A 57,671-nucleotide genomic window follows, 5' to 3' on the forward strand; every position below is an offset into this window, starting at 1 on the left:
TTTATAACGTACCTTTGGCAGCGATGATCTTCATATTAGAAACTTTATTACTTAGCTGGAATTTATCTTCTATCATCGCTGTCTTTATCTGTTGCAGTACCGCTGTATTTACAATGCGCCTTGGATTAGGAGATCTGGTTCAATATCCAATCGATTATTCAAAATTTAATAATGACTTTATTATTTGGGCTATAATCGCAGGACCAATTATTGGAATAATGGTCTGGCTTTTTGATAAAACAACACAATCTTTGCCAAAACTACCCAAATCCAAACCCATCATGATTCTGATCTCAATATTCTGTTTTGGTATGATTGGAGCTCTCTCAATACAATATCCAGAAATCCTCGGAAATGGTAAAGCTGCTAACCAACTTACGTTTACTTCTGAAATAAACCTTCATTACGCTGTTGGGTTATTCATCAGCAAATGGGGTGCTGTCTTGTTGGCAATGGTTGCAGGTGCCTATGGCGGGCGAATAACCCCCAGTATGATGTTAGGGGGCGCATTAGGATTTATCACCGCTTATTGTTGGAACATGGTTTTTCCAGTAATCCCATTGTCTAGCGCAGCAATTATCGCAGCGGCTGTTTTTCTAGGAATTGCACAAAAAATGCCATTAACATCTGCAATTTTTATGCTGGAACTTTCCCGCTTTTCACCTGCCTATTTTTATCCCATTTGCTTATGTTTTGCGACAGCAATGCCGACTTATTATGCAATTCAACAGTATATGATGAAACCATCCTCACCATAACTATTTATCAATTTTTCTTAAAACCCCAGTAACTATGCCCATTTTTGGATTTTTAAAATCAAACCTCGCCGGTAAATAGCCTACATTATCAATATTTTTAAACCATATAGACCCAGGTTGTGGTTGTGATAATAAAACTTTGTTCTTTGAATGTATTTTAAACCCACCAATTTGTTGCGCCACCGCCTTGCATAATATTGCTTTACCTTTATAAGGACTAGTCCATGTGGAAGGCATCTCGCTTTCTCCCACAGTTTCACTTTGAAATGAAAAAGACCTCACCCCGTCTAACATTTTAAAATGAGAATCACATTTTCCAGTTGTTCGAACTTTGTAAATCAAATCAGCCATCGCACTCAAACTATCTAAACTGTTCGTTTTTTGATCTAAAGTCAGAGCATCACGATCATTTCTTGGTGCAGGTTCCAAGGTTGTAATATCTGTTTTCGAGCCATAATGAGAATTCATAACCAATTTAAATTTTCCATTTTTATCTTTGCCGATGGATTGATAAGTTCCTGGAAAGGCACGTCCATTCTTAAACACCCCCTCCGCATTGGCATTCGTATTTAAACTGAATACAAGACTTGCCATTCCTGCCGAAGCAAAATTCGCTTTCACTTTGTATGTCGTAGGTGTTAAAATATAATCTGCATTCACTGTAATAACATGCATTCCTTTATTATAAATATCATACACCAATTGAATAGATTGATTTTGTTTTGTTTTTGTAATATCTTCTGATTGTGCATGTGCAATATCTAAAAATCCAAAACTCAACCCACAGGCTACGCCCATTAATTTAAAGAAATATTGTTTCATCATAATTATCTTTTGTTATTAATTAAATAATAAGATTATAAAAGATAATTATGGCATTAAATAGATTGATAACCATTTCAACCTAACAGCATAATTATATTATTCGTATAACCAAACCACTAGGTTATAAATCGCTATCGTTACTTGATAAGAATAAAATACAATTTTTTGGAAATAATTATTTTTTTCAATAAGTTGATTGGCTTGATTATTATGCAGAGCATATGTTTTTAATTACGATTACCATAAATAAACAAAACTAGGGTCAGGACCTATTAATGGAACAGTAACTTTTATAATAGATTTTTGATTTTCCGTAAACATTGAAACAGCCTTTCAACAAACTGTAAAGTCAACATATATTTTTTAATATATTTTAGATAACATTATGCATGTGAAAGGTTCGAAGCTTTTCTTAATCTTAAAGACATATTTAATATTTTTTTATTTAAAAGTAAAATCTTAAATATATCTTTAACTTGAGATTTATAGACCTAAAATATTTTTTACTTTAAAAACAACATCTTCCGCATCATCTAGCGGACTAACAGACCAACTTTCTAAACGATTTCGGAATAATTTGACCCTATTTTCTTGTTGCATTGAGTGGATAAAAAGTGAAATTCGTTTTGATTTTCCAGGTAATGATAAAATCATAACAGGTGCCGAAGTCGCCACTGCTTCCGAGATCATTGAAACACTATCTATGGTTACCAAAATAAAATCTGCACAAGCCAATAATCCTAAATAAGGATTCTCACCCTCTCCATCCCAAATATAAGCACCTAAAGGTATTAATATTTGTTTGAAAACTGCGATAGCTTCTTTACCCGTTCGTCGTGAGGGGGTCAGCGCAATATGGACATTTTCGGTCTTTATTAAATCCACTAATTGATAGGCGATAATCTCAGCTTCAGATTTTCCCAATGTAAAACGACCATTATTTCCCCCAATAAGTACAGCAACCAAAGGGCTTGTATCCTGTCGAAAAAAAGATGTCCATTTTCCTTTATTTTCCGATAAAATTTGTGAAGAAATATGATGCAGAGCCGTTCGAGAAACAATTACATTTTTACCACTTAACTGATCATGAGGATTAACAATAACCAAATCGAATTTATCAGGCGATATACGAGGATTTTGTATATGAATTGCAGCACGACCCGATTGACGAATGGCCGCATTAATCACCCCACCCACACTGCCAACACTAATAACGACTGGGCTTTCACTGATATTAAATGCTTCAACCCCTTTTAATGGAAAAGGCCAATAAGGTGCTGAAATAAAGCTCCATGGTTTTCTAGGGATTAAGCTACAAAGCTCTTTTTGAAATCCTGCACGTTCAGCCAAGCCAAAAGCCTGAGATTTCATTCCAGCAAAATCTTCTGTTAAAATAATCGCCTTCGCCATTATCGTTGAACCTCATTATGATTTATAAATTTTATGAGTGATCTCTTTAATTAAATATTCAGCAAATTCTTGCCATTCCTTATCAGCATTATGCTTTTGACGTGATAAAGGAAAATTCAACTGTAAAACTTCATCTAATCCTTTGGCTATATCATCTGTTGTAGGTTCACAAATAAATACTAAATCATCTTCCTTAAATTGTTCTGACAGCCCACCAACATTCGTGATTAGAATAGGTTTGCCAAAAGCCAAAGCGGTTGCTGCAATACCACTTTGGCTCGCTTCTCTATAAGGAAGAATAACAACATCAGCCCATTGCATTAATTTACCAATCTCTTCCTCTGGCACCCACCTATTTTCTACAATGACGTTGTTTCTTTTGTTCAATCGATCCAAAACTGCGCTCTTAGGACCCTGCCCAACAATGCGTAGCATATAAGGGCGTTGAATGGTTACTTGATCTAATGCTTCCTCTAATAAATCAAAACCTTTATATAATAATAATCGTCCAAAATTTAACAGCTTAATTTCTTGACTGACAAATTGTGGTTTATGCGTTTCAGAGCAATATGAAAAAGGCGGATGCCACCCTTGTATGATCTGAGAACTAGGAACAAAATTAACAGCAATCAATTGCTTATAAACATATTTTGAAAATGTTACTGTCAACCTTGATTGCTTAATTAATAATTTTTGTAAATAGTACTGAAAAATATAACCATCCCCTGGATGAGGATGCACATCATGAACGATAACAATATATGGGATTTTAAGCAATCTTAACGCCATAGCCATTACCAAATCCATCGGACCAGGCATTGTACATACAGCAATATTAATCTTCTTGCGTTTTATAATGTGATATAATTTATAAATCATCAATGGTGCTTGTAAAACACGACAAAGATACCCTAGAACAGTAGTATATGTTTTAATTGGAAAATCAACAGAAATATTGCGATTTTTTTGCACAATCTCGGCTTGACGAGATAACGATAAAAACGCCTTAACATTGGATATTGATAACATTGCCTTAGAGAACTCAACAGCAGTTTTAGGTCCTGCTCCTCGACGTCCCCATTGCCATATCAACATATTAAGAGGCTTTTTCATTCCATATCCGTTACCACGCCGATCGCGGATAATCCCTTTATTAAAGATTGCGAATTAAATTGTTTATAAGCTCTTTTACATGCGGCACTTCCTAAAGCAAACCGATAATCTGAATCCGCAACCAATTTATGAATTGCTTGTGCAGCAATATCACAATCTGGCTCAGCCCAATAAGCATTTGAAAACTGATACACCTCACGGGAATCTTTAACAGGAACCAACTTATATGGAACAGGGATCCCGCAAGACTCATCTATAAATTCTGATGTTGCTGACCAATTTGTCGATATGACGGGTTTTCCAGATAACATTGCCTCGGCTGCGACCAATCCGAATCCTTCGCTGCGATGTAAGGATAATACAATATCAGCATAGTGAAATAATGCTTGATTTTCTGCTGATGATAAAATGTTGCGATTAACAATAATCGCATCATGCCCTTGAATAACATTCATAATTTTATCCATATCGATACAATAATGTTCCGAATAAGAAATTTTTAATACCAAGCATATACCCCTATCATGCTTATTCGCTTTAAGAAATGCTAAAATTGCACCCAAAGGATTTTTTCTTGCGAAGCTAGAAGATAAATTAAACGAAACTAGAATGATTAATTTACCCTTTGGTAATCCCAAAGATTTACGGCAAATATGGCTTACAGGGTAAACAACCCGATCAGCGATTGGATGAGGGATTACTCTGACAGGTTTGTTATAATATTTTGCCCATTTCTGTACAGCATTAGCTACAAATTGTGAAGGTACCCAAATTTCATGAACAAATTGAAAACCAACCATCCAGTCTTTTGGTAAAATTTCTAATTCCCAGGCCCAATAACCAATTACTCTGCGGTTTTTTACAAGATTTCTTGGTAAAGCAAGAAGCGCATACGGAATCTGAGGGGAATTGATGTGTAAAATTAAGGGGGCATGAGGATATTCAGATAAAATCTGGGTGGCTTTTGTATATCTATCCCACGAAAAAGAATAGGGTATAACGTCCAATAAACGCGAAGAAATGTTATTTTTTTGTAATGCTTGATGCATTACACGCGCCCCTTCGCCGAGCCCAGAAGCACGAGAAACCTCCCCCGCAATAATGACCGTTGAGGCTGTCGGAGGGTTAAATGTTATTGACGGAGCAAGGTAAGCCCCCAATCGAGCCAAAAAATAACGCCGACTTGATGGGGGAAGCAAACGCCATAACCGATGCAACGGTTTAATCAGCAAATTTACTCCGTCAATTTATAAATATTATTTATATATAGGAAAACGTTTACATAGAGCAACTACTTTTTTATGTACTTCTTGTTCTGCTTTACTATTATCTCCATCAGGTGCATCAGCCAATGCCGTCAGAACTTCATTGATTAACAAACCAATTTCACGGAACTCAACTTCTCCAAATCCACGAGAGGTTCCCGCCGGGCTACCTAAACGAATACCAGACGTAATCGCAGGTTTTTCTGGATCAAATGGAATAGCATTTTTATTGGTTGTAATTCCTGCTTTTTCCAGACTTTCTTCTGCTTGTTTACCAGTGACTTTCTTTGGACGTAAATCAACTAGTAATAAGTGACAATCTGTTCCCTCGGTAACAATATCAAAACCACATTCAATCAATGTTTCCGCAAGAACTTTGGCATTCTTTGCAACTGATTGTTGATATTCTTTGAAGTCTGGACGCAATGCTTCTCCAAAAGCCACAGCTTTGGCAGCAATCACATGCATTAATGGACCACCTTGCAATCCTGGAAATACAGCAGAATTAATCTTTTTAGCAAGGTCGGCATTATTGGTAAGGATAATGCCCCCACGTGGACCACGCAATGTTTTATGCGTTGTACTGGTAACAATGTCAGCAAAAGGAACGGGATTAGGAAATAAACCTGCAGCAACCAAGCCCGCAAAATGAGCCATATCCACCATCAGATACGCACCAACTTCATCTGCGATTTTACGGAATCGTTCAAAATCAATCACACGGGGATAAGCAGACCCCCCTGCAATAATCAATTTAGGCTTTTCTGCACGAGCAATTGCTTCCATTTCATCATAATCAAGGTATCCATCTTGACGACGAATACCATATTGCAAGGCGTGGAACCATTTTCCTGAAAAATTAGGAGCTGCTCCATGGGTCAAATGTCCACCAGAAGCCAAATTCATTCCCAATACTTTTTCACCTGGCTTTACAGTTGCCATATAGGCTGCCAAATTGGCATTTGCACCAGAATGTGGTTGCACGTTAGCGTATTCTGCACCAAATATTTTTTTAAGACGTTCAATAGCAAGCGTTTCAACCTTGTCAACTTCAGCACAACCACCATAATAGCGACGTCCAGAATAGCCCTCGGCATATTTATTTGTTAAAACACTACCTTGTGCTTCTAAAACAGCTTGAGAAACAAGATTCTCACTGGCAATAAGTTCAATACCATCTTGTTGGCGAACAAGTTCACCATGAATATATTGACTGACTTCTGGGTCCGTACTGGATAAATCAGAGTTAAAAAACTGATCATAATTTTTTTTATCGGACATTCACAAATTCCTGCTATTAAAGACTAAGGGGTTTAATTAAATTTCTTGTATCTATATAAATAAAATATATTCTTATTTTTTTAAACCTTAATTTTGTAAAAAAGTTATTTTAATATGAAGTCTTTTTATTCTAAATAAGAACAAATTTTGCAGGACCTTTTTATTAAAGGAAAATACATATATGGGAAACATCACCTTTTCTTCTTTACTAAGAAAAAAAAATATAGAAACACCACATACAGATAAAGAAGAATTGGCACGCGTTCTTGGAATGCCCAGCCTCATCTTTTTTGGTGTTGGTGGGATCGTTGGAACAGGTTTATTTTCGATCACAGGGGTTGCGGCATCGGAACATGCGGGACCTGCTGTTATCATATCCTTTTTTATTGGTGCTATTGCTTGTGCATTTATTGGATTATGTTACAGCGAACTGGCTGGAATGATCACCGTTTCAGGCAGCTCTTACAGCTATACCTATATTGCTTATGGAGAGATCATTGCTTGGATGGTGGGCTGGAACCTTGTTTTGGAATATGCCGTTGGCGCTGGAGCGGTGGCGGTCAGTTGGTCGAAATATATGATGTCGTTTTTAGAAGGATTTCATATTCATATAGATCCACGCTATATCGCCTCACCCTTTGAAACAGTCACTTTACTGGATGGAACAAAAACGGATGGGATTATTAACCTTCCCTCGACTATCATCGTTGTTATATTGTCATTACTATTAATCAAAGGGTTAAAAGAATCTTTAACACTAAATAATATTGTCGTGGTTGTTAAAATTTGTGTTATTTTAACATTGATTGCGTTTGGTCTGCCTTATATCAAAGCTGCAAATTTTGTTCCTTTTATCCCTGAAAATACAACAGGTTCTTTCGGTCATTTTGGCTTTTCAGGGATTATGCAAGCCGCAGGAATGATTATTTTTGCATATATCGGATTTGATAGTGTTTCTTCAACGGCGCAAGAGGTTAAGAACCCATCGAAAAATATTCCAAAAGCCATTTTAATCATTATCTCTATTTGTGCGATTATTTATTTTTGTTTCGCATTTGTTATTGTTGGTCTTGTTTATTATACGGACTTATTAAATGATGCCGCCCCTGTTGCAACCGCAATTGACCATACACCTTTTAAATGGCTTCAACCCATTGTAAAAGTCAGCATTCTCTTTGGATATATACCCATTCTATTTTTATTATTAATTGGTCAGACCCGTGTTTTCTTCTCGCTGGCCAGAGATGGCTTAATTCCAAAATTCTTCGCTAAAACGCATCCTAAATTCAAAACCCCTCATTACTCACATACATTTTTTATGATCTTTGTCTGTATATTGTCTGCTTTTTTCCCTATTGGCGTTTTGGGGAATATGTGTGCTATTGGGGCTTTGTTTGCATTTGTTTTTGTTTGTATGGCTGTTGTCATCTTACGTAAAACTTATCCAAATTATCCTCGCACATTCAAAATTCCAGGTGGGCCAATTATTCCGATTATTGGGTCTGCTACCGCATTGATCCTAATGTATTCTTTAAATAACTTAACATGGATTATTATGTTCTGTTGGATGATTATTGGATTCATCATTTACTTTGGCTATGGCTATTCACACAGTAAATTAAATCAAAATACAAAACTTAAGGTTACAAAATGATTGGTAATTTTCCTTTAACTCGTATGCGTCGCAATCGTTTAAATCAGATGACACGCCGATTGGTTGCTGAAAATAAGCTCAGTGTTGATGATTTGATCTGGCCGATTTTTATTGTAGAAGGCGAAAATATCGAAACTGAGGTCTCCTCTATGCCAGGAGCAAAACGTGTTTCCATTGATCGCCTTGGTGCATATATCGAGCCAGCAGCTAAATTAGATATCCCTGCGTTGGCACTATTTCCTGTAACTTCGAAAGAAAAACGTGACCCAACTGGAACGGAATCTTATAATCCAGATAATTTAATCTGCCGTGCTGCCAGAGAATTAAAAAAACAATTTCCAGAAATGCTGTTAATTGGAGATGTTGCTTTGGATCCATACACCAGCCACGGTCATGATGGTATTGTGCAAAATGGGTATGTAGTAAACGACAAAACTGTTGAAGTTTTGATCAAACAATCCATTAATCAAGCCAATGCGGGTATCGATATCATTGCACCTTCTGACATGATGGATGGTCGAATTGGATCTATTCGCCAAGCGTTGGATCAAGCAGGATTCATTGATACTCAATTAATGTCGTATGCTGCAAAATATGCTAGCGTTTATTATGGTCCATTCCGTGATGCATTGGAATCCGGTGGGTTATTAAAAGGGGATAAAAAGACTTATCAAATGGACCCTGCTAATCGTGGAGAAGCCTTGGCAGAAGTTGAATTAGATATCAAAGAAGGTGCAGATTCTGTTATCATTAAACCGGGAATGCCTTATCTCGATATTATTCGATCTGTGCGTGATAAATTCGATATTCCAATCGTCAGCTATCAAGTTTCTGGTGAATACGCAATGTTGATGGGTGCAATCCAAAATGGCTTCTTACAAAAAGAGGGTGCTATTTTAGAAACATTACTGTGCTTTAAACGTGCTGGAGCCAATGCAATTATGACGTATTTTGCTTTAGAAGCCGCTAAATTATTAAAAACACAATAAACAAAAGACCTTCTTTACATAAAAATTTACAAAATTATTCGTAAAGAATTTTCTTCTGACATCATCATCAATAAAGCAAAGTATGAGTTTTTTTGGTGAAGATGCAGAAGATTTAATTTTCAATAGTGCGAAAGCAATCAGCTTATCTATTGATTATTTCGCTGAATATTTCCTCCATGGTAACTGTTTTGAATTAAAAACAAATACTTTGTTAATCCCGTTGGCTCCGTTTTTTTAATCGCCTTTATTTATGTTTTTATTCATAAAAATCTTAAAAATATAAAAATCCTAGACCACCATTAACCGCTCAACGATTTGCAGGCATCATGATTGATTTTCTAGAAAAATATCAAGCAGGATATCAATTTTAATCTCGTTAACTACCGATAAGGATAATTCGTTTCCACAGGACGCATGTCAAACACTAAAATTTCTGCATTATGACCATGACTAAATTTTAACTGCCGTTCATGACGAATACGAGCCCCATCACCTGCATTAAATACCAAATCATTCACTCTTAAATTGCCTTTTGCGACATGAAGATAAACATAGCGATTTTCTGGAATGATAAAATGTTCTTGTTCGGAACCATCAAACAAACCAGAATATATTTTGATATCCTGACGTATATTAAGCGAATTCTCTTGGCCATCAGACGATATAATCAGCTTTAATTTACCTCTTTTTAATTCATTATATGTAGGAATTGATCGCGTTGTTTACAGTGATATGGAATATTACTGTAATGAACATGCATAGGAAAACGAAGCTTACGCTGTATCATCGAGAAGAGATATGGCGATTACATCATCAAGAGAAAGTGATGATAACGGATCTGGCTAAGCGTTTTATGGTCAGCAGGTCTACGATTTATGTTGTATTAAGGCGAGCTCGGTTGCAATTATTTGTGCCGATGTCCAGCACAAATGAGCGTTATAAAACGATCAAATATGGCATTAAACGCCTTGCTAAGGTTGAAAAAACACTTGAGGACAAGCTCAGATGGCAAGTCAAAAAATATAACAACTCTTATCCTAGGGAGATGGTGCATGTCGAGACTAAACGACTTCCTTTGTTGAAAAATGAGACTAAACAGCAAACTCGGGAGTATCTTTTTGTAGGTATTGATGATTTTTCTCGAGAACTCTATGTTGGGATTTACAACGATAAATCTCAGTTTAGTGCAGCCCAGTTCTTACAAGACGACGTGCTGGTTCAATGCCCTTATATGATCGAATGTGTTTACTCTGACAATGGCAGAGAATACCAAGGAATGCTTGAACATCTGTTTGTTAAATCTTGTTATACCAATCGGATTAACCAGAAATTTACCAAGCCAGCTTGCCCTCGAACCAATGGCAAAGCAGAACGCGTCATTCGCACACTCATGGAAATGTGGCATGAGCGTGAATTGTTCGTCAATGCTCAAGATCGAAAGTTAAAGTTGAAACGTTTTATTAATTATTATAACACTGTTAAACCTCATAAAGGCATTCAAGGAAAAACACCCTATGAGGTCTTAGATGGTTATTTTAAACAAAATCTGTAAACAACCCGATCAATTCTTACACATTATATTCTTTTGATAACTTCAATACTTACTTCAAAAGCATTTGTATCTCGGAATAAATATGTTCTGATATAAATACACCTTTTTCATGACTACGCTTACGCGCTTCAAAACGTCGTTGTGATGGCAATCTTGCGCCTTGACCGACAATAGACTTGAAGAGTTGCTCTGCGCTGGCTTCGCTTTTTGCAATATTACCAAGACCAAATTTGCTTGGATCAAAGGCTAGTAATAACTCTCCATGACAAGGGGTGCATTTTTGACCATCATCCAATTTTAGAGATTCTTGACTAGTTAAATCTTCGATAAGCGATCCTGACATCAACTCTATCATGGTCGATAAAGCACTGCCTTTATAGCCACCAAATGTCAACATTGACCCGCCATCCATCGCTGCTTTGGCATCTTTTGTAATATTACCCTCTTTATCAATCGCAACATTATCTGGTAAATCAGTATTCGTACGATGATGTAATTCAAGATCTCCTCGAGCAATAGCACTGGTCGCAAAATCAAATACATAAGGATTTTCTGCATGTTCCCGAGGCCAACTAAAAGCCAAAGGATTTGTTCCTAATACGGGGCTGTTCCCTCCTGCTGGAGTAACCCACGCATGACTTGGGGTCATTGCCAATCCTACCAAACCATAAGCTGCAATGGCTTCTACCTCTGGCCATAAAGCAGAAAAATGGTAACAATGATTAATTTGTAAAGCTGCAATCCCCATTTGTTTCGTTTTAATCGCTAATTGTTCGACCGATTTTTCAAAAGCAAGTGGAGAAAAAGCATATTGCGCATCAACTTTAACAATAGACGTTTCATCAACAATTATTAAAGGCTCGGCTGTTTTTGAAACATGATTTTGTTGTATAGTATGTGCCAATACCCCTAAACGATACACACCATGAGAGATACATTCATCTCTTTCACCTGCAAAAATTACTCTGGCAATTGCCCCAGCATGTGCGTCAGACAATCCAAATTTTGATAATACTTGAAAAGACAAATCATAAACTTGATCCAAAGACAGATTAACTTTTTTACTCATATATAGATGCCCTTTGATTTAAACGAAATAATTATAATATTGTTAAAACTATGCCAACCCTTCCCATTATCATAAAGGAAAATAACCTTTTAAGTCATCAAAACTAATTGACCTCTTGCGATATTTTATATAAAAGTCGCTATAATAAGCCCCAATGGCGGAATGGTAGACGCGCAGGTTTCAGGTACCTGTGACCGCAAGGTCGTGGAAGTTCAACTCTTCTTTGGGGCACCAAATATCACAAAAAATCAATATGTTACAGTATAGTTTGGAGTAATTTGGAGTAAATATCAATAAGTTTCCCTATAAATTAAACCGCAAAAGTCTTTCATTAAACTGATTTCCTTTTGGTATAATTTTACCATATATCCCTACAAAACGCTAAGTTACAAGGTGATTTTTCCAATAAAAAACCACCGCAGTGGGTGGCTTGTATGCGTTGTTTAATTAGCTAACTAATCTTAAATGAACTTTTGGTTTTTCTCTTAATCCATACATAACCCTTAATTCATCTTCATACATATTTGTTACTTCACATAATTCTTCCATTGAATATCCAAGCTGATCCAAATGAACCTGAATTAACTGATTTAAAGACGACGGGTTTTCTTTAAAATTATCTAATTGAACAGGTTCGTTTTTTCTATATCCACGCTTAGACATCTCAATTTGATAATATTTTAATCCTCTATCTGTTAGTTTTCCTAAACTCCAAGCTTTATAAATTAAAGCCTGCATCGAAACTCCCCATTTTCGTTTTAAATCGGCAAATCTTTGCAAAGATAAACGAACAGAAAAGTCACGTTTAATCTCCTCATCAGGCATTAAGAAAGATGCAGCAAAGACATTTGCTTCATTTTCTTGATCCTCAGTTGGAACTCGATGCATTAACAAATGTCCTAATTCATGCATTAATGAAAAACGATACCTATCTACAGAAAGATTCTTATTAATAAAAATAAGAGGTGGAATTCCATCATAAGATGCATGACAAAAACCATCCATTTTCATCGTGCCAAAATCCATTGGAATAACAATAATACCCGCACGTTCAATCATATAGGTAATATTATGAACACCACCACAAGGAACATTCCATACATGCCTAGTAATTGCAGCAACTTCAAAGGGGTCTTTTCCTTCACAATCTATTTTATAGATTTCTTCTAATTCTGGTTCAAATTCTATAGAATCTAAAAATTTACGAATATGCATCCTATACAAGTTAGCCCTAGCTTGAATAACCTTGTGACTACTTATTGAAATCGATTTCTGCGTTCTGTAAAAACTATAGGTAAAATCATATAAAGGAACATGATTATAAAAAAAATTAGGATGTAATCGCAATACTTTTGCTATAGACATAACCTGCTCTTGAGTTGGTTCCACTAAACCATGTTCTATCTTTGATAATGTTCCTTGTGCAACTTCGTTATTCATATCGGCAATTAATTTTTCTTGTGTTAATTGCCGTAAATTACGCCCAAGAAGCAATAAATCTCCGTTAAACTGACTGCTTCCTTTGATCATTTTTCGACCTCTTTGGTTTTATAATTTTAGCTTTTTTATCTATATTATCTTCTGTGTTTACCAAATCATCATTTACTGGTTCATTGGTTTTTTCTTCTCTAATAGTATCAGAAGTTAAATGCAAGTACCAGTCTAAACCTTCATCAGAGGAACCTTTTGTGTGTATAATCACTAATTGCACAATATCAACTATTTGTTGTGATAAACTCCAACCTAAATGAAAAAAGAAGATTTGATTATTTTTATAATCTTTTAGATTATCTTTTAATCTCTTATTATTTGATGAGTTTAAATAAGCACCAATATTATGTTCTATATAGTTGATACTATTGCTGGATCTATTTGATAAATTATTTCGGATATTTTGCGTATCAATAGGATTTGTTTTTCTCAGTTTAAACACACATGCATGTGTCTCACATCGATAAATCAAATATTCATTCTCTTTATGCCCCTCTAAAGAAGACCAGCAACTTGACTTACTACAAAAAATTTTCAAATCATTTAGCAAATAACCTGTAAGTAAATTATTCTCTATGCGTGTTTTAAAATGACAACTTAAGTTGCTTTTTTCCTCTAATCCTCGTCTTATAGCTTGCATAGCAATATCTTTAATTGAATCCAACTCTTTAATATTTAAATCTTGAAAGTAATTTTTATCCATATTTTACAATCCTATATATTTCTACGATGCTACAAATGTCACATCTTCAATCAAACATATATTAACATAAAATACTGTCTTTTTATATAAAAAATATTCTTTTAATATTCCGTTATTAAGAATATTAATTAACTACCTCCCCTATCACTCACACAATATAACAATTACCCCCTTGCCAACGCCTCCTTATTGCCATTTAGTTTCGAAAAAGAAGTTGTTCAAGCCTCAATCGCTTGTTGGAACCGATCAACATTATCTTGCCAGACAGCTTTGCCCAATGAAGTATTGTAAAATTTTTTGTGATATTGAGCCATTGCGGTGGCATCATTTGCCAGTGGCAGGGCTGCTGGGATACGCAAATAAAACACTCTACACATTGCAGGGTTTTGTCGCAAAGTTTAAATTTTATAAAATTTTAAGTTTTTACTAGCGTTAGTTATTATACAATATCTATATAATTCAATAAATTAAAAAATTCTATTTTGCAGAAATAATATTAAAAACCACTAAACTAAAAACTTTGCGACAAGACCATAATAACTAACGCTAGTAAAAACTTAAAATTTTATAAAATTTAAACTTTGCGACAAAACTAATAAAACTTATTCAAAGCATATTCGGTCTAAATAATAATATACCCGTCTAAATTAGCTAGCTTTATGGCTAATCACAGCACCATTCAATATTTGCGACAAGACCCAGGGGGGGGCTATCACTAGAAATATCACCACAGTTGCGGCAAGAATCTAAATTATCTCTAAAATATAAGCCTATAACCAATAGCAGTTTCGGTAAGTAAATGTTTAGGATTTGTTGGTTCTGTTTCGAGTTTCTGACGTAAATGTCCCATATAAATACGTAAATAATGAGGTTGCTCGATATAATTCGGTCCCCAAACAGCTAATAATAATTGTCGTTGAGTACAAACACGTCCAACATTTTTTATTAGCTCGCTTAAGAGTTTATACTCTGTTGGAGTAAGATGTATTTCCTGACTTTTCTTCAATATACGATGAGAATTAAAATCAATTTCCACATCACCAAAAACAAATATATTAGACACTGTATTTTTAATATCAATACGTCGTATTTGTGCTCTTATTCGTGCTAACAACTCAGGGATACCAAAAGGTTTTGTAATATAATCATCAGCCCCCATATCTAATGCAGCTACTTTTTCGGATTCATCATGGCGTGCTGTTAAAACAATAATAGGTAAGTTGGACCACTGACGAACTTCTTGTATGAATAATTTACCATCTCCATCTTGAAGACCTAAATCAAGCAGAGCTATACTGGGTTGTCGTGAAGCTGTTTCAATTAGTGATCGCGAAACACTATCACATTCATAAACTTTAAAACCTTCCTCTATTAAGGCTTGACTCAGAAATTTACGTATATGCTCAGTATCTTCAATGATAAGTACGCTATGCTTATTTTCCATTATTTTGCTCAATTATCTCGGATGATTCTAATTCTATCAAAGGCATGGGTCTTGCAGGAATAGTAAAAGTAAAACAGCTACCACCATTAACACGTTGTTTAGCTATAATAGTTCCTTTATGTGCATTAATAATTGTTTTTGCGATACTTAACCCAAGACCAACTCCTGTATAAGCTGTTTCGATTTTACCACGATTAAATTTTTTAAAAATAGCTTGTTCATGTCCCTCAGGTAATCCAATCCCTCTATCTAACACTGAAACAATCAATCGATCTTTTTGGTATTCAGCATCAACTTGAACATCAGGTGCATCTTGACTGTATTTAATCGCATTTTCTATTAAATTATAAAGTACTCGCTCAATTAAAAGAGGATCAAATTCTACCAAAGGAATAGTGGATAAGCAATTTACTTTAATTTTAATCTGTGGATAGCTTAATGAAATAGTATGTAAAACACTTCCAATAATTTCTTCAATTGCATACCAATCCAGTTTTGCCTTAAAATGTCCTGTATCAATACGCGCCATATCAAGGACATTACAAACAATATTGTGTATAGAGCGCGAGTTATCATAAATAGCTTGTAAATTTTGTTTTAGCAGTTCTTTTGATATTGTTTGATGATGAGTCATTAAATTTTCAGATTGTCCCATCAAGCTGGTTAGTGGTGTCCTTAAATCATGAGATATTGTTGATAAAAGGGTATTTCTTAACTGTTCTGATTCTACTTGGATCAATACTTGCCTTGCTACTTCAGCAAAATGGATGCGCTCTAAGGCAATAGCAATCAGGCTAGTAATAGTTTCTAATAATTGCTTTTTCTCGGGTATCAATAAGTCATTTAAATGTTTAGGCGCAATTGCTAGAATACCACGAATGCGAACCGGTGCGTTCAGTGGGACATAGCGAAAAGGATGTTTAGGTAATGTATTGGTGGCAAACCCAGCTTCTACTTGATGATCAAAAGCCCATTGTGCAATGGCTATATCAATTCCCTCTGAGGAGTTATCTTGTAGTTGTTCTTCTGATGTTGGTAAAAGTAAAACAATTTTACCACCAAACTCTTGCATTATAACTTGAATACTTTTTTTAATTACTTGTTCCGTTTCAAGATATCCTGAAAGAGCCTTAGCAAATTGGAACAAGCTTTGTACACGAGTTTCTCTTGTTTTAGCAATTTTTGCACGGTATTTGAGACTAGCCATTAATTGACTTGATAAAGACCCGACAAATAGCATAACGGCAAAGGTCACAAGATATTGTAAATCTGTAATGTTTAATGAAAAACGAGGCGCAACAAAACAAAAATCAAAAAGCAATACGCTGATGATAGAGGTAAAAATACCCACATTACGACCATAACGTATACTGGCTAATATTACCATAAGTAGAAAAAATAGAACAATATTAGCTGGGTCAAGATGCTCAGAGATTGGCCATATAGTGACAGTAAGCAGACACGTCAATCCTGTGGTATAAAAATAAGGACCTAATTTTACCTTCTCTTTAGATGTTTTCAACCATTGCTCATGAGTTATTTTTTCTTGTTGTGTTTGAGCTATTTTTCCTATTTTTTGTGTCTGTTTTGCTATTTGAATAAAGTCTAATTCAGGGGCTAGTAATGCAATTCGTTGCATTAAATTTTTTTGCCACCAAAATTCTTTTTTAACTAGATTACAACTCAATAATTTAGATAAATTATTTTTGCGGATATAATCAACTAGTGCTTTAGCTGTGTCATTCTCCATAATTACTTGGGTAATAGCCCCCAATGACTCAGCAAATTTCAATTGTGTTAATATTGCATTATGATATTGGGTCGATTTTTTTTGCAAATCGGTATTTTCTACAAAGACTGTATGCCATGCACAACCGAGTTGTTGTGCCCAACGTGCAGCTTCTCGTATGATATTTTCATCACCTAATTCACCTACTATATAAACGAGAATACCTGGTTCTGTTTGCCAAACTTTTTGGATAGATTTTTCTTGACGATAATGATGTACATCTGACTTTATGCGGTCAGCCGTACGTCGCAAAGCAATTTCTCGTAAAGAAATTAAGTTACCTCGCCGAAAAAAGTTATTAAAGGCATGGTTTATTTGCTCTTTTTGGTATATTTTACCCACTTGTAAACGGTGCAAAATCTCATCGGTCGTGGTGTCAACTAAAATTACCTCATCAGCTGACTCAAAAAATATATCAGGAACGGTTTCATGAATAGTCACTTCAGTGATTTGACTAATCACACTATTTAAGCTTTCTAAATGTTGTACATTAAGGGTTGTCCAAACGTTAATTCCTTGAGACAGTATCTCATCAATATCTTGCCAACGTTTTGGATGCCTTGATCCTTCAAAATTACTATGTGCCAGCTCATCTACAAGCAGTAAATCGGGTTTAGCTTCTATCGCTTTATTTAAATCAAATTCTTGAAATATTTTTCCTTTATACTGCGTAGTTACACGAGAAAGCAGATCAAAGCCCTGCAATTGCTTTTCAGTTTCTTTTCGCCCATGGGTCTCAATTAATCCAACTAATACCTTAACGCCATGATGTTGAGCTTCTTTCGCAGCACTTAACATCGCGTAAGTTTTGCCTACACCAGCGACAGCACCAAAATAAATACGTAATTTGCCACGTTGTGCTTTTTGCTTTTGCTGGCTAAGTTGTTGCAATAATAAATCGGGATTAGGGCGATCCATTAAAGGGTTCCCTTTGTTTGTGCAAACGTATCCAAAGCTAAATTAAGTTGTAAAACATTAATCACAGGCTCACCTATCACACCAAATAATGGTATTTGTTTATACTTATTTATCATTGCTTTTACTTGCTCACCAGATAATCCTCTGGCTTTAGCAACTCGAGGCACTTGGTAAAGTGCACCAGCAATACTGATGTGAGGGTCAAGACCACTACTTGAGTGGGTTACCAAATCAATAGGTACATGAGGGTTATGTTGTGGGTCAGCTTTTATTAAACGATCAGCATAACCTTGCGCAGAAGTAATAAGCGCTGGATTAGACGGAGCAATATTCGCACTGCCAGAAGCCATCGCATTATATGGATATTCAGATGTTGCTGAAGGTCTGCCCCAAAAATACTGAGGCTTTGTAAAAGACTGACCAATCAAACGAGCCCCAATCGTTACATTCCTTTTTTCCATTAAACTGCCATTAGCCTGTAAAGGGAACAATAACTGTCCAATTCCTGTTATTGCGAAGGGATACACTATTCCTGTTATTAAGGACAAAAGAATAAATAAACTCAGCGCAGGACGTAATATTTTCATTTTCTTTTCTACCTATAATATAGCTAAACACATATCTATTAATTTGATGCAGATAAAAGGCACCGCAATACCACCTATGCCATAAAGCAGAATATTTCGACGCAATAAATTAATAGCACTCGCTACACGATAACGCACCCCTTTTAAGGCCAAGGGAATCAACACAATAATAATCAATGCATTAAAAATCGTAGCCGATAAAATGGCTGACTCAGGGCTACGTAATTGCATAATATTCAATACACCTAATGCAGGAAAAACACTGGAAAAAGCCGCAGGAATTACAGCAAAATATTTGGCAATATCATTAGAGATTGAAAAAGTAGTTAATGCTCCACGTGTCATTAACAGTTGCTTACCTGTTTTAACAATATCAATCAGCTTGGTAGGATCTGAATCTAAATCAACCATATTACTGGCTTCTTTCGCAGCTTGTGTTCCCGAGTTCATTGCGACAGCGACATCAGCTTGAGCCATTGCAGGAGCATCGTTAGTGCCATCACCAGTCATGGCAACTAATAGTCCTTGTTGTTGATATTTGCGAATAAGGGCTAATTTATTTTCAGGGGTTGCATCAGCTAAGTAATCATCAACGCCCGCCTCTGAAGCAATCGCAGCTGCTGTTAGGGCATTATCACCAGTTATCATAATGGTTTTAATCCCCATAGAGCGTAATTCGTTAAAACGCTCTCTGATATTAGGTTTAACAATATCCCTTAGAGCAATACAACCAATAACTTGATTATCTAGCGCCACAACGAGTGGCGTAGCACCCTCAGTTGCTATTTTATTGACTTGCTGAGTAATGGCTTGTGGGAATTTACTTCCCTGCTCTTCAACAAATACTTTAACTGCATTCGCAGCACCTTTACGGAGTGAGTTAACGCCTTTTTCTGTTGTAATATCAACACCACTCATGCGTGTTTGTGCAGTAAAAGCAATGGGGGTGTAATTATCTTGTTCATTCTGAATGGACGTAGTATCCACATGATGTCGTTTTAAAAGCTCTATCGCTAATGAAACAATACTACGACCCTCTGGTGTTTCATCTGCCAATGAAGATAATAAAGCTTGTTGTGCAATATCGGTTAATTGATAGTTAGGTGCAGGATAAAAATCAGAAGCTTGTCGATTACCAAAAGTGATAGTCCCTGTTTTATCAAGTAATAAAACATCAATATTTCCCGCTGACTCTACAGCACGACCCGAGGTAGCAATCACATTTTTTTTCATCATGCGACTCATGCCTGCCACACCAACGGCGGATAATAATCCACCAATAGTTGTGGGAATTAAACAAACTAACAAAGCAATAAGTGCGGTTAATGTAATCGTATTACTAGCCTTAGCATAATTAACCGAAAAAACAGTAAATGGGTATAATACCATAATAACGAGCAAGAAAATTATCGTTAACGTTACAAGCAATATAGTCAGTGCTATTTCATTTGGGGTTTTTTGGCGTTTTGCACTTTCAACCATATTGATCATTTTATCTAAAAATGACTCACCTGGATTAGCCATCACTTTAATAATCAAATAGTCAGAAATAACACTTGTCCCACCTGTTACAGAGCAGAAATCCCCGCCAGACTCACGTATTACAGGAGCTGACTCACCTGTAATAGCGGATTCGTCAACAGAAGCGACCCCCTCAATGACTTCACCATCAGCTGGAATAATTTCGCCCGCATTGACAAGAATAATATCACCTTGTTTAAGATCGCTTGATATAATAGTTTCCCGACTAGCTTTTAAATGAGGTTCAGACAAACGAGTTGCTTTAGTTGTTTGCTTTAAACCTTTTAATGTATCTGCTTGCGCTTTACTTTGTCCTTCAGCAATAGCTTCAGCAAAATTAGCAAAAAGCAATGTAAACCATAAACATAAAGTAATGCTGATAATAAAGGATGTTTGTGCTGTGTTTGTTATGATTGCATGAACACTAAGTACAACGCTAAAAATAGAACAAATATAAACAATAAACATAACAGGGTTATGCAGTTGTAATAACGGATTTAATTTTAAAAAAGTATCTTTCAACGCTAATTTAAGCGATTGTCTACTTAATAACTTATTTGCTTTTAACATAATGAATTACCTATCTACTTTGCCATAAGTTGTACATGTTCAACGATAGGACCTAATACCAACGTAGGAACGTAAGTAAGAGCCCCTATAATCAGTACGATACAAATGAGTAATCCTATAAATAATGGAGAATGAGTAGGGAGCATGTTATCATTAAAAGGAATACGCTTTTTCATTGCGAAAGCACCTGCAATAGCTAACATAGGAATAATAACACCAAAACGGCCTGCAAACATTGCCAACGCTAATAAATAATTATAAAATTGACTATTAGCAGATAAACCCGCAAATGCACTTCCATTATTATTAACTGCAGAGCTAAAAGCATATAATATTTGTGAAAAACCATGTGTTCCAGGATTAGAAATACCTGCAATACCTTGAGGAACAATCGTACTTATTGCTGTAAATATGAGTATAATAAAAGAGCTTACTAACATTGCTAATGCAATCAGCTTCATTTCTTTTGGTTCAATTTTCTTACCTAAATATTCTGGTGAACGACCAATCATTAACCCTGCAATAAACACAGTCAGAATAATAAAAATCAACATGCCGTAGAGACCAGATCCAACACCACCAAATACAACTTCACCTAATTGCATTAACAACATTGTCACACCGCCACTTAATGGCATCAATGAATCATGCATATTATTAACTGCACCACAAGATGCTGCTGTTGTTACAGCTGAAAATAGTGCCGAACCAGAAATACCAAAACGTAATTCTTTGCCTTCTATATTACTACCTGTTTGTAAGGTTGATGTTGTAGTATCGAACGATGTGCTTTGCCAAGCAGGATTTACTTGCTGCTCTAACACCAACAGACTGCTTGCAAAAATGATAAATAAAATAATCATAGCTACATAAATTGCTAACCCTTGTTTTTTGTCCCCCACAAGATGGCCAAATGCGATACATAATGCGGCAGGGATTAAGAAAATGCATAGCATTTGAATAAAATTAGTTAATATATTTGGGTTGGAAAAAGGGTGTGAAGAATTGGCATTAAAAAACCCACCACCATTAGTGCCAATCAATTTAATTGCCTCTTGTGAAGCATTAGGTCCCATAGCAATCACTTGCTTACCGCCCTCAAGCGTATTGATCTCTAAAGGTGGTAAAAAATTCTGAATTACCCCTTGGCTTATAAAAATAAGACTAACAATAATTGATAAAGGTAGTAATACATAAAAGACAATACGCGTAATATCTATCCAAAAATTACCTAGTTTATGGGCTGTTTGGCTGTAACTACTAATCCCTCTAATTACAGCAAAAACTACAGCAATCCCAGTTGCAGCAGATAAAAAATTCTGAACAGTTAACCCAAGCATTTGAACAAGGTAACTAACCCCTGTTTCTCCACTATATGCTTGCCAGTTTGTATTTGTTACAAAACTAACTGCTGTATTAACGGACAAATCCAAATTAGGTGCAATAGCTTGATTTTGATTAAAAAATAAATAAGGTTGTAGTAATTGTAAAAAAACTAATATCACAATGCCTAATACGTTAAATAAAACAACACTGAACGCATACTGTTTCCAGTTCATTTCTTGATTGTTAATCCCTGAAATTTTATAAATAAAATTCTCAAAACAACTAAGAACCTTAATTTTATTTCTAGATACAGCTATATAAGCTAGATATCGCCCTAATGGAAAAGCCAATAATGTTAAAGTGGTTAATAATAATAAAATTAAAATAATTGATTGTATTGTCATTTAAAAATCCTCCGCACTATAGAGAACATAAATTAAATAACCCAGTAAGCTAATTGCTAATAGCAACGCTACGCTTAATAAAATTGACATGCAAAAAGACTCACTAAAATATTTTTACTGAGTCAACAGTAAAGAAATTTATATAAAAAAAATGTAAAAATAACTATGCAAAATATAAAAAAAGTATAAAAAGTAACTTTACATTCATAGTATAATAAATTCTTTAAAATATTCTCATCAAAGTTAATCTTTTATAAGGAATACCTACAGAGGTCTTGTTGCAAATAATGTTTTGAACTTAAAAGTTGTAAAATACCCTTTTGCGCAATTAGCAGTCTTGTCGCAAATATTGAATGGTGCTGTGATTAGCCATAAAGCTAGCTAATTTAGACGGGTATATTATTATTTAGACCGAATATGCTTTGAATGAGTTTTATTTGTTCGTTGATTGTCCATTTTCCTTTAAAACCCAGTCCTTTTTTAATCCAGAGAATGGCCTCATATCCTTTGAGTGTTTTTCTTGCTGTATGAAAAGATTGAAAACAGCCATTTCTTGGTATACCCCTCTTTAACCTGAAATGATCATTTTCTATTCCCTGTTGTAAGGATTTTTTTGTTTCATGAACGCAGTGATTGGGAAGGATATACTCATTCTTCATGGTCTGTATGGTTTTTGGAAACGGTAATGCTTTATCTGTTCCAATATGAGTGGGTGCAAATAGACCATCTTTTTTAAACGCCTTTCTAAAGAAACGTTGTGCTGCTTTGATATTTCTTTTAGCTGTTAATAAGAAATCAATAGCAGTTCCATTCTTATCAATGGCTCTATATAGATACTTCCACTGACCTTTTACTTTGATATAGGTTTCATCAATCCTCACCTCACCACAATGAGGTTTTCTATAGCTTCTCAAACGTTTTTCTAATAGAGGAGCATAGCGTAATACCCAACGGTTTAACGTGCTATGATCTACATTTATCCCACGTTCTAAAAACAATTCCTCAATGTCTCGATAGCTAAGACAATAGCGTAAATACCAGTTTACCGCTTGTATAATCATCAATCCATTAAAATGACGACCTTGGTCTTGTCGCAAAGTTTTTAGTTTAGTGGTTTTTAATATTATTTCTGCAAAATAGAATTTTTTAATTTATTGAATTATATAGATATTGTATAATAACTAATACTAGTAAAAACTTAAAATTTTATAAAATTTAAACTTTGCGACAAAACCGTAGGAATTGATCGCGTTATTTACAGTGATATGGAATATTACTGTAAATAACATGCATAGAAAAACGAAGCTTACACTGTATCATCGAGAAGAGATATGGCGATTACATCATCAAGAGAAAGTCACGGTAACGGATCTGGCTAAGCGTTTTATGGTCAGCAGACCTACGATTTATGTTGTATTAAGGCGTGCTCGGTTGCAATTATTTGTGCCGATGTCCAGCACAAATGAGCGTTATAAAGTGATCAAATATGGCATTAAACGCCTTGCTAAGATTGAAAAAACACTTGAGGACAAGCTCAGACGGCAAGCCAAAAAATATAACAAATCTTATCCTGGGGAGATGGTGCATGTCGATACAAAACGGCTTCCTTTGTTGAAAAATGAGACTAAACAGCAAACTCGGGAGTATCTTTTTGTAGGTATTGATGATTTTTCTCGAGAACTCTATGCAGGGATTTACAACGATAAATCTCAGTTTAGTGCAGCTCAGTTCCTACAAGACGATGTGCTGGTTCAATGCCCTTATATGATCGAATGTGTTTACTCTGACAATGGCAGAGAATACCAAGGAACGCTTGAACATCTGTTTGTTAAATCTTGTTATACCAATCGGATTAACCAGAAATTTACCAAGCCGGCTTGCCCTCAAACCAATGGCAAAGCAGAGCGCGTCATTCGCACACTCATGGAAATGTGGCATGAGCGTGAATTGTTCGTCAATGCTCAAGATCGAAAGTTAAAGTTGAAACGTTTTATTAATTATTATAACACTGTTAAACCCCATAAAGGCATTCAAGGAAAAACACCCTATGAGGTCTTAGATGGTTATTTTAAACAAAATCTGTAAACAACGCGACCAATTCTTACATTTAACAGGTTAAACTCAATAAAATCAATTTGCGACACGACCAAAAAATAGCTTTATTAACTCAGAGAATTTGTGTAATTTTTTCTAATAATAAAACTCTAGCATTTGGCAATGGTTTATTCTTTAGATTGAAAACACGTTTTTCTAAAAAATACCCCGTCATCATCAGTCCATCTTGCCAATCTTGATGACTACCTTTGTCACTTTCATCAATAAATAACTTAGGAAGACGAAGTAAACGAGGTTTCCACTCGCCTGCCATTTCCTCTGTTACGACTTTTCCTGTTTTAGGAGAAACCCAGTAAGAGGCATCGGTGCCATACTCTTTGCAAACAGAAAAATCCAAGCCATACCCAAGCTCTGCCAGTAATAGAACCTCCCAACGAAGAAGTTGCGGGAATGCTTTTTGCTCTGCTTCTTGAGGGTCTAAACTTAAAAAAGTCAGTATCTTAAATAATAACCGTGCAATATCTGGAACAGATTGCCTTTCTATCAAGCTCCCTTCTGCAACTGCACAAATCGAGGATAACATAGAAAATGCAAAGGGGAACGAAGACAAAGAGGCAAAATTGGCTCTCACTAATTCACCTTTAAAATGACCTAATTGATCTGGTAATCTTGCAGACCATTCAGCAGCGACAAAATTGCCCATTTGCCAAATAGAGGAATTTTTACGAGCCCCCATTGCTCGAACCAAACCACGATATAATCCTTGATCTAAGGACAAAAGACTGACAATTCCATCAGTTTCACCATAATATCGTGTAATTAAAATAATAGAAGGAGAAGACCATTCAAGCATGAATTCCCTCTCCTTTCTTTAAAAACAGATTAGCCTTTAGCAGCTTGAGCAACTTCAGCAGCAAAATCTGATTCTTCTTTTTCAATGCCTTCACCAAGATGGAAGCGTTCAAAAGCAACAAGCTTAGAACCGCTTTTTTCAACAACAGCTTTTACTCTGCTTTCGCCATCATGAATCCATAATTGTTCAAGTAACACAACTTCTTCATAGAATTTGCGAATACGACCATCAATCATTTTTTCAATGATATTATCTGGTTTACCAGAAGCACGCGCTTGTTCAACAAAAATTGCTTTTTCACGTTCCAAAGCATCTGCTGGAACTGCGCTTGTATCTAATGAAATTGGACGAACCGCAGCAACTTGCATTCCAATCTTACGACCTAAATCTTCAAGATCAGCAGATGCTGCTGGTGCTTCAAGAGCAACCAATACCGCAATCTTACCAACGGTTGGGCGTAATGCACCGTGAACATAACTCCCTACAACACCAGAGCCAACTTCTAAGACACGCACACGACGAATGGTCATGTTTTCGCCAATGGTGGCGATCAAAGTGGTTAGGTTTTCAGCAACGGTTTTGCCATTTGCCATGGTTGCATTTTTCAATGCTTCAACATCATCACCTGTTGTTAATGCAACTTTTGCAGCATCTTCGACAAATTGTTGGAATTGTTCGTTACGTGCAACAAAGTCTGTTTCAGCATTAATTTCAACAACAGCAGCTTTATTGCCTGCAGTTGCAACACCAACAAGACCTTCGGCAGCAACTCGACCTGATTTCTTAGCAGCCGTTGCAAGACCTTTTGTACGCAACCAATCGATTGCTTCTTCGATATTACCAGCGGTTTCATTCAGTGCTTTTTTACAATCCATCATACCAGCACCGGTTTTTTCGCGTAATTCTTTTACTAATGCAGCTGTAATCTGTGCCATAATTGTCCTCTTTATTAAATGCAGAAGCGTCTCGATGAATTCGAGACGCCAATTTATCACTATTTAAACAAAGCCTTTGACTTTATCTGTATCAATTCAAAATTCTGATAACTATGATAATTAAGCTGGAATTTCTGATGTTTCTTCGATAGAAATAGTTTCCATCATCACTTCAGGAGGCAACTCTTCTGAAGCACCAAAATCTTGACCAGAAGCACCAAGTTCAGCAGAAATACCGTCTAGTACAGCACCAGCAACCAACTCACAATAAAGATTGATAGAGCGTAATGCATCGTCGTTTCCAGGAACAGGATAGGTAATTCCTGCTGGATCAGAGTTACTATCCAAAATAGCAACAACAGGGATACCCAATTTATTTGCTTCTTGAACAGCTAATTTTTCTTTGTTGGTGTCAATAATGAAAAGAATGTCTGGAAGACCACCCATTTCTTTAATACCGCCCAAAGAGCGTTCCAATTTTTCACGTTCACGTGTTAATTGCAGCACTTCTTTTTTGGTCAAACCAGCTGTATCCCCATCAAGGGTTTCTTCAACATGGCGTAAACGTTTAATAGAATTGGTAATTGTTTTCCAGTTGGTCAACATACCACCCAACCAACGATGATTTACATAATATTGACCACAACGTTTTGCAGTTTCAGCAACACTTTCTGCTGCTGTACGTTTTGTTCCAACAAAAAGAACACGTCCACCATTAGCAACAGTATCACGAACTGCATTTAATGCGCGATCCAACATAGGAACGGTTTGTTGCAAATCGATAATATGAACCTGATTACGAACCCCAAACAAAAATGGAGCCATTTTTGGGTTCCAACGACGGGTGTGATGTCCAAAATGAACACCAGCTTCTAATAATTGACGTAAGGTAAAATGTGGCATCGCCATTTGACGTGCTTCCTTTCTTTCTGGTTAAACCTCCGTAAAGCGCCGATCCATATTTCAGTCACCAGTGGCAAAAACTTTACGTGTGAATTATCGATCAATCTCGATAGAGCTTATATGAAAGAATTTTAAGGAAAAATCAAGTGATTATTTGCGCAATAATTTGATTACACAAGTTTATTAAAAATATTATAATAGATTAACGGTAGGTACATATACTATTGATAATAAGGCGACCAATTCCTACAAATTAAGCTGCCAACTTTGTAACAAAGAAAACCTAAAGAGCAATCATCAAGCACTTCGCAAGCATTTTGAAAAAATCTTACCCAAAGAATTTGACTTTACGGTCTATCCACAATTTAATGCTCAGACTCTTCAGGACATACACCCTGATATTTCTCAGCTCAATAAGTTAGATTGATATATAAACAATGTCTGCAAAGCTACAAGGTATTATCTTAATCCTCCTCGGCACGATCAGCTATGGATTGCCAGCTTCTTTAATTAAACTATCTAAACAAGACGGCATCACCGAAGCCAATATTCTATTTTTTCAATTCTTTTTTGGCTGCTTTGCTTTGGGCATATTCTATTTCTTTAGTAGCAAGAAAAACAAACCTAATGAAACAACATTAGATCACAGCGCAAAAAAGCGTCTTATTCTGTCTGGCACTGCGTTGGCATTAACAAATTCATTTTATTTCACATCCCTAGAATATGTTTCCGTTGCCATTGCAGCTGTGATGTTGATGCAATCAGTATGGATTACTTCCGTTTTAGATTTTATTTTCAAAAAGATCGTCCCTAGCCCAATACAAGTGATCTCTATCATCATGGTTTTATTAGGGACAATCCTCACTGCTAATCTTATCAGTTCCAATATTGTTATTTCCCCATTTGGATTATTCCTTAGCTTTATGTCTGGCGTTTGTTATGCGGTCACGATTATGGTTACGAATAATCTAGCCCCTCAAGCCTCTGCATTTGGCAGGTCATTTTATATCTCATTAGGGGCATTTATTGTGATTAGTATACTTTGGGGATGGTCTATTGATTTTTCTATCATTCCATTATCTTTAAAATGGGGAATAATAATCGCTTGTTTTTCCATCGTCTTGCCGTTGTTACTGTTCGCACAAGGTATGCCCAATATTACAGCAGGAATTGGAGGTGTTTTATCCGCGTTGGAGTTGCCTGCTGCAATAATATTTGCCTATTTTATCCTTGATGAACATATCAACTTATTACAATTTGTTGGGGTTCTTCTTATTTTCGCAGCAATTAGCAGTGTTAATTTAATCGATGAAAATTAATTGACGTATAAATTTCAAAAAACAATCACAATACCGTCATAAAATATACATAACGGTATTGGATTATTCTCTTATCTAACTAAAAATTCAGTGTTGTTCCAAGCATTCCATTTACACCATGACTATTTAACCCAGCACCATAGTAATCCGCACTGATATTAAACGACCACTGCCCTCTTTTGGCGGTTAAATGTGCGCCTGCTTTATAGATATTGGGGCTGTTAAAGGCTGAATATTGTTTAACACCCATTCTATAAACTGTTCCGTACTGATTAACGCTAGCATTGCTTAAAATACGTTCATATCCCAAATTGACCCCAGGCATAAAACTCCATTGTCCAGAGTGCAAAGGATTAAAGTTTATATCAATATTGGCTACTAAACTGGGTTGGATTTTATCATATTTAGACATATTTAATGCCAGCTCGCTCCCTTTCTCACGAACACGACCTAAATGTAAACTGGTTACTTGCATACCAACTGAAGGGTCAATCGTAAATGATTGTGCTTTGAACAACCATCCAGCCATAGCACGACCACTATAGTAAGCACCGCTAGTATTCCCATTGGTTGTGCCAAACCCATTTCCTAATTGGCGTTCACTTTGATAATTAATATAACCGATATTTGCTTGCGCCCTTATCCATGCACCTGAATTATCCAACCCTCTAAATGCATAATTTCCACCCAAAGTCACAAAGCCACTATTCGTCGTAACACGACCACCATTACTGCTCACATTCCCATAATTATATCCAAATCCACCATTGACGGATAAATTCTGATTAAAGCGATGTGTTAAGCCAAAAACTGTTCCGCCTGTATATTCATTGCTGGAATTAAAACCATTTCTTGAATCTGTGCTAAGGTAATTACTTAACCCTTGCATCCAAAACGCAGTTTCTCCTTTTTTCATTCCTCTGCCTGTTGTCAAGGGCATTAACATGTCATTCATTTTAGAAGGTTGACGCAATAAATAACTCGCTGCATCCGCATAGACTTGCCCGCCAACACGCATTTCTAAACCGTTCAACGTTCCTTGATCGATTGCGGATTGAAGGTAATAATTATAATTCGTATAAGCTCCTGATAAAGCCGTCCCTTGCAATGCATTTAATAGATTTGCACCAGAGGCAGCATTGCCTTTAAAGTTTTCTTGACCAGGCAAAGTTAAATAACGCACCATTTTTCCACGCAATACATAGATAGTGGCTTGATCCAATCCCAACCCTTGTTTAAGATAATTATCCATCGTGCCATAAGTTTGGGCAACTTGATCAAAACCCGCTTGCAGCCAAGATTGATCCACAGACATGATGGTTCGATAAGATTCTTGCATAGATGCTGGTAATTTTGCCACCGTTGCATTAATACGCGAAGCCGTATATGCATTGGTTGCCAAATAATTTGATACGATATCCTGTTTATCCATGCCTGCAAGAGATTGTAACACTGCCGCAGTCCACCCTGTGCGATCTTTGCCAGCTGTACAATGGAATAACGCCGCAGAATCAGCATTTGCGAGTATTCTCAACTCAGTCCCAAAACCAGATCTGGCGTAAGGATCTGTTACAAAGTTACGCTCTGTTTGTTGCATCATACTATTGATCTGGTCTTTGTTTAAACTACCATAATCTAGGGTAACAGCACTATTTTGATTCCCTATAATATCGACATGATAATAAGAAGTATTCGGAGCAAGCGTATCGGGTGTTGCTGCTATTTCCAAATCGGTTCTTAGGTCAATAACGGTGCCAATATTCAATTTTTCCATTACACTAAGGTCATTACCAACAGGTGTAATTGCATTTGAACGGTAAAATACCCCTGATCTCATTACGCCATTATGAGCGGTTGTATAAGCGGTATCAACCCCCGCAATATCGCGGAAATTATCCATTCCTTGCAATCTTGGTGTATTTAATTGCGTTGTTTGTGCAAAGGCAATATCCGTAACGGAAAATAACGGGGCCATGAATAATAGGCTAGCAATACAAGAAGAGGATAGAAAAGAAAACTTTACGTTCATAATAAAACCATCGTTATAAGTAAAAATTATACCCATTGGTTTAAAGAATAATTTTAATAAATAACAATGAATAGAATGTTAAATAATCATTAAAATTTTATTATGTTACGAATATCATATTAAAAATAATATTTACAGTCATTCTAAGTTATAGATTGATTATGTTAGAACTTAAAATGATCTGTAAACAATAAAAATTGTTACTCTACTTTAGATAACAATGCTTTGTCACAACCCGAATTTTTACATTCTCTTTCGATTGATTTCAACAAAGAAATCCGCTTTTCCATTTTATCATTAACACAATCCAAAGTCACAGTTCCACCATTAGAACATTCACTATCACGAGCTCTGATCCATTGAATTTGTGCCTTTTTAACGTCTTTCTTTTGATCGGCTGTTAAAACTTTAATTGTTTTGCCATATTGATCGTTAATCTCTTTATCTAACTGAGTCATTTTTAAAGATGCACAATATGTTTTATCATAAGCATTAATTGGGTTGCCACAACTCAAAGCAAACACTGCTGGCGCAAACGCAAATTGTGCCAATAATCCGGCAATCAAAAGAGTCTTTTTAATCATCATCTATTCCTTATTTATAAGATGGCTTTGTTTATTTCTTTATATTTAACAAAACACGCTCTTTTTTTACCTGTTCGACCGTCACATGTCCATTTCTATTTCCAAAATGTGCAATCACATAATTAGCAATATCCGCAATATCCTGATCGCTATAACCATCTTTGAAACCAGGCATCGAAAAAGTTCCCAGTCTGGAATCTTCTAACATCGAACCTTCTAAAATAACTTTGATTAAATTGGTACCTTGAGTCAGGGTTGCTGTTTTGGATCCCCACAGGCTTTCATATTCTCCTTGGCGTCCTGCCCCGTTATCCAAATGACAACTAGCGCATAATGCTGCAAATAATTGGCTTCCATGACTGTGGCTTGGTTCTGTATTTTGCAATTCTTGGACTGAAATACTTGCTGCTGATTCTCCTTTTTCTTGAGCTGGTAAAGAACGTAAATAGATAACCATAGCACGGATATCCTCTTGACTGAGATGCGATAATCCAGAGTTTATGACCTTGGCCATAGGACCAACAGCAGCACCATGCCCTTCAACATATCCTTTGGATAAATATTGTTGCAAATCTTTGTCACTCCAAGAACCAATCCCCGTATCCCCATCGGAGGAAATATTATAAGCAACCCATCTATTAACTGTTGATCCTGCATAATTAACAGTTTTCCCCTTTGAACCATCCACAGAAGAATGACAAGAAGCACAATGTCCTGGTCCTTCTACTAAGAATTTTCCCCTATTCCACTTAGCAGATTTTTGGTCATCCTCTATAAGGCTGTCACTTGAATTATTATTTCCTTTTTCAATAAAAGTTGCATTGCTTTCAGGAACTTTATAATTAACAGCAGGTTGCTGATCTAAATAGGCTTTGATCGCCAATATTTGATCTCTATTCATTAAACGATAAGCAGAATATGGCATAATGGGATTCAGAGATCTTCCTTTGGCACCAACACCATCCCGTAAAGCACTTACAAATTCATCATCCGTATAACGACCAATGCCTGTTTCTGGATCAGGCGTGATATTGGAGGCATAAACAGTCCCTTGATTTTTGGTCTGAAAAGCCTTGCCTCCAGCTAAAGACTGTCCTTTATCTGCGGTATGGCATTCCCCACAACCTGAAGCATAAAATAGATATTCGCCTGCTTTAATTTGGACTTGTTTGGGATCAACATGCACTTCATCTGCAAAAACTTGTTGCAAAGGCAATAATATTGTGGCGAATATTAACCCTTTTGCAAGCGTTTTTTTAGAAAAAATGTTATAAAATTTAACCATTTAACCACTCTAATCATATCATATTATTTGTATGAACTCGGATATTCAATCGCATTAAGTATTTTATCAGAGTTTAGATTTTCCGAACATTATTCCCAATAATGCTGCTGTTGTACCAACTATTCCGCCAATGACTGCCCTATTAATACCAAGGGACTGCCAATTATCTATAAGAATAATGCCATTTTTAGTATAGGAATGCCCTAATACCATCCCTTTGAATATAAAAAAACCAATACCTACTCCCCAAAAAGCCACAAAAGATACCTATTGAACGAATGATTTTACCATTCGTTTTTTTACTTTTAGATAGCATAGGGCTCTCCATCTTAATTAAGAGGTCGAACAACGATACGGAATTCTACCACCAAACTAAGTCAAATATTTATTTAACGGTAAGCTATATAAATTCCTATCCAAAATCGATCCCAAGGCATGAGCCAATGCTGGCGCAGCAACAATTGTTCCCAGCTCTGCTACACCTGAAGGGGCTTCATTACTTTTGACAATATGCACTTCTACTTGTGGTGCTTCGTTCATATGTAATGCACGATATTGGTTAAAGTTACGTTGCACAATTTGCCCTTTGTTAATCTGAACTTCATTATACAAAGCGGCCCCCAATCCAAAAATAGTGCTGCTTTCTATTTGTGCTGAAATCTGATCTGGATTAACAGCCAACCCACAATCCACCGCAACAATAACACGATGTAGACGCACCACAGACATTACCGTTATTTCAGCCTCGACTACCATTGCAATATAACTGCCAAAAATATGTGCCATTGCAAAGCCTCTGCCAATATCCTTGAGAGGTTCAAGTTCCCATTGCGCATGTTGAGCAACCATGTCGATAACTGCCATAGCACGCGCATCTGGCTTTAACAATTTACGATATTCTATAGGGTCTTTTTGAGCTTTCTTCGCACATTTATTAATAATAGATTCCACTACGAAAATATTGCGAGTAGCCCCATTACCTTGCCACCACCCCGGAATAATTGATTGAATATCACAATTCGTATAATTCAATTGATACTGCGGAATTTGATAAGGAAGACTATCAATTCCCAATAATAAATCAGGATCCATTCCTTCTTTGGATAATAATGTTTTATCCCAGATTGCCGTTACAGAGGGACCAATAATATGATGTTTGACTGCTGTTAATATACCATCCGCATCTACCCCAGCTTCAACTTGGTCTAAATAAGGTGGGCGAACATGATCTTGGGCAAAATCTTCCTCTCTCGACCAAACACATTTTAAAGGATAAGAGACTTTTTGTGCAACTCGAACCGCTTGTAAAATATAATCATCATCTAAACGACGACCAAAGCTGCCACCGACAAAAACAGTATGCAAATATATATCTTTTGCATCCCTTTTTAATAATGCTGAAATTTTATCTCTTGTCCATAGAGGCGTTTGTGAACAAGACCATATTTCGCACTTATTTTCTTGAATATATATCGTGCAACTTAATGGCTCCAATGCAGCATGCAACAACATCGGTTGTCGGTAAGCCATTTTATAAATATGACTGCTTGCGTTTAAAGAAACTTCAATTTTTTCAGATTTATTACTATACCCAATAATGGCTTGCTGTTCATCAGCTTGATCTAATTGCTTATAGATACTCTCTGTTGTTGCAACTCCATTAGCACCATAATCCCATTCAATTATTAATTGCTTTGATGCTTTTAATGCAGTCCAATAACTATCCGCAATAATACAAATAGCATTCTCCAGAGATACTATATCAATAACATTTTGAACCTGTTTAGCATTTTTATCGTCAAGATGCGCCAATTTCCCCCCAACAACAGGACAAATAATCATCAAACCCGTTTTTATCGCAGGCATTGATGCATCTTTAAAAGTCACATCGGTTGCGTAAATTGCTTTTCCTTTAACTTTTTCAAGCGTATCCACCCTTGGTTGTGACTTTCCAATCAAACGATAGGTATCTGGTTTTTTTAATGGAATATCTTTTGGTATGGGTAAAGTATATATATCCTGTAAAAATTGTGCATAAGGCGCTTGTTGACCACTTGCTGCGTAAATCTGTCCTGCTTTTACATGACATTGATCCATATTTATTTTCCAAGATTGTGCAGCAGCTTGAATGAGCATCGTACGTAATATTGCTGCTGATTGTTGCAAAGGCAGCCAGTCTTTTTGAGTGGATCCAGACCCCCATGTAATTTCAGTGACTTCCCCTTTGACAATATATTCTGGGCTTGGCAACGCAGCATCAACTTTGATAGCTGACAATTCAACTTCTAATTCTTCAGCTAATAGCATCGCTGCCGCTGTGTAAATACCCTGCCCAAATTCAATATCTGGAATGTGGAATAATATTTGATTGCTCGGAGTAATTTCAATATATGCGTTATGATATCCATTATTAAAAGGCGTATTAACAGAATGATGTAAATCACCCTCTGATCTAGATACTCCAGTTTTGTCTTGCGCTTTTGCCAAAAATGGCAAAGACACACCTAAAACCAATGCACCTGTTTTCGTGAAAAAAGCACGTCTGGATAATTTACTCATCTTCTGTGCTCCCTATCGCTACTTTAATCGCATTTCGAATACGCTGATACATACCACAACGACAAATATGCCCTGACAAAGCGCGATTAATTTCCTCTTTGCTTGGTTTTTCTTTTTCATGTAACAAAGCAATAGCGGTCATAATTTGACCTGGTTGACAATATCCACATTGCGTTGGTTGTTTTTCAACCCAACCGTCTAATATTTTTTGCGCAATGGGATCTCTATCTAACCCCTCAATCGTAATTACTGATTTATCACCAATAGACCCTGCTGGTACAGAACAAGAGCGAACAGGTTTATCGTCTAAATGCACCGTACAAGCACCACATTCACCGATACCACAGCCATATTTGGTGCCAGTCAGTCCCATTACATCCCGTAAAACCCATAATAATGGCATGTCTTCAGAAACATCTAAACGCACTATTTTATTATTAATATTTAATACAACCATTATGCTATAAATCTTTTTAAAGTTGTATAAGGCAATTAAGCATAAAGGAAAGTTTGCACTTTCCTTTATAAAGCATCACCTTATGATATGAACTTTATTGAAAAGGATCTTCTTCGATATCTGGTTCAGCTTTAGGCTTGTTTTTTTGCTGAATTTGATCCTCTTTCTTCTGCTTATTCTTTTTGCCCTCATTCGCACCAGAAGTTGCATCAAGGGGTTTTTCTATTGCAAGAGGGTTATATTCTAACAAAAGAACATCATTTTCAACAACATCATCTTCCTCGGGACGATGACGTGCATAATCAATCTGTATCAAATTATGACGAACAATAGAATATTCAGATATTAATCGTTTAAATACATCTACAGGCATTGTTAATAAATAACCAAAACGTAAAGAACGATAAATTGATGCTGTTCTTTTCTTATTAGCAATAATCTCTTTGGCACCCAATATATCGCCAGCACCAAAGGTAAAAACTTTATCCTCTACATGTGTTTCGAATAATCCGTTACTGATAAAGAACACATTTTTAATCCGTTCCGCACGTGAAAAGATCGTCTCACCAGGAGAAACAAAGTAAATAGACATCGACATCGAAATATCATACAAAACAGCTTGCGGCACACCTCTTAAACAAGGAAGCTCTTGCACACGTTGTTCAATACCACTTTTAAGATTAAACTTCAGGGAACGATTATACCGCGCAAAACGTTTTTCAACAGCTTTTTCTAGCTCTTGATGCAGTTCTTCACTAATTAAAGTTTCGGTATGCAAATCATCATATTCTTCACTCTCGAACCGCAACGCAACCATTTGCAAGAAACGTGCTTCCAAAGCCTCGATATATCCTTGATAATGCATTCTCATCGTTTCCAAAGAATCATCCAGCATACGGTTTTGTCTGTCCAAAACCTCAGAAACAATATCCGCCACACGAGATCCCAATGTCGGTTCAATTTTACGTTTAACAAATCGAGTTAATGAAATAGCAACAAACCTTGAAATCAAAAGAATTTCAAATCGTTCCATCATACAATACATCAAAGGGCGATCAATATGTAATTTACGATGAATACTTTGAGCCATACGAAAACGCAAAGGCGGATGTAATCGTTTATGCATTGCCTTAACATATCCATAACGCCCATCTTGCCAAGCACCATCAACAGCAGCCTCGGCAGACCTTAACAAAGTTTCCATCACCCTTCTGGGCAACCCCTGCATACGGAATAAATCGAGTAAAATAGAGCGCTCTTGTGCTGCAATCGTAATTAATGCCAGTGTAATTCGTTGACGATTACCCAAAGCCGTATCAAACGTATTGGCTTCTTGCTCGTCTTCTATACGACGTTCAAGACCTTCAATGACATATCCTGTAATACGATTGGTAAACCCAAATTCATTGGCAGTGCGCCTTGTTTTATCGCGAACTCTTCCCAAACCAATACCTAGGATTTGATGGCGCACAGCCTGATCGATAGGAGTTAGTTCATTTAACCTGAAATACACAACCACTGCACGTAACGTTGTTCCATTCACCAATAACGTGATGAGTACGAACCCTGTTGCAATAATTCCAACAAAATGAGAGATCGGCGTTGAAACAAGTTCATTTTCCGTCACAGCCAATGCCAATGCCAGTGTAATCGCACCACGCAATCCCCCCCAAACCATTGTGGCTTTAAAAGGTGTTGGAATAGGCGGTGAAATTTTTGTTGCTGCTAGAATAGGCAGCATTCCAAAAACAACAACGGCACGTGCAGCCAACCCTGCAATCGTGGCGATCAAGATTAATACACAATCCCATTTGGTCATCCCAATCAGCAAACGTGGTACTAACATAGATGCTAAAACAAATAACAAAGACCCAGCCCAGAAAACAATTTGTTGCCAGATCTCGTTTAAAAAACGCCAAGTTTGAGGGCGAAATGTGGATGGACCATACGCAGAAAGCGTCAGCCCCGCTGCTGCTGCTGCAACAACACCAGAGAAACCAATAATTTCATCACAAACAATATAAGAAATATAAGGCAAAGCAACGGTCAACGTAATTTCAGCTGCTCGTCCAGAAGTCGACCCCAATGCAACGATCATCCATAAAGAGAGACGCGCAAAAATAAAGCCAACAACCACTGCTCCAGCAAAGGAGACTAAAATACTAAGCGCAGAGCTCATTAAATGAACCTCTTTATGCGCAATGATGGCTGCTGTTAACGTAGAGAAAATAGAAATAGCTGCTGCGTCATTTAATAGGGATTCACCTTCAACCAAACGCGTCAATCGTGTTGCTGCACCAATTTCTTTAAAAATCCCCGCAACCGCAGACGGATCCGTAGTCGCGACAATAGAGCCAACCAGCAAACAAACGATCAAAGGCATTCCAGAAAACGGATATAAAGCCAGTCCAATCATAGCTGTTGACAGCACCACCGCCACAATAGCCAATAATAAAACAGTACCCATTTCATGATAAAGTCGTCGAACATCGATCGCCAATCCTGCTTGGAACACCAAGATTGGCAAGAAAATCAAAAGAAATCCCTCACTATTGATTGGGAAATCTAATAAAACCTCTGCTGCGGTATCAAAAATATAAACATGAGAGCTATGCAGGACAATATCTGCAACCCCCCCTAATATAATTCCTACTATCGCCAACAACACTGTTTCTGATAACTCAATACGTTTAGCCAAAGGCTGAACCGCACTGACGATGACTAAAAGGATGGCTGTTGCTAATAAAACAGTAGCCAGACCAGTAACTGGCATATTAGCCTCTCTCCGCTTTAAATAATTAATATAATGTTTGTGTTTTATAAAATGTATTATAAACAGAGAAATCATACAAATGATCTGTTAAATTAAATCATGATGATGTTATACAATGTTCGGTTTTGAAATTATTTCCTTGCTTAAAATACCTTTTCAGTTTGCTTGTATATCATATTTTATACATAATAAGAATTATAAATTTCATTACAAACTATTTCATAATTTTTTATAGCAAAATAAATTGAATAATTCGCGTTTATAGATTATCGATCGAACTCTTAAAATATATTCCCAATTTTAAACCTAAATATCCCTACTCATCTTAGATGATATAGGGATACTTGATTATGAATTATGCTATTTTTTTACTGGGCTCTGACTTTAAATCAAATCCAATCACTTTGGCATATTCCGTTGGAACCACATGCCAGAAATGTTGCAGCGTGCTTTGCCATTCATGTAATAATGACATCGCATAATGGCTTTCGGTTTCCTTGGCATGACATTCTATATGTCCACGCAAGACTTCTTCCCATTTTGGATCAGAAATTCGTTGCCACATTAAGGTTTCAGAATTAACGCATTTTTCAAATTGAGCATGAGGATCATAAATAAAAGCCATTCCCCCTGTAAACCCAGCACCAAAATTCACACCAATTTCACCCAGAATAACAACTATTCCACCTGTCATATACTCACATCCATTGGCACCACATCCTTCAATCACAGCTGTTGCACCAGAGTTACGAACCGCAAAACGTTCACCCGCAATCCCAGCCGCATATAACCGTCCAGACGTTGCGCCGTATAAAACTGTATTTCCGATAATCATATTATGTTGAGAAATTAGCTTTGTCTCAGGCACTGGGCGAACAACAATGGTTGCACCAGAAAGCCCTTTACCCACATAATCATTTGCATCTCCAAAGACTTCTAGCTTTAATCCTTGAACCGCAAATGCTCCCAAAGATTGACCCGCAGAACCGCTAAGACGCACAGTCAAATGATCTTCTGCCAGTCCTTTCATACCAAAACGACGGGTAATATTAGAAGAAATCTTCGTCCCAATAGCACGATAAGTATTTTGCACATTATAACGCAACTGCATTTTCTCACCATGCTCAAACAGAGGTTGAGCATCAACAATCATTTGCGCATCAAGCGTTTCAGGCACCTCGTTACGGCCTTCGCGTGTGCAATATCTTTCATACGGACCTGCATCGACACGAGCCAGTAATGAGTTCAAATCCAAATCATCAAGATAAGAAGCACCACGTAATACTTGTCTTAATAAATCAGTGCGTCCAATAATTTCTTTTAACGAAGAGAAACCAAGAGAGGCAAGGATATTACGCACATCTTCAGCAATGAAAGAGAATAAATTAATAACGCGATCTGCACCATCATGAACGAATTTTTTACGTAGCTCTTCATCTTGAGTGCATACACCGACTGGGCAAGTATTTGAATGACATTGACGTACCATAATACACCCCATGGCAATCAAGCTGAGTGTTCCAATACCAAATTCTTCTGCGCCCAACATGGCTGCAATCACAACATCACGACCTGTTTTAATTCCACCATCAACACGTAACGTAATCCGATGACGTAAACGGTTCAGCATCAATACTTGATGTGCCTCTGCCAAGCCCATTTCCCAAGGAATACCACCATATTTAATCGATGTTTGTGCAGAAGCCCCTGTGCCGCCATTATGACCTGATATTAAGATTGTATCTGCTTTTGCCTTAGCAACCCCAGCAGCAATCGTTCCAATTCCAGAAGATGCCACCAATTTTACCGCAACCGTTGCATCAGGATTAATTTGCTTTAAGTCATAAATAAGCTGTGCCAAATCTTCAATCGAGTAAATATCATGATGCGGTGGAGGAGAAATCAAGGTCACCCCAGGCACAGCATGACGTAACTTCCCAATCAATTCTGTGACTTTGAATCCTGGAAGCTGACCACCCTCACCTGGCTTTGCCCCTTGAGCAACTTTAATCTCAATTTCACGACAATTATTTAGATATTCAGCCGTAACCCCAAAACGTCCAGAGGCAATTTGCTTAATCGCAGAAGACGCATTATCACCATTCGGACGGGGTTTATAACGACTTGCATCTTCACCACCCTCACCAGAGTCAGAACGTGCGCCAATACGATTCATCGCAATCGCCAAAGTCTCGTGTGCCTCTGGGCTTAACGCACCCAAAGAAATACCAGGAGAGATCAAACGCCTTCTTAATTGGGTAATATTTTCAACGGACTCAACAGGAATAGGTTTATTCGAAGATTGGAAATCCAATAAGTCACGTAATGCCATCGGAGGCTGTTCTCTAATAGCCTCCAAATATTTTTGATATAAAGGCCAACTGTCTTTTTCAACGGCTTGTTGGATTAATTTAATCACATCCCCATTCAACGCATGTTTTTCACCTTGTTGACGCCATTTATATAACCCACCAATTGGCAAGATTTTGACATTTGGATCCCATGCTTTTTCATGAAATGTACTAACATTATGAGCAATCCCTGACAACCCTATTCCTGAGATACGAGACGACATTCCTGGGAAGAACTCTGCCACCAAAGCGCGAGACAACCCAATTGCTTCAAAATTATATCCGCCACGATAGGAAGCAACGACAGAAATCCCCATCTTTGCCATAATTTTAAGCAAGCCTTTATCAACCGCTTTACAATAACGTTGCATGGCTTCACGCAAAGAAATATCACCAAACAATCCTCTTTTATGACGATCGGCAATACATCCTTGCGCCAAATAAGCATTTACGGTGGTTGCGCCAACACCAATTAACACAGCAATAGAATGAACGTCCAATGTATCCGCTGAACGCACATTTAATGACGTGAATGTACGTAAAGACTGGCGCACTAAATGCGTATGTACCGCTGCCGTTGCCAAAATCATTGGAATTTGTGCAAGCTCTTTATTTTGCTTTTCATCAGTTAAAAATACGTGAGTACATCCAGCACGAACAGCTTCCTCAGCTTCTAAACAAATCCGAGCAATCGCATCACGCAACCCTTGCTCTCCTTGAGCAACAATAAAATTACAATCAATCGTGACGCCCGTTTTACCACAGAATTCTTGTAATGCACTGAATTCACTCGTTGTCAATACAGGGCTTGATAATTGTAACATCCGACATTGTTCAGAAGTTTGATCGAGAATATTTCCCAAATTCCCTAACCGTGTGCTGAGGGTCATCACTTGGGTTTCACGTAAACTATCGATCGGTGGATTGGTGACTTGACTAAACCGTTGGCGGAAATAATGGGACAATCCACGATAACGATCGCTTAACACCGCCAATGGCGTATCATCACCCATCGAGCCAATCGCCTCTGAGGCAGTTTCAACCATTGGTTGTAAAACAGTCTCTAGATCTTCGATGCTAATCCCAACCGCTAATTGCCTTCTACGCAACTCTTCTGAAGGGAATAAATGAGTTTCATTTTCCTGATCCCTCACGATCGACGTGATTTGCTGAGTATTTTTCACCCATTCACTATAATCATGACTTTGCACCAACATATCAGTAATATCGTTGGGTTTATATAATTTGCAGGTTTGCATATTAAACCCAATAGTTTGCCCTGGTCCCAAGCGCCCTTTTTCTAATACTTCTGGTTCAGGAACACGTACCATTCCTGTTTCAGAACCTAAAATCATTAGATTATTGGTTGTGATTGTATAACGCAAAGGACGTAAACCATTACGATCCAACCCTGCAATGACCCAGTTTCCATCCGTTCCACATAATGCAGCAGGACCATCCCAAGGTTCCATTACCGCATTAGAGTAACTGTACATATCTTTCACTTTTTGGTCTAAGTGATTTTGCATCCCCATTGCAGGTGGTATCATCAATGCCTTGACTGTTGGTGCATCGCGCCCAGCAAAAGTCAATAACTCAAACACGTTATCCAAAGCCGCTGTATCTGAACCATTAAACTGAATGACGGGTTTTAAATCAGCCATATATGCATCAAGATCAGGATGAGACAAACGTGTCTCGTGGCTCTTCATCCAATTAATATTTCCTGATAAGGTATTGATCTCACCATTATGCGCTATTTTTCTGAAAGGTTGTGCGAGTTTCCAAGTTGGAAATGTATTGGTTGAATAGCGTTGATGATAAATCGCAAAGCGGCTAACAAAACGTTCATCCAATAAATCAGGATAGAAATCAGCCACATTTTCAGCCAAGAACATTCCTTTATAAATCACAGAACGACAAGACAAAGAACAAATATATAAATCTACATGGCTTTCAGTAGCACGTTTCTCAATTTTACGACGAATAATATATAAATTACGCTCGAATTCTTCTTCTGAATGATTTTTCGTATTACTGATAAGGATTTGTTCGATTTCAGGACGTGTTGCATTCGCTTTTTCACCAATACAATCAGTATTAATCGGCACTTGCCGCCATCCATAAATCGAATAGCCAAAAGCAATAATTTCAGTTTCTACAATCTGACGGCAACGTTCTTGACTGGCCAAATCATTTTTGGGCAAGAACACCATTCCTACCGCTAAGCCACCTTCTTTAACATGATGATGACCGCTACGAATAGATTTTAAAAAGAAATCTTGAGAAATTTCAACATGGATCCCTGCACCATCGCCAGTTTTACCATCTGCATCCACAGCCCCTCTGTGCCATAATGCTTTCAATGCCGTTAAACCCGCTTCAACAACATCACGGCGTTTTTTACCATCCAGCGCAACAACAAACCCTACACCACAAGCATCATGCTCTTGATCCTGAGAATATACCCCTACACTCTCAAGGATTGCTTCGTTTCTTTTTCTATCTTCAATAAAATTAGTATCACTCATCTGTTTATCCGCCTATAGATGATAAAACCTTGCCATTCTTTGGGCTGGCTTTTGTTAACTGAATAATTTGTTAAGATTGTTTCTATGAAACAAAATTATTGTCCTTTTAACCATTTTGCAATTTGCAGTGCTGCATCTTGACCATCCCGCACTGCCCAAACCACCAAGCTGGCACCACGGACAATATCTCCCCCTGCAAATACACCATCTATGGAAGTCATAAATTTCTGCCTATCTACGCTAACCGTTCCATATTTAGAAGCACTCAAATTGCTTTCATTCCACAAGGATGATAAAGGTTCTGGATCAAATCCAAGTGCCTTAATCACCATATCTGCGGGCAATGTAAAATGGCTATCTTCGATAACTCTGACACTTTGACGTCCTCCTGCATCAGGTAGTCCCAACTCTGTTCTTAATGCACGAATAGACTCAATTTTTTCACTACCAATAAATGCTTCTGGTGCTGCTTGCCAAATAAATTCAACACCTTCTTCTTCTGCATTTTTAACTTCACGCATAGAACCTGGCATATTGGCTTTGTCACGACGATATAAACATTTAACTGATTTCGCACCTTGACGAATGGCTGTACGTAGGCAATCCATTGCGGTATCGCCACCCCCAACAACAATTACATCTTTCCCTTTGGCATCCATATCGGATGAAAGCACCTGATTTGTTTGTTGTGAAGCCATCAAATAATCCAATGCCTGAACAACTCCGTTTAGATGGCTACCTAATAATTTAACTTCTTTTTTCTGATACACACCCGTCGCAATGAAAACAGCATCATGTTTCTGACGCAAATCTGCAAAAGAAATGCTTCCTTCACCTGTATGATCGGCAATATTTACATTGAAATGAAAAATAACACCAGACTCTTCAAGCCATTTTTGACGTCTCGCAACGATTTCTTTTTCAAGTTTAAAAGTTGGAATCCCATAGGTCAGCAATCCGCCCGCCCGATCATAACGATCGTAAATGTGAACTTTATATCCTTTTTGACGCAACACCACTGCCGCAGCCATTCCACAAGGACCAGCCCCCACAATCCCAACAGATTGCGTGTGTTCTTGTACAGGCACAACAGGTTGAATTAATCCATTTTCAAACGCATGATCGGTAATATATGCCTCAACAGCACCAATAGTTACGCTTTTAAACCCAGGCTCGATTACACAACTACCTTCACATAACCTATCTTGTGGACAGATACGACCACAAATTTCTGGAAAGCTATTGGTTTCAGACGAAAGCGCATAGGCTTCTTCTAAACGATTTTCAGCAGTTAATTTCAACCAATCAGGAATATAGTTGGATAAAGGGCATTTTGTTGAACAAAAAGGAACGCCACATTGTGAGCAACGACTGGCTTGTGTTTTGGCTTGTTCATCTGAAAAACGACGGTAAGTTTCCAAGAAATCGGTTTTTCGAATTTCTGCTGGTCGTTTTTCAGGTTGCTGTTGATCGAGAGAAATAAATTTTAACATAACATTAGGCATAATAGTACCATCGCCTTTACGATTACAAACTCAATGATACCTAATCGTTTATTCTATTCTTCACTTAAATAAAAGACAGTAATGCTGACCTATTATTAAAATAATTTAAAAAAGATTATTTTAATAATATTTTATTGCTCAACTCGACGCTGTAAACGCTTTAGCTCAGTAAAATCACTGATTGATCTATAACAATAAAGATAAATAGGAGCAATCATTTCTATTGATTTTGGAACAATTCCCAATGCTAACAGCCCATTTTCGTTCTGACTTAGAACAGAATCATACTCCATCATATTAAATAATGCAGGTGTCATAATAGCACCCGGCATAAATTGCAATGTAAACCCCATCAATCTTATCAAAACAGGACTGAGCCCACTCACATCATTTCCAGTTCTAAGCCATTGCACTAACCAAGTCATTAACTCACGATTAGTATAAGATTCTGCGCCTGCAATTTCATATATTTTTCCACTACATTCGACTTTCTGCACAACGCTTATAACCGCATCGGCAACATCACCCGCATAGATGGGTTGTAATTTGGTATTCACATTATAAGTAGGCATAATCGGAAAATAACTAGCAATTAGAGCCAATTTATTTAAAAATTGATCTTCAGGTCCAAAAACAACACTGGTACGTAAAATTACAGCGGATGCAAATGCTTGTAAAACTGCATCCTCAGCTTTTTTCTTGCTAACTAGATACGCAGAGCGGCTATCTAATGCCGCACCCAGTGCAGAAAAATGAATTAATCGCTTTACCCCAGCAGCAGCACTAATTCGTGCTATATTTTGAGCAGCTTGTACATTATGTAATTCAAGTTTAGCTTTATTTTTTCCAAAAGCAAATCCAGAGATATTAACAACAATTTCTGCACCTTCAATCGCACGAATGATCGTGCTTTCTTTTTTAACAGAACAATAAAGAGGTGTAATATGTCCAACATTGCCAAAAGGTCTGATGGTATTGACCAATGCAGGCTGAGGAACAGCAACACGAACAATATACCCCGCCTTGACCAATCGTTCTATAATATAGCCTTCTACGAATTGATTATTTCCAATAACCGTTGCGACTTTACGTGTATCACTCACTTAGACACTCCTTTAAACATATCTCACAAGATTTAACTCTTAACGTTCTGTCTATACTTCTTATACTTCGTATATATATTGTTCAAGATTCAAATGATAAAACGACCTTTAAATATTCATTATATGTAGGAATTGATCGGGTTGTTTACAGTGATATGGAATATTACTGTAATGACCATGCATAGAAAAACGAAGCTTACGCTGTATCATCGAGAGGAGATATGGCGATTATATCATCAAGAGAAAGTGATGATAACGGATCTGGCTAAGCGTTTTATGGTCAGCAGACCTACGATTTATGTTGTATTAAGGCGAGCTCGGTTGCAATTATTTGTGCCGATGTCCAGCACAAATGAGCGTTATAAAACGATCAAATATGGCATTAAACGCCTTGCTAAGATTGAAAAAACACTTGAGGACAACCTCAGATGGCAAGTCAAAAAATATAACAACTCTTATCCTGGGGAGATGGTGCATGTCGAGACTAAACGGCTTCCTTTGTTGAAAAATGAGACTAAATAGCAAAATCTTTTTGTAGGTATTGATGATTTTTCTCGAGAACTCTATGCAGGGATTTACAACGATAAATCTCAGTTTAGTACAGCTTTGTTCTTACAAGACGATGTGCAGGTTCAATGCCCTTATATGATCGAATGTGTTTACTTTGACAATGGCAGAGAATGCCAAGGAACGCTTGAACATCTGTTTGTTAAAACCTGTTATACCAATCGGATTAACCAGAAATTTACCAAGCCAGCTTGCCCTCAAACCAATGGCAAAGCAGAGCGCGTCATTCGCACACTCATGGAAATGTGGCATGAGCGTGCATTGTTCGTCAATGCTCAAGATCGAAAGTTAAAGTTGAAACGATTTATAAATTATTATAACATTGTTAAACCCCATAAAGGCATTCAAGGAAAAACACCCTATGAGGTCTTAGATGGTTATTTTAAACAAAATCTGTAAACAACCCGATCAATTCCTACATTTAAACAATGATACTGTTTATTTACCACAATTCAAACAAAGAGGTGGTAATCCATATATTACAAATAATGTTAGTATAGATATTATTAAATCTAAAGCTAACCAAGGGGACGTTGTTGCCCAACTTGCATTGGGATTATTATATGGGTTGGGAGAAAGAATTCCTCTTGATCATAAAAAAGCAGCTTATTGGTTTCAAAAAGCAGCAAATCAAGGTCATGTTGTGGCTTTGGTCAATCTAGGAGTGATGTATGATACAGGACGAGGTACTCCGAAAGATTTTATAAAAGCTAAAAAGTATTTTGAAAAAGCAATTTCAAAAGGTAGTTCTGAAGCTAAGATGAAATTAGGAATTATGTATTTTCTTGGTGAGATTACCCCAAAGGATAATGCTAAAGCACTAGAATTATTTGAGCAATTTTGTAAAGAATCACCCAAAGAGTGTAACAGAACCATTCAATCTATGATGCTACAATTGCGAAATTCTCGATAAAAGCCAATGAATGTAAAAATGTTATTTAAACATCATGCTTTTAAAAACATTATCTTTGTCGATAAAATGATGTTTAAAAGCGGCAGCAATATGCCCAACAACCATAATTCCTACGATCCAAGATAAATATATATGAACGGGTTTAATGATTGCTTTAAACTCAGGATTAGCATGAATTAAGGTTGGTAGATTAAAAAGATACAAAACGGGTGCTGGATAACCGACACTCCAACTGAGTAAGCAACCAGTCACGGGCATTAAAATCAACATCATATATAAAATAATATGCATAATATGTGTGAGTTTTTTTAATGTAGGCGACATTGTATCGGGTAAATCAGGCACTGGATGTGTGTAACGCCAGAATAATCGAATACAAAAAAGAAATATGATTGTTGTTGCGATGTTTTTATGTAGACCAATAAGGGTGGATCTTAATGGATCTGTGTTGGATATTATAAAATGATCGCTGTAAAATCCAATAAACCAAACAAAAATAAAAAGCGTAGCCATGAGCCAATGCAATATTTTGGCGGTTAACGTATATGATGTTTTCATAGTGATTCGTATCTCAACAAATGTTGTTTATATATTCTTTGATTTTATTGATATAGTAAAATATGAACATAGTCATATTAATTTTTCTATCGTTAGGATTTCAGTAATGATTAATAATATTTATTGCATTGGCAGGAATTACTCTGAACATGCCAAAGAGTTGGGGAATAATGTTGAGGCAGAACCAATTATTTTCAGCAAGCCCAATGCTTCGTTGGTGACAAATGATGTAATTACGTTACCTGATTTTTCAAACGAAGTGCATTATGAAACGGAGTTGGTGATTAAAATTATCAAAGAAGGTTTCAAAATTACCAAAATTGATGCAGAAACTTATTACGATGAGGTCGCTGTTGGATTGGACTTAACCGCCAGAGATTTACAAACTAAACTAAGGAAAAAAGAACTCCCATGGTTTTTATCAAAAGGATTTAAAGATTCTTGTTATGTTTCTTCTTTTATTCCGAAAAAGAATTTCGGGAAGCACATTCGTTTTTCGATGAACCAAAACGGTATAATTCGACAAGAAGGAAATACCCAAGATATGGTTTTTGATATTCCTTCTATTATTTCATATCTTAGCCAATATATCATTTTAAGCCCAAATGATTTAATTTATACTGGTACTCCCAAAGGGGTTGGTCAGTTACATCGTGGGGATCAGATTACTCTTTTTTTAGAAGATCAAAAAATGGCTCAGTTACAAGTAAAGTGAATAGTTTTTTATACAATGATAAGTAAGTTTTTACTCTAAGGTTCTTTGATATGCATGAAATCATATGTCCCAGTTGCCAGAAAGCATTTAAAGTTGATGAAGCTGGATATGCAGATATTTTAAAACAGGTACGTGATCGTGATTTTAATAAACAGTTAAACGAACGTCTTGAGTTGGCCCAACAAGAGAAAGAACGTGCGATTGAACTTGCATGTTCTAAAATTGTTACCGTTAAAGATTTAGAAATACAGGAATTAAAGAGCAACCTTAAATTTAGTGAAGAAAAACAAAAACAGGCGGTGGTTGAAGCGGTTAATAATATTGAAAAAGAATTACGGGGTGTTTTAGCTGATAATATTTCAGAAATACAACAGTTAAAAGCTAAAATAGATGCTGCTGAGATGGTTAAAGAGCTTGCTGTCACTAAGGCGGTGGGTATCGTTGAAAAAGAACGTGATCAATTTAAAAATAATCTGGAAAAAATAGAGTTAGAACAAAATCTCTCTGAAAAAAATTTAAAAGCAAGTTACGAAAAACAAATTCAAGATTTAAACAAAGAGATAGATCGTGTACGTGATATGAAGGCTCGATTATCAACAAAGATGGTTGGGGAGACTTTGGAACAACATTGTGAAATAGAATTTAATCGTATTCGTGCAACAGCTTTTCCAAAAGCTTATTTTGAGAAAGATAATGATGTTCGAACTGGCAGTAAAGGGGATTATATTTTTCGTGATATTAATGATAATGAAACAGAAATTGTTTCAATTATGTTTGAAATGAAGAACGAGAACGATCAGACAGCTACCAAAAAGAAGAACGAAGATTTCTTCAAAGAGCTTGATAAAGATAGAAATGAAAAGAGATGTGAATATGCGGTTTTAGTATCATTATTAGAACCTGAAAATGATTTTTATAACACGGGAATAGTTGATGTATCTTATCGCTATCCAAAAATGTATGTCATTAGACCTCAGTTTTTTATTCCAATTATTACGCTTTTAAGAAATGCATCTTTAAAATCGTTGGAGTGTAAGACTGAATTGATGCTCATGAAAACACAGAATATAGATATTACCAATTTTGAAAATGATCTTGAAACGTTTAAGAGTGGATTTGCAAGAAATTACGAGCTTGCGTCCAAACATTTTGAAAAGACTATCGATGAAATAGATAAGTCAATAGACCATTTACAAAAGGTAAAAGATGCCCTACTTGGAACAGATAAACAATTACGGTTTGCAAATGATAAAGCGCAGGAAATAACTGTTAAAAAACTTACTCGTAATAACCCGACGATGAAAGAGAAATTCCTCATCAATAATGTTCATAAAGAATAGGTTTATTGTCGCTATATCTTGCTATGAGTAAAATATATGATTATGCTGTGCTTTCATCGTTATTTAGAAGATTAAAGCGTAAGGACAAAGCATGATAGAGCGTCGTAAATTTTTAATTGGTGCAGGAACAGCGGTTACAACTTCTGTAATATTGTCTGATTCATTATTAACCAAAGCGGTTGCTCAAAGTACAGCTGGGTATCAGACCTTTTTGAAACAAATCCAACAACAAGCTGTGCAACAGGGGTTTAATGCTTCTATTATGAAACGGGCATTGGATTGGTCTGAACCGAATGCAAAAGTCATTCAATTGGATCGTAAGCAACCCGAATTTACGATGACTTGGGCGCAATATTATGAAAAGGTTATTTCTCCAACAAAAATCAGTCAAGGAAAAACCTCTTATCGTTCTTTATCAGGCACATTGTCAAAAATTTGGAAGCAATATCAGGTTGATCCTAGGATTGTTTTGGGGATTTGGGGAATTGAGTCTGCGTATGGAAAACATACGGGCAAATTTAATGTGATTGATTCTTTGGCAACGCTTGCTTATGAAGGCAGAAGGGCAAAATTCTTTAAATCAGAGCTGATGAAAGCGTTAAAGATTTTGGATAATCGCGATATTACTCCCGAAAAAATGTTGGGTAGTTATGCTGGGGCTATGGGGCAACCTCAATTTATGCCAAGCGCCTATTTACAATATGCGGTGGATTTTTCTGGTACAGGACAGCGTAATATTTGGACGGATGTCCCTGATGTATTGGCTTCGATTGCGAATTATTTGGCAAAGTGTGGCTGGCGTGGTTCTGAACCTTGGGGGCAAGAAGTAACAATAGAGGGCAATTTATCCCAAGGGCAAATCGGGCGTAAAAATATTAAAACCTTAGGTCAATGGCAGGCTTTGGGCGTGCGTCGTAAGAACGGAACCAATTTTTCAACTAGCTCTGTTCAAGGTGCTGTTATCAGACCTGATGGTGACGGCGGACAAGCTTTTATGGTTTATCATAATTTCAATGTTATTCGTCGTTATAATCCATCAGACTACTATGCTTTGGCGGTAGGATTGCTTGGTGATGCGGTTGGGTAATAAATAGAGTTGTTTTTTTGGAAAGAGAAGCGTAAAGCTGGGTATGATTTTATTTTTTAAATGGTTGTAACAACTGTGAAACACCCAATAATAAAAACTTATGGCTTTGTATTTGCAGCAATTCTATTGGCATCTTGTTCTAAACAAGATGATTCTGTAGTTTCTCAGGTAAAACCGCATTATGAGGTTGGTCAACCGTATCAATTAGGCGACCGCTGGCTATACCCAGAGGAAAATTTTGCTTATAGAGGTACGGGTATTGCTGTTGCTTCTTCTAAAAAGGCAAAACAAGTAACTGCGGATGGGGAAATTTACGCGCCTCAATCAATGACAGGGGCACATCCAACATTGCAATTGCCTGCGATTGTGACTGTTCGTAATTTAGAGAATGGTAGGGAAATTACAATCCGATTAAATGATCGTCCCATTTCAACATCAGATAGAATTTTAGAATTAACACCAAAGGCAGCTGAATTGTTGGGAATTTCTAGGAATTCTGAGGCTAAGGTAGAGATTATTGAGGATGAAAAACGAAGTCAAGATTTGGCTTATAAAATGCCTGATGGTCCTCAAACACAAATGCAAGTGAATACAGCACCTTTGAGCACGATCAAGGTTGAGAATTTAGAGGGTTCACCACAATCTGTAAATTCTGTTACACACTCTCTTGAACAACCTACGGGGAAAAGTGTACAAGGAACAATTGCTTTGGAGGATCTTCCAGTTGAATATCGCCAAGGTGCTGCAACGGGTGGGCAATTATGGATTGATGGTGGCTCTTTTACATCAAGTGTTTATGCTAGTCGTTTGGCTGCAAAAATGGGTGGTCGTTTGGTAAATAGTTATACTGGGGGAAGACGTGTTATCAGGGTTCGCTCTGGACCTTATACCAGTATAGAACAAGCAGATCAAAATTTGGATTCTTTATTAAAATCTGGCATAAAAGGTGCCAAAATTATCGTTGAATAGGGATTGAATAAGCGTGCAAACTCGTAGATCATTATTAACTGGTGCTAGTGGCCTTGCTTTTTCTTTGGCAGTAATGAGTTCTTCTCCAGCTGAAGCAAAAAAACGCAATTTACGTAAACAAGCGGCTGCTCCTGCACAACCAATAGCCCCCAGTGGTCCCCCAGCCAATACACCTATCGGACCATTTGCGACTAGTGCACAATATGCATTTATTATGGATTATAATACAGGTGCTGTTTTGTTGGATAAACTGGCAGATCAACCGATGCATCCATCCTCTTTGACGAAAATCATGACATGTTATGTTGTATTTGCTATGTTACGTACTGGGCGTATTAAATTGGATCAGCTTTTACCTGTCAGTGAAAATGCATGGAGAATGCAGGGCTCAAAAATGTTTGTGCCTTTAAATGGACAGGTTTCTGTACAAGATCTTATTCAAGGTGTTATTATTCAATCTGGAAATGATGCTTGTATTGTTCTGGCAGAGGGGATTGCTGGATCAGAACAACAATTTGTTGCGATTATGAATGATTGGGCTCCTAAATTAGGGCTTAAAAATACGCATTTCTTGAATTGCACGGGCTGGCCAAATGATAATCATTTAATGTCTGCACATGATATTGCATTGATTGCATATCATCTTATTCATGACTACCCTGAATATTATCATTTCTTTTCTGAAAAAGAATTTACGTTTAACAATATTACCCAAGGAAACCGTAATGTCTTGGTTGATAAGGGATTGGCAGACGGTTTAAAAACAGGTCATACCTCAGCTGGTGGATATGGTCTTTGTGCCAGTTCTGAACGTAATGGTCGTCGTGTAATTTTGGTTGCCAATGGAATGTCTTCGATGAATGAACGTGCGCATGAATGTGAACGTTTATTACAATGGGCTTTTAACCAATTTGAAAATGTTAAATTATTTAACAAAGGTGAAGTTATTGAAACTGCACCTGTATGGATGGGAACATCTCCAACGGTGCCTTTGGTTGCAGGTGCAGATTTAGTGATGACGTTACCCGTTGGTTGGCGTAATAAAATGCAAGTGACATTGGATTATAATGCACCTATTGCAGCACCGATCACCAAAGGGCAAACAGTTCAGGCTTCATTATCAGTGCAAAATGGTGGTCAAGCCATCCAGATCCCTGTGATTGCAGGGGAAAGCGTGCCAAAGTCAGGGGTGATTTCCAGAACCTTTAAAAATATTGGTTATCATTTCGGAAAAAAAATATAAGATGTTGATTAATGAAAGATAGGCGATATTCTAATTATTATTTCTATCTTTCATTGTATCAGGATGCATAAGAAAGTATGAAACAGTTATGACAGGGTATTTGATTACTTTCGAAGGTGGGGAAGGTGCGGGCAAATCAACGCAATCTCGGCGTTTATATGAAGCATTTGAAAGAGATGGTCGAAAAGTTTTATTGACCAGAGAACCTGGCGGTACAAAAGGAGCCGAAGCGATCAGAGAGCTTTTGCTATTTGGTGGCTATTCTTTTTCTTTGCGCTCTGAAATTATGGCGCATTTTACGGCACGGTGTGACCATGTTGATCAAATCATTAAGCCTGCTTTAAGCCAGGGTTATATTGTTATTTGTGATCGTTATATTGATTCTACACTTGCTTATCAGGGATATGGTCTGGGTAAAGGGGATCAAGAATTGATCCAATATATTAACCATCTTTCCGATTTGATTGCCTTACAACCTGATCTGACCTTAGTTTTCGAAGCACCATATGATATTATGACAGAACGTTGTCATGCCCGTCAAGGTAAAGTAGATCGCTATGAACAGCTTGATGAAGCTTTTCATTATCGTGTTTTAAACGGATTTAAACAGATTATGATCGATCGTCCAGATCGCTGTATCAGAGTGGATGCGCACAGAGATATGGAAACGATTCATCAAGATGTGTATGATATTGTATCTCGTCAACTTTTTGAATCGAAGCAATGATATCCAGACAAAATGATCATTTATGGGGACATAAAAAAGAATATGCTTATTTTCAGCAAGCCATTGCGCAAAATAAGCTGCATCATGCTTGGCTAATCAATGGTGAAGAAGGAATAGGGAAAGCAACCTTCGTTTATCATTTGGTTCGATTAATCTTGGGTCAGACTCCAGCAGCAATCAGTCGTATCAAAGCAGGAAGTCATGCTGATTTATTAGTCGTGGGCCGTCGACTAGATGAAAAAAAGAATCGATTACGCTCTGAAATCTTGATGGATGATATCAAAGCGGTTGGAGAATTCTTACGTTTAACTCCAGCAGAGGGTGGATGGCGTATTGTTGTGATCGAAGATGCAGATTTAATGAACCGCAATGCCGCAAACAGCCTGTTGAAATTGTTAGAAGAGCCACCCAAAGGGGCTTTGTTATTTTTAATCACAACGCATCCTAATCGTTTATTACCAACGATATTAAGTCGTTGTCGTAAGATGACTTTACATGGATTATCAGTGGAAGAGATGAAACAAGGTTTATCTGTTTTAAAGCCTCAATTATCTCAATCTGATCAAAATAAAGCCATTCAATTGGCGGATGGTTCTTTGGGTAAAGCTTTACAGTTACTGGAAAGTGGGCATTTGAATATAAAGGATATTGTCGAGATGCTTTTCAGTCATCCACTTAAAGGCAAAGAAATTTATAAACAAGCAGATTTAATATTACAAAAAGAGAATGGGTTTACTATTTTTCTTGATTTATTAACGGATGCGATTTCTGCACGCATTCGACAAGCCCTGCAAGAAAGAAAAAATGAATTTGGATATCCAATGCGATCTATTCCACAATGGATAGAAATATGGCAAACACTTTTAAAGTGGCATAAAGAAGCCGAATCTTTTAATCTAGACAAGAAACAAACACTCATTTCTGAACTTAACCTTGTAAGTGAACTATGAAACCTCATTATATGATTACTACCCCAATTTACTATGTAAATGGGTCACCCCATGTTGGTCACGCTTATACGTCTATTGCGGCTGATGTTTTGGCACGTTTCAAACGCCTTGATGGCTATGATGTGTTTTTCTTAACAGGTACTGATGAACATGGACAAAAGGTAGAGCAAGCTGCTCAAGATAAAGGTCAAACAGCACAGAAATTTGCAACGATGGTATCTGCACAATTCCGAGATATGGCAGATCAGTTGAATATTTCTTATAGTGTTTTTATTCGTACAACAGAAGAGCGTCATATTAAAAGTTGCCAAGCCTTGTGGCAAAAAATTGCTGATGCAGGTTATATTTATTTAGGTGCTTACGAGGGATGGTATTCACTTCGTGATGAGTGTTATTATGGCGAAGATGAGCTTACAACTGCTGAAGATGGGCGCAGGATTGCACCAACAGGGGCAGAGGTAAAATGGTTAAAAGAGCCTTCATATTTCTTTAAACTCTCTGTATGGCAAGATAAATTATTAGAATTTTATGAACAACATCCTCATTTTGTTGGTCCAGAGAGTCGTCGTAATGAGTTGTTAAGCTTTATCAAATCAGGATTACGGGATTTATCTGTCAGTCGTACAAGCTTTAAATGGGGTATTCCTGTTCCTGGGGATGATGACCATGTGATGTATGTGTGGTTTGATGCTTTGACAAACTATATTTCTGCTTTGGGTTATCCAAATATTGACAGTTCTGATTTGTGGCGTTTCTGGCCTGCTGATTTACATTTAGTCGGTAAGGAAATCTCTCGTTTTCATGCACTCTATTGGCCAGCATTCTTGATGGCTGCGGGTTTAGAAGTTCCTAAACGTATTTACTCTCATGGTTGGTGGACTGTTGAGGGTGAAAAGATGAGCAAATCTGTGGGGAATGTGATTGAACCTTTGAAGTTAGTTGAAGAGTTCGGGCTTGATCCTGTTCGTTTCTTTTTGCTTCGTGAAGTTCCTTTTGGCGGTGATGGGGATTATAGCCGACAATCATTAATTAATCGTATGAATAACGAGCTAGCCAATGATTTAGGGAATTTAGCCCAAAGAACATTGTCTCAAGTCATGCGGAATTGTGAAGGAAAACTTCCTGAAATTGGGCAACGCAATCAGGATGATGAGGCATTGCTTGCCAAGGCGATATTATTACCGACTTTGTTGCGTGAACAAATAGATCGTCAAGCATTACATGAAGCTTTAGAAACCGTTTGGAAAACTATTCGTGCTTCAAATGCGTATATTGACCATCAAGCACCTTGGACATTGAAAAAAACTGACTTAGAACGTATGAATGTTGTTTTACGAGTGCTGGTGGATACATTGCGTATTATTGCAACTTGTTTACAACCTTTTATGCCAGAGGCGATGGATAAGTTGTTAATACAGTTGGGTGTTGCTGATTCTGAACGTCAGTTATCAGATCTTGAAACGGCTATTCCTGTGGGTCGAGAGCTTCCTGCACCTTCTGGTATTTTTCCAAGATTTGTAGAGACTGAATAATTCTTATGCTGTTAGTTGATTCCCATTGTCACCTTGATTTTTTTTCAGATGAAGAAATAGCAACGCTGCTAGATCACGCCGAACAAGCAAAGTTAGGAGAGATCGTAACCATTGGAACGCGTATTTCTCAAGCGGATACGCAAAAGAGTATAACGAGTTTTACTCGACCTGATCTGAAAATATGGTGTACAGTTGGAACGCATCCTGAATATGTCAAAGATGAAGTTTTTGCGACTGCGGATGAAATTGCTTCTTTGACAGATCATCCACAAGTTGTTGGTATTGGTGAAACTGGGCTTGATTATTTTTATGGTGAGCCGCATGTATTTATCAAACAACAAGAATTTTTCAGAGCTCATATTCAGGCAGCTCAAAAAACGCAATTACCTGCTTGTATTCATGCCCGTGAAGCAGATGAGGATATTGCCAGAATTTTACAAGAAGAAACGTTGAATGGAGGGAGTTTTCCTTTTCTAATTCATTGTTTTACGTCCAGTCTTGCTTTGGCTCAAGCAGTGATTGAACTGGGAGGATATATCAGTATTTCTGGGATTGCCACTTTTAAGAAAGCTCAAGAATTAAGAGATGTAATTCTACAATTACCAATAGATCGTTTGTTAGTCGAAACAGATTCGCCTTATTTGGCACCCGTTCCCCACAGAGGGAAACGTAACGAGCCTGCTTTTGTTGCTCATACTGCAAAATATATTGCGGAGTTAGTGGGTATGAGTGAAACAGAATTTGTCGATCAAACGACAAGTAATTTTCATCGTTTATTTACAAAGGCAAAGTAATCATGAAAGTAACGTTCTTGGGATGTAGTGGCTCTGGTGGTGTACCAATGGTTGGTGGAGAGGATGGTAAAGGATTTTGGGGAGATTGCGATCCTCTTGAACCTAAGAATAGGCGAACAAGATCTTCGATTGTTATTGAAACGAACCAGAAAAAACATATTATTATTGATACAGGTCCTGATATTCGTGAACAGTTACTTCGTGAAGAAATGGGTAAGTTAGACGCAGTCATTTATACCCATGCACATGCAGATCACATTGCAGGTCTGGATGAGCTGCGCTCAATTAATCGTATGATTGGCAGACCTATTCCAATTTATGCAACCTCTGAAACAATACAAGAACTTCAACATCGTTTTGAATAT

49 protein-coding genes and 1 tRNA gene (2 of these 50 running past the window's edge) are annotated in these 57,671 nt (G+C 37.0%); 20 read left to right on the top strand and 30 right to left on the bottom strand.

From position 1 onward, the window contains the following. Nucleotides 1–758, top strand: the 3' portion of a protein-coding gene (locus QJV33_RS00520) for a chloride channel protein (RefSeq protein WP_281461475.1). The gene continues 493 nt to the left of window position 1, outside the view; 758 of the gene's 1,251 nt are visible here — the last part of the coding sequence; the start codon falls outside the window, past its left edge; the stop codon is at nt 756–758. Here QJV33_RS00520 and QJV33_RS00525 read toward each other — a convergent pair whose 3' ends face one another. The 5 genes from QJV33_RS00525 to glyA form a co-directional block, all read right to left on the bottom strand. Next, the gene (locus tag QJV33_RS00525; protein WP_281461476.1) at nt 759–1,583 is read right to left on the bottom strand and encodes a DUF3108 domain-containing protein; all 825 of its coding nucleotides are present in this window, start codon (nt 1,581–1,583) and stop codon (nt 759–761) included. It abuts the gene before it with no gap. Between the two features lie 483 nt (nt 1,584–2,066). Next, nucleotides 2,067–2,993, bottom strand: coding sequence for a mitochondrial fission ELM1 family protein (locus QJV33_RS00530; RefSeq protein WP_281461477.1), 927 nt, complete (start codon nt 2,991–2,993; stop codon nt 2,067–2,069). A 15-nt stretch (nt 2,994–3,008) separates the two neighbouring features. Beyond that, nucleotides 3,009–4,106 carry a glycosyltransferase gene (locus tag QJV33_RS00535; RefSeq protein ID WP_281461478.1) on the bottom strand — a complete coding sequence of 366 codons (1,098 nt, stop codon included), beginning with the start codon at nt 4,104–4,106 and terminating at the stop codon, nt 3,009–3,011. Beyond that, the gene (locus tag QJV33_RS00540) at nt 4,103–5,338 is read right to left on the bottom strand and encodes a glycosyltransferase family 4 protein (protein ID WP_281461479.1); all 1,236 of its coding nucleotides are present in this window, start codon (nt 5,336–5,338) and stop codon (nt 4,103–4,105) included. Before QJV33_RS00540 ends, QJV33_RS00535 begins: the two co-directional genes overlap by 4 nt. Nucleotides 5,339–5,362: 24 nt before the next feature. After that, the gene (gene glyA, locus QJV33_RS00545; protein WP_281461480.1) at nt 5,363–6,652 is read right to left on the bottom strand and encodes a serine hydroxymethyltransferase; all 1,290 of its coding nucleotides are present in this window, start codon (nt 6,650–6,652) and stop codon (nt 5,363–5,365) included. A gap of 181 nt (nt 6,653–6,833) precedes the next feature. On the opposite strand from glyA, the gene QJV33_RS00550 reads away from it, so the two are divergent. Together QJV33_RS00550 and hemB are read left to right on the top strand one after the other, a co-directional pair. Further along, a complete protein-coding gene (locus QJV33_RS00550) occupies nt 6,834–8,306 on the top strand; it encodes an amino acid permease (protein WP_281461481.1) in 1,473 nt (490 codons plus the stop codon). Then, complete coding sequence (hemB, locus tag QJV33_RS00555; RefSeq protein WP_281461482.1) at nt 8,303–9,295, top strand: porphobilinogen synthase; 993 nt, start codon at nt 8,303–8,305, stop codon at nt 9,293–9,295. Before QJV33_RS00550 ends, hemB begins: the two co-directional genes overlap by 4 nt. 380 nt (nt 9,296–9,675) lie before the next feature. On the opposite strand, the gene QJV33_RS00560 is transcribed toward hemB, so the two are convergent. After that, on the bottom strand, nt 9,676–10,005 hold the full coding sequence (locus QJV33_RS00560) for a pirin family protein (RefSeq protein WP_346771133.1): 330 nt from the start codon (nt 10,003–10,005) through the stop codon (nt 9,676–9,678). A gap of 38 nt (nt 10,006–10,043) precedes the next feature. Between QJV33_RS00560 and QJV33_RS00565 the strand changes: the two genes are divergently transcribed. After that, nucleotides 10,044–10,847 (top strand): integrase core domain-containing protein, encoded by an 804-nt coding sequence (locus QJV33_RS00565; protein WP_281461483.1) that lies wholly within the window; start codon nt 10,044–10,046, stop codon nt 10,845–10,847. Between the two features lie 49 nt (nt 10,848–10,896). Here QJV33_RS00565 and QJV33_RS00570 read toward each other — a convergent pair whose 3' ends face one another. Beyond that, nucleotides 10,897–11,916: an Ldh family oxidoreductase gene (locus QJV33_RS00570; protein WP_281461484.1), complete on the bottom strand. Its 1,020-nt coding sequence runs from the start codon at nt 11,914–11,916 to the stop codon at nt 10,897–10,899. A 148-nt stretch (nt 11,917–12,064) separates the two neighbouring features. On the opposite strand from QJV33_RS00570, the gene QJV33_RS00575 reads away from it, so the two are divergent. After that, a tRNA-Leu gene (locus QJV33_RS00575) sits at nt 12,065–12,150 on the top strand. A gap of 213 nt (nt 12,151–12,363) precedes the next feature. On the opposite strand, the gene QJV33_RS00580 is transcribed toward QJV33_RS00575, so the two are convergent. The 9 genes from QJV33_RS00580 to QJV33_RS00620 all read right to left on the bottom strand — a co-directional run bounded on the left by QJV33_RS00580 (nt 12,364) and on the right by QJV33_RS00620 (nt 23,796). Further along, a complete protein-coding gene (locus QJV33_RS00580) occupies nt 12,364–13,446 on the bottom strand; it encodes an XRE family transcriptional regulator (protein ID WP_281461485.1) in 1,083 nt (360 codons plus the stop codon). Then, nucleotides 13,421–14,110, bottom strand: coding sequence for a hypothetical protein (locus tag QJV33_RS00585; protein WP_281461486.1), 690 nt, complete (start codon nt 14,108–14,110; stop codon nt 13,421–13,423). The genes QJV33_RS00580 and QJV33_RS00585 overlap by 26 nt, the downstream gene beginning before the upstream one ends. Nucleotides 14,111–14,328: 218 nt before the next feature. Beyond that, nucleotides 14,329–14,478 (bottom strand): hypothetical protein, encoded by a 150-nt coding sequence (locus QJV33_RS00590; protein ID WP_281461487.1) that lies wholly within the window; start codon nt 14,476–14,478, stop codon nt 14,329–14,331. 389 nt (nt 14,479–14,867) lie between these two features. Continuing rightward, a complete protein-coding gene (locus tag QJV33_RS00595) occupies nt 14,868–15,554 on the bottom strand; it encodes a response regulator (RefSeq protein WP_281461488.1) in 687 nt (228 codons plus the stop codon). After that, complete coding sequence (locus tag QJV33_RS00600) at nt 15,544–18,261, bottom strand: sensor histidine kinase KdpD (protein ID WP_281461489.1); 2,718 nt, start codon at nt 18,259–18,261, stop codon at nt 15,544–15,546. Before QJV33_RS00600 ends, QJV33_RS00595 begins: the two co-directional genes overlap by 11 nt. Beyond that, nucleotides 18,261–18,848 carry a potassium-transporting ATPase subunit KdpC gene (gene kdpC, locus QJV33_RS00605; protein WP_281461490.1) on the bottom strand — a complete coding sequence of 196 codons (588 nt, stop codon included), beginning with the start codon at nt 18,846–18,848 and terminating at the stop codon, nt 18,261–18,263. Before kdpC ends, QJV33_RS00600 begins: the two co-directional genes overlap by 1 nt. Nucleotides 18,849–18,860: 12 nt before the next feature. Beyond that, on the bottom strand, nt 18,861–20,939 hold the full coding sequence (kdpB, locus tag QJV33_RS00610) for a potassium-transporting ATPase subunit KdpB (RefSeq protein ID WP_281461491.1): 2,079 nt from the start codon (nt 20,937–20,939) through the stop codon (nt 18,861–18,863). Nucleotides 20,940–20,953: 14 nt separating this feature from the next. Then, nucleotides 20,954–22,669 carry a potassium-transporting ATPase subunit KdpA gene (gene kdpA / locus QJV33_RS00615; protein ID WP_281461492.1) on the bottom strand — a complete coding sequence of 572 codons (1,716 nt, stop codon included), beginning with the start codon at nt 22,667–22,669 and terminating at the stop codon, nt 20,954–20,956. Between the two features lie 386 nt (nt 22,670–23,055). Next, nucleotides 23,056–23,796: an IS6 family transposase gene (locus QJV33_RS00620; protein WP_408869660.1), complete on the bottom strand. Its 741-nt coding sequence runs from the start codon at nt 23,794–23,796 to the stop codon at nt 23,056–23,058. Nucleotides 23,797–23,956: 160 nt separating this feature from the next. Here QJV33_RS00620 and QJV33_RS00625 point away from each other — a divergent pair, with 160 nt between their 5' ends. Further along, nucleotides 23,957–24,754 carry an integrase core domain-containing protein gene (locus QJV33_RS00625; protein ID WP_281461494.1) on the top strand — a complete coding sequence of 266 codons (798 nt, stop codon included), beginning with the start codon at nt 23,957–23,959 and terminating at the stop codon, nt 24,752–24,754. An 82-nt stretch (nt 24,755–24,836) separates the two neighbouring features. Here QJV33_RS00625 and recO read toward each other — a convergent pair whose 3' ends face one another. The 3 genes from recO to rpsB form a co-directional block, all read right to left on the bottom strand. Next, nucleotides 24,837–25,577, bottom strand: coding sequence for a DNA repair protein RecO (gene recO, locus QJV33_RS00630; protein ID WP_281461495.1), 741 nt, complete (start codon nt 25,575–25,577; stop codon nt 24,837–24,839). Nucleotides 25,578–25,606: 29 nt separating this feature from the next. Next, nucleotides 25,607–26,512, bottom strand: coding sequence for a translation elongation factor Ts (gene tsf / locus QJV33_RS00635; protein WP_281461496.1), 906 nt, complete (start codon nt 26,510–26,512; stop codon nt 25,607–25,609). A gap of 120 nt (nt 26,513–26,632) precedes the next feature. After that, complete coding sequence (gene rpsB / locus QJV33_RS00640; protein ID WP_281461497.1) at nt 26,633–27,421, bottom strand: 30S ribosomal protein S2; 789 nt, start codon at nt 27,419–27,421, stop codon at nt 26,633–26,635. Nucleotides 27,422–27,852: 431 nt separating this feature from the next. Between rpsB and QJV33_RS00645 the strand changes: the two genes are divergently transcribed. Next, complete coding sequence (locus tag QJV33_RS00645; RefSeq protein WP_281461498.1) at nt 27,853–28,734, top strand: EamA family transporter; 882 nt, start codon at nt 27,853–27,855, stop codon at nt 28,732–28,734. Between the two features lie 79 nt (nt 28,735–28,813). On the opposite strand, the gene QJV33_RS00650 is transcribed toward QJV33_RS00645, so the two are convergent. From QJV33_RS00650 to QJV33_RS00695, 10 genes are all read right to left on the bottom strand, one after another. After that, nucleotides 28,814–30,763 carry a tyrosine-protein phosphatase gene (locus QJV33_RS00650; RefSeq protein WP_281461499.1) on the bottom strand — a complete coding sequence of 650 codons (1,950 nt, stop codon included), beginning with the start codon at nt 30,761–30,763 and terminating at the stop codon, nt 28,814–28,816. Between the two features lie 200 nt (nt 30,764–30,963). Further along, nucleotides 30,964–31,347, bottom strand: a complete 384-nt coding sequence (locus tag QJV33_RS00655; RefSeq protein ID WP_281461500.1) for a lysozyme inhibitor LprI family protein — start codon at nt 31,345–31,347, stop codon at nt 30,964–30,966. A gap of 31 nt (nt 31,348–31,378) precedes the next feature. Next, complete coding sequence (locus QJV33_RS00660) at nt 31,379–32,632, bottom strand: c-type cytochrome (RefSeq protein ID WP_281461501.1); 1,254 nt, start codon at nt 32,630–32,632, stop codon at nt 31,379–31,381. A gap of 66 nt (nt 32,633–32,698) precedes the next feature. Next, nucleotides 32,699–32,890: a hypothetical protein gene (locus tag QJV33_RS00665; RefSeq protein WP_281461502.1), complete on the bottom strand. Its 192-nt coding sequence runs from the start codon at nt 32,888–32,890 to the stop codon at nt 32,699–32,701. 114 nt (nt 32,891–33,004) lie between these two features. After that, on the bottom strand, nt 33,005–35,191 hold the full coding sequence (locus QJV33_RS00670; RefSeq protein WP_281461503.1) for a xanthine dehydrogenase family protein molybdopterin-binding subunit: 2,187 nt from the start codon (nt 35,189–35,191) through the stop codon (nt 33,005–33,007). Continuing rightward, nucleotides 35,184–35,648, bottom strand: coding sequence for a (2Fe-2S)-binding protein (locus QJV33_RS00675; protein ID WP_281461504.1), 465 nt, complete (start codon nt 35,646–35,648; stop codon nt 35,184–35,186). The genes QJV33_RS00670 and QJV33_RS00675 overlap by 8 nt, the downstream gene beginning before the upstream one ends. 94 nt (nt 35,649–35,742) lie before the next feature. After that, nucleotides 35,743–38,421: a cation:proton antiporter gene (locus QJV33_RS00680; protein WP_281461505.1), complete on the bottom strand. Its 2,679-nt coding sequence runs from the start codon at nt 38,419–38,421 to the stop codon at nt 35,743–35,745. Nucleotides 38,422–38,776: 355 nt separating this feature from the next. Continuing rightward, a complete protein-coding gene (gltB, locus tag QJV33_RS00685) occupies nt 38,777–43,303 on the bottom strand; it encodes a glutamate synthase large subunit (RefSeq protein ID WP_281461506.1) in 4,527 nt (1,508 codons plus the stop codon). A 95-nt stretch (nt 43,304–43,398) separates the two neighbouring features. Beyond that, entirely contained in the window at nt 43,399–44,808 is a 1,410-nt protein-coding gene (locus QJV33_RS00690) for an NAD(P)-dependent oxidoreductase (RefSeq protein ID WP_281461507.1), read from the bottom strand. A gap of 131 nt (nt 44,809–44,939) precedes the next feature. Next, complete coding sequence (locus tag QJV33_RS00695; RefSeq protein WP_281461508.1) at nt 44,940–45,911, bottom strand: complex I NDUFA9 subunit family protein; 972 nt, start codon at nt 45,909–45,911, stop codon at nt 44,940–44,942. Nucleotides 45,912–46,082: 171 nt separating this feature from the next. Here QJV33_RS00695 and QJV33_RS00700 point away from each other — a divergent pair, with 171 nt between their 5' ends. The 3 genes from QJV33_RS00700 (at nt 46,083) to QJV33_RS00710 (ending at nt 47,391) form a co-directional block, all read left to right on the top strand. Next, entirely contained in the window at nt 46,083–46,433 is a 351-nt protein-coding gene (locus tag QJV33_RS00700; RefSeq protein WP_281461509.1) for a hypothetical protein, read from the top strand. An 84-nt stretch (nt 46,434–46,517) separates the two neighbouring features. Then, a complete protein-coding gene (locus QJV33_RS00705) occupies nt 46,518–46,877 on the top strand; it encodes an integrase core domain-containing protein (RefSeq protein ID WP_281461510.1) in 360 nt (119 codons plus the stop codon). Next, complete coding sequence (locus QJV33_RS00710) at nt 46,852–47,391, top strand: tetratricopeptide repeat protein (protein ID WP_281461511.1); 540 nt, start codon at nt 46,852–46,854, stop codon at nt 47,389–47,391. The genes QJV33_RS00705 and QJV33_RS00710 overlap by 26 nt, the downstream gene beginning before the upstream one ends. A 21-nt stretch (nt 47,392–47,412) precedes the next feature. Here QJV33_RS00710 and QJV33_RS00715 read toward each other — a convergent pair whose 3' ends face one another. Further along, entirely contained in the window at nt 47,413–47,949 is a 537-nt protein-coding gene (locus QJV33_RS00715) for a cytochrome b (protein WP_281461512.1), read from the bottom strand. A 106-nt stretch (nt 47,950–48,055) separates the two neighbouring features. Here QJV33_RS00715 and QJV33_RS00720 point away from each other — a divergent pair, with 106 nt between their 5' ends. The 10 genes from QJV33_RS00720 to QJV33_RS00765 all read left to right on the top strand — a co-directional run. Further along, nucleotides 48,056–48,664: a fumarylacetoacetate hydrolase family protein gene (locus tag QJV33_RS00720; protein WP_281461513.1), complete on the top strand. Its 609-nt coding sequence runs from the start codon at nt 48,056–48,058 to the stop codon at nt 48,662–48,664. Between the two features lie 50 nt (nt 48,665–48,714). Further along, nucleotides 48,715–50,004 carry a DUF2130 domain-containing protein gene (locus QJV33_RS00725; protein ID WP_281461514.1) on the top strand — a complete coding sequence of 430 codons (1,290 nt, stop codon included), beginning with the start codon at nt 48,715–48,717 and terminating at the stop codon, nt 50,002–50,004. Between the two features lie 91 nt (nt 50,005–50,095). Further along, entirely contained in the window at nt 50,096–51,091 is a 996-nt protein-coding gene (locus tag QJV33_RS00730) for a lytic murein transglycosylase (protein WP_281461515.1), read from the top strand. A 75-nt stretch (nt 51,092–51,166) separates the two neighbouring features. Continuing rightward, nucleotides 51,167–52,060 (top strand): SPOR domain-containing protein, encoded by an 894-nt coding sequence (locus QJV33_RS00735; protein ID WP_281461516.1) that lies wholly within the window; start codon nt 51,167–51,169, stop codon nt 52,058–52,060. A gap of 13 nt (nt 52,061–52,073) precedes the next feature. Beyond that, the gene (locus QJV33_RS00740) at nt 52,074–53,303 is read left to right on the top strand and encodes a D-alanyl-D-alanine carboxypeptidase family protein (RefSeq protein WP_408869643.1); all 1,230 of its coding nucleotides are present in this window, start codon (nt 52,074–52,076) and stop codon (nt 53,301–53,303) included. A gap of 88 nt (nt 53,304–53,391) precedes the next feature. Further along, nucleotides 53,392–54,030 (top strand): dTMP kinase, encoded by a 639-nt coding sequence (tmk, locus tag QJV33_RS00745; protein WP_281461517.1) that lies wholly within the window; start codon nt 53,392–53,394, stop codon nt 54,028–54,030. Further along, nucleotides 54,027–54,980, top strand: coding sequence for an AAA family ATPase (locus tag QJV33_RS00750; RefSeq protein ID WP_281461518.1), 954 nt, complete (start codon nt 54,027–54,029; stop codon nt 54,978–54,980). The genes tmk and QJV33_RS00750 overlap by 4 nt, the downstream gene beginning before the upstream one ends. After that, on the top strand, nt 54,977–56,512 hold the full coding sequence (gene metG, locus QJV33_RS00755) for a methionine--tRNA ligase (protein WP_281461519.1): 1,536 nt from the start codon (nt 54,977–54,979) through the stop codon (nt 56,510–56,512). Before QJV33_RS00750 ends, metG begins: the two co-directional genes overlap by 4 nt. A 5-nt stretch (nt 56,513–56,517) precedes the next feature. Next, nucleotides 56,518–57,306, top strand: coding sequence for a TatD family hydrolase (locus QJV33_RS00760; RefSeq protein WP_281461520.1), 789 nt, complete (start codon nt 56,518–56,520; stop codon nt 57,304–57,306). A gap of 2 nt (nt 57,307–57,308) precedes the next feature. Beyond that, nucleotides 57,309–57,671, top strand: the 5' portion of a protein-coding gene (locus QJV33_RS00765) for an MBL fold metallo-hydrolase (protein ID WP_281461521.1). It continues 429 nt past the right edge of the window; the window shows 363 of its 792 coding nt (coding positions 1–363); the start codon lies at nt 57,309–57,311; its stop codon lies off the right edge, out of view.

This window comes from Commensalibacter nepenthis (genome assembly GCF_029953305.1).
Lineage (GTDB): Bacteria > Pseudomonadota > Alphaproteobacteria > Acetobacterales > Acetobacteraceae > Commensalibacter > Commensalibacter nepenthis.

Excerpts from the sequence above, each read along its gene's own strand:
- QJV33_RS00580 (WP_281461485.1), bottom strand. The coding sequence starts at position 13,446 with ATGATCAAAGGAAGCAGTCAGTTTAACGGAGATTTATTGCTTCTTGGG.
- QJV33_RS00595 (WP_281461488.1), bottom strand. The coding sequence starts at position 15,554 with ATGGAAAATAAGCATAGCGTACTTATCATTGAAGATACTGAGCATATA.
- gltB (WP_281461506.1), bottom strand. The coding sequence starts at position 43,303 with ATGAGTGATACTAATTTTATTGAAGATAGAAAAAGAAACGAAGCAATC.
- rpsB (WP_281461497.1), bottom strand. The coding sequence starts at position 27,421 with ATGGCGATGCCACATTTTACCTTACGTCAATTATTAGAAGCTGGTGTT.
- metG (WP_281461519.1), top strand. The coding sequence starts at position 54,977 with ATGAAACCTCATTATATGATTACTACCCCAATTTACTATGTAAATGGG.
- recO (WP_281461495.1), bottom strand. The coding sequence starts at position 25,577 with ATGCTTGAATGGTCTTCTCCTTCTATTATTTTAATTACACGATATTAT.
- QJV33_RS00535 (WP_281461478.1), bottom strand. The coding sequence starts at position 4,106 with ATGAAAAAGCCTCTTAATATGTTGATATGGCAATGGGGACGTCGAGGA.
- QJV33_RS00660 (WP_281461501.1), bottom strand. The coding sequence starts at position 32,632 with ATGGTTAAATTTTATAACATTTTTTCTAAAAAAACGCTTGCAAAAGGG.
- tmk (WP_281461517.1), top strand. The coding sequence starts at position 53,392 with ATGACAGGGTATTTGATTACTTTCGAAGGTGGGGAAGGTGCGGGCAAA.
- QJV33_RS00720 (WP_281461513.1), top strand. The coding sequence starts at position 48,056 with ATGATTAATAATATTTATTGCATTGGCAGGAATTACTCTGAACATGCC.
- QJV33_RS00750 (WP_281461518.1), top strand. The coding sequence starts at position 54,027 with ATGATATCCAGACAAAATGATCATTTATGGGGACATAAAAAAGAATAT.
- QJV33_RS00585 (WP_281461486.1), bottom strand. The coding sequence starts at position 14,110 with ATGGATAAAAATTACTTTCAAGATTTAAATATTAAAGAGTTGGATTCA.
- QJV33_RS00670 (WP_281461503.1), bottom strand. The coding sequence starts at position 35,191 with ATGAGTAAATTATCCAGACGTGCTTTTTTCACGAAAACAGGTGCATTG.
- QJV33_RS00675 (WP_281461504.1), bottom strand. The coding sequence starts at position 35,648 with ATGGTTGTATTAAATATTAATAATAAAATAGTGCGTTTAGATGTTTCT.
- QJV33_RS00730 (WP_281461515.1), top strand. The coding sequence starts at position 50,096 with ATGATAGAGCGTCGTAAATTTTTAATTGGTGCAGGAACAGCGGTTACA.
- QJV33_RS00600 (WP_281461489.1), bottom strand. The coding sequence starts at position 18,261 with ATGGATCGCCCTAATCCCGATTTATTATTGCAACAACTTAGCCAGCAA.
- QJV33_RS00650 (WP_281461499.1), bottom strand. The coding sequence starts at position 30,763 with ATGAACGTAAAGTTTTCTTTTCTATCCTCTTCTTGTATTGCTAGCCTA.
- QJV33_RS00715 (WP_281461512.1), bottom strand. The coding sequence starts at position 47,949 with ATGAAAACATCATATACGTTAACCGCCAAAATATTGCATTGGCTCATG.
- QJV33_RS00700 (WP_281461509.1), top strand. The coding sequence starts at position 46,083 with ATGACCATGCATAGAAAAACGAAGCTTACGCTGTATCATCGAGAGGAG.
- glyA (WP_281461480.1), bottom strand. The coding sequence starts at position 6,652 with ATGTCCGATAAAAAAAATTATGATCAGTTTTTTAACTCTGATTTATCC.
- QJV33_RS00550 (WP_281461481.1), top strand. The coding sequence starts at position 6,834 with ATGGGAAACATCACCTTTTCTTCTTTACTAAGAAAAAAAAATATAGAA.
- QJV33_RS00655 (WP_281461500.1), bottom strand. The coding sequence starts at position 31,347 with ATGATTAAAAAGACTCTTTTGATTGCCGGATTATTGGCACAATTTGCG.
- QJV33_RS00565 (WP_281461483.1), top strand. The coding sequence starts at position 10,044 with ATGAACATGCATAGGAAAACGAAGCTTACGCTGTATCATCGAGAAGAG.
- QJV33_RS00625 (WP_281461494.1), top strand. The coding sequence starts at position 23,957 with ATGCATAGAAAAACGAAGCTTACACTGTATCATCGAGAAGAGATATGG.
- QJV33_RS00570 (WP_281461484.1), bottom strand. The coding sequence starts at position 11,916 with ATGAGTAAAAAAGTTAATCTGTCTTTGGATCAAGTTTATGATTTGTCT.
- QJV33_RS00725 (WP_281461514.1), top strand. The coding sequence starts at position 48,715 with ATGCATGAAATCATATGTCCCAGTTGCCAGAAAGCATTTAAAGTTGAT.
- QJV33_RS00645 (WP_281461498.1), top strand. The coding sequence starts at position 27,853 with ATGTCTGCAAAGCTACAAGGTATTATCTTAATCCTCCTCGGCACGATC.
- QJV33_RS00680 (WP_281461505.1), bottom strand. The coding sequence starts at position 38,421 with ATGCCAGTTACTGGTCTGGCTACTGTTTTATTAGCAACAGCCATCCTT.
- kdpC (WP_281461490.1), bottom strand. The coding sequence starts at position 18,848 with ATGAAAATATTACGTCCTGCGCTGAGTTTATTTATTCTTTTGTCCTTA.
- hemB (WP_281461482.1), top strand. The coding sequence starts at position 8,303 with ATGATTGGTAATTTTCCTTTAACTCGTATGCGTCGCAATCGTTTAAAT.
- tsf (WP_281461496.1), bottom strand. The coding sequence starts at position 26,512 with ATGGCACAGATTACAGCTGCATTAGTAAAAGAATTACGCGAAAAAACC.
- kdpB (WP_281461491.1), bottom strand. The coding sequence starts at position 20,939 with ATGTTAAAAGCAAATAAGTTATTAAGTAGACAATCGCTTAAATTAGCG.
- QJV33_RS00530 (WP_281461477.1), bottom strand. The coding sequence starts at position 2,993 with ATGGCGAAGGCGATTATTTTAACAGAAGATTTTGCTGGAATGAAATCT.
- QJV33_RS00710 (WP_281461511.1), top strand. The coding sequence starts at position 46,852 with ATGGTTATTTTAAACAAAATCTGTAAACAACCCGATCAATTCCTACAT.
- QJV33_RS00690 (WP_281461507.1), bottom strand. The coding sequence starts at position 44,808 with ATGCCTAATGTTATGTTAAAATTTATTTCTCTCGATCAACAGCAACCT.
- kdpA (WP_281461492.1), bottom strand. The coding sequence starts at position 22,669 with ATGACAATACAATCAATTATTTTAATTTTATTATTATTAACCACTTTA.
- QJV33_RS00525 (WP_281461476.1), bottom strand. The coding sequence starts at position 1,583 with ATGATGAAACAATATTTCTTTAAATTAATGGGCGTAGCCTGTGGGTTG.
- QJV33_RS00760 (WP_281461520.1), top strand. The coding sequence starts at position 56,518 with ATGCTGTTAGTTGATTCCCATTGTCACCTTGATTTTTTTTCAGATGAA.